The organism is Clostridium sp. Marseille-P3244, from assembly GCF_900120155.1.
Lineage (GTDB): Bacteria > Bacillota > Clostridia > Lachnospirales > Lachnospiraceae > Mediterraneibacter.
Genome location: NZ_LT635549.1, coordinates 977,844 through 1,035,514 on the forward strand (window position 1 = coordinate 977,844; position 57,671 = coordinate 1,035,514).

At 49.1% G+C, this 57,671-nt stretch carries 52 protein-coding genes (2 of these 52 cut by a window edge); 49 read left to right on the top strand and 3 right to left on the bottom strand.

The window, feature by feature from the left end:
* The 17 genes from BQ7367_RS06410 to BQ7367_RS06485 all read left to right on the top strand — a co-directional run.
* Nucleotides 1–894, top strand: the 3' portion of a protein-coding gene (locus BQ7367_RS06410; protein ID WP_072524692.1) for an LTA synthase family protein. The gene continues 1,344 nt to the left of window position 1, outside the view; the window shows 894 of its 2,238 coding nt (coding positions 1,345–2,238); its start codon lies off the left edge, out of view; it ends in the stop codon at nucleotides 892–894.
* On the top strand, nucleotides 891–2,186 hold the full coding sequence (locus BQ7367_RS06415; RefSeq protein WP_072524693.1) for a bifunctional folylpolyglutamate synthase/dihydrofolate synthase: 1,296 nt from the start codon (nucleotides 891–893) through the stop codon (nucleotides 2,184–2,186). The genes BQ7367_RS06410 and BQ7367_RS06415 overlap by 4 nt, the downstream gene beginning before the upstream one ends.
* Nucleotides 2,173–2,307, top strand: coding sequence for a hypothetical protein (locus tag BQ7367_RS14885; protein ID WP_268874767.1), 135 nt, complete (start codon nucleotides 2,173–2,175; stop codon nucleotides 2,305–2,307). The genes BQ7367_RS06415 and BQ7367_RS14885 overlap by 14 nt, the downstream gene beginning before the upstream one ends.
* A gap of 45 nt (nucleotides 2,308–2,352) precedes the next feature.
* A complete protein-coding gene (locus BQ7367_RS06420; protein WP_072524694.1) occupies nucleotides 2,353–3,684 on the top strand; it encodes a tetratricopeptide repeat protein in 1,332 nt (443 codons plus the stop codon).
* Nucleotides 3,685–3,833: 149 nt separating this feature from the next.
* On the top strand, nucleotides 3,834–4,148 hold the full coding sequence (locus BQ7367_RS06425; RefSeq protein ID WP_072524695.1) for an STAS domain-containing protein: 315 nt from the start codon (nucleotides 3,834–3,836) through the stop codon (nucleotides 4,146–4,148).
* The gene (spoIIAB, locus tag BQ7367_RS06430; protein WP_072524696.1) at nucleotides 4,145–4,600 is read left to right on the top strand and encodes an anti-sigma F factor; all 456 of its coding nucleotides are present in this window, start codon (nucleotides 4,145–4,147) and stop codon (nucleotides 4,598–4,600) included. Before BQ7367_RS06425 ends, spoIIAB begins: the two co-directional genes overlap by 4 nt.
* Nucleotides 4,579–5,295, top strand: coding sequence for an RNA polymerase sporulation sigma factor SigF (gene sigF / locus BQ7367_RS06435; protein WP_072524697.1), 717 nt, complete (start codon nucleotides 4,579–4,581; stop codon nucleotides 5,293–5,295). The genes spoIIAB and sigF overlap by 22 nt, the downstream gene beginning before the upstream one ends.
* A gap of 71 nt (nucleotides 5,296–5,366) precedes the next feature.
* Entirely contained in the window at nucleotides 5,367–5,633 is a 267-nt protein-coding gene (locus BQ7367_RS06440; RefSeq protein WP_143142967.1) for a hypothetical protein, read from the top strand.
* Complete coding sequence (locus BQ7367_RS06445) at nucleotides 5,623–6,297, top strand: stage V sporulation protein AA (RefSeq protein ID WP_072524699.1); 675 nt, start codon at nucleotides 5,623–5,625, stop codon at nucleotides 6,295–6,297. Before BQ7367_RS06440 ends, BQ7367_RS06445 begins: the two co-directional genes overlap by 11 nt.
* On the top strand, nucleotides 6,248–6,694 hold the full coding sequence (locus BQ7367_RS06450) for a stage V sporulation protein AB (RefSeq protein ID WP_072524700.1): 447 nt from the start codon (nucleotides 6,248–6,250) through the stop codon (nucleotides 6,692–6,694). Before BQ7367_RS06445 ends, BQ7367_RS06450 begins: the two co-directional genes overlap by 50 nt.
* A 160-nt stretch (nucleotides 6,695–6,854) precedes the next feature.
* On the top strand, nucleotides 6,855–8,282 hold the full coding sequence (locus tag BQ7367_RS06455; RefSeq protein WP_200786773.1) for an ISLre2 family transposase: 1,428 nt from the start codon (nucleotides 6,855–6,857) through the stop codon (nucleotides 8,280–8,282).
* 207 nt (nucleotides 8,283–8,489) lie between these two features.
* Nucleotides 8,490–12,071 carry an ABC transporter ATP-binding protein/permease gene (locus BQ7367_RS06460; RefSeq protein WP_072526108.1) on the top strand — a complete coding sequence of 1,194 codons (3,582 nt, stop codon included), beginning with the start codon at nucleotides 8,490–8,492 and terminating at the stop codon, nucleotides 12,069–12,071.
* A gap of 248 nt (nucleotides 12,072–12,319) precedes the next feature.
* Nucleotides 12,320–13,306: a substrate-binding domain-containing protein gene (locus BQ7367_RS06465; protein ID WP_072524702.1), complete on the top strand. Its 987-nt coding sequence runs from the start codon at nucleotides 12,320–12,322 to the stop codon at nucleotides 13,304–13,306.
* A 33-nt stretch (nucleotides 13,307–13,339) separates the two neighbouring features.
* Entirely contained in the window at nucleotides 13,340–14,842 is a 1,503-nt protein-coding gene (locus tag BQ7367_RS06470; RefSeq protein ID WP_072524703.1) for a sugar ABC transporter ATP-binding protein, read from the top strand.
* Nucleotides 14,829–15,803: an ABC transporter permease gene (locus BQ7367_RS06475; protein WP_072524704.1), complete on the top strand. Its 975-nt coding sequence runs from the start codon at nucleotides 14,829–14,831 to the stop codon at nucleotides 15,801–15,803. The genes BQ7367_RS06470 and BQ7367_RS06475 overlap by 14 nt, the downstream gene beginning before the upstream one ends.
* Nucleotides 15,804–15,853: 50 nt before the next feature.
* Nucleotides 15,854–17,203: a hypothetical protein gene (locus tag BQ7367_RS06480; protein WP_235837559.1), complete on the top strand. Its 1,350-nt coding sequence runs from the start codon at nucleotides 15,854–15,856 to the stop codon at nucleotides 17,201–17,203.
* Nucleotides 17,204–17,215: 12 nt separating this feature from the next.
* Complete coding sequence (locus BQ7367_RS06485; protein ID WP_072524705.1) at nucleotides 17,216–17,626, top strand: VOC family protein; 411 nt, start codon at nucleotides 17,216–17,218, stop codon at nucleotides 17,624–17,626.
* 6 nt (nucleotides 17,627–17,632) lie between these two features.
* Here the strand turns inward: BQ7367_RS06485 and BQ7367_RS06490 are convergent, their stop codons facing one another.
* The gene (locus BQ7367_RS06490) at nucleotides 17,633–18,484 is read right to left on the bottom strand and encodes an AraC family transcriptional regulator (protein WP_072524706.1); all 852 of its coding nucleotides are present in this window, start codon (nucleotides 18,482–18,484) and stop codon (nucleotides 17,633–17,635) included.
* A gap of 183 nt (nucleotides 18,485–18,667) precedes the next feature.
* On the opposite strand from BQ7367_RS06490, the gene BQ7367_RS06495 reads away from it, so the two are divergent.
* From BQ7367_RS06495 to BQ7367_RS06600, 22 genes are all read left to right on the top strand, one after another.
* Nucleotides 18,668–22,003 carry a DUF5107 domain-containing protein gene (locus BQ7367_RS06495; RefSeq protein ID WP_072524707.1) on the top strand — a complete coding sequence of 1,112 codons (3,336 nt, stop codon included), beginning with the start codon at nucleotides 18,668–18,670 and terminating at the stop codon, nucleotides 22,001–22,003.
* 247 nt (nucleotides 22,004–22,250) lie between these two features.
* Complete coding sequence (locus tag BQ7367_RS06500; RefSeq protein WP_072524708.1) at nucleotides 22,251–22,922, top strand: 4-carboxy-4-hydroxy-2-oxoadipate aldolase/oxaloacetate decarboxylase; 672 nt, start codon at nucleotides 22,251–22,253, stop codon at nucleotides 22,920–22,922.
* Nucleotides 22,923–23,114: 192 nt separating this feature from the next.
* A complete protein-coding gene (locus BQ7367_RS06505; protein ID WP_072524709.1) occupies nucleotides 23,115–23,795 on the top strand; it encodes a GntR family transcriptional regulator in 681 nt (226 codons plus the stop codon).
* A gap of 14 nt (nucleotides 23,796–23,809) precedes the next feature.
* Nucleotides 23,810–24,688 carry an NAD(P)-dependent oxidoreductase gene (locus BQ7367_RS06510; protein WP_072524710.1) on the top strand — a complete coding sequence of 293 codons (879 nt, stop codon included), beginning with the start codon at nucleotides 23,810–23,812 and terminating at the stop codon, nucleotides 24,686–24,688.
* 15 nt (nucleotides 24,689–24,703) lie between these two features.
* A complete protein-coding gene (locus BQ7367_RS06515; protein ID WP_072524711.1) occupies nucleotides 24,704–26,122 on the top strand; it encodes an L-serine ammonia-lyase, iron-sulfur-dependent, subunit alpha in 1,419 nt (472 codons plus the stop codon).
* A gap of 97 nt (nucleotides 26,123–26,219) precedes the next feature.
* Nucleotides 26,220–27,488 carry a nickel pincer cofactor-dependent isomerase, group 22 gene (locus tag BQ7367_RS06520; protein WP_072524712.1) on the top strand — a complete coding sequence of 423 codons (1,269 nt, stop codon included), beginning with the start codon at nucleotides 26,220–26,222 and terminating at the stop codon, nucleotides 27,486–27,488.
* Between the two features lie 96 nt (nucleotides 27,489–27,584).
* The gene (locus tag BQ7367_RS06525; RefSeq protein ID WP_072524713.1) at nucleotides 27,585–28,922 is read left to right on the top strand and encodes a cytosine permease; all 1,338 of its coding nucleotides are present in this window, start codon (nucleotides 27,585–27,587) and stop codon (nucleotides 28,920–28,922) included.
* 57 nt (nucleotides 28,923–28,979) lie between these two features.
* Nucleotides 28,980–30,035, top strand: coding sequence for an alcohol dehydrogenase (locus tag BQ7367_RS06530; protein ID WP_072524714.1), 1,056 nt, complete (start codon nucleotides 28,980–28,982; stop codon nucleotides 30,033–30,035).
* Nucleotides 30,036–30,065: 30 nt separating this feature from the next.
* Complete coding sequence (locus tag BQ7367_RS06535; protein WP_072524715.1) at nucleotides 30,066–30,656, top strand: amino acid synthesis family protein; 591 nt, start codon at nucleotides 30,066–30,068, stop codon at nucleotides 30,654–30,656.
* Nucleotides 30,657–30,674: 18 nt separating this feature from the next.
* The gene (locus tag BQ7367_RS06540) at nucleotides 30,675–31,262 is read left to right on the top strand and encodes an amino acid synthesis family protein (RefSeq protein WP_083588891.1); all 588 of its coding nucleotides are present in this window, start codon (nucleotides 30,675–30,677) and stop codon (nucleotides 31,260–31,262) included.
* Between the two features lie 14 nt (nucleotides 31,263–31,276).
* Complete coding sequence (locus tag BQ7367_RS06545; RefSeq protein ID WP_072524716.1) at nucleotides 31,277–32,434, top strand: amidohydrolase family protein; 1,158 nt, start codon at nucleotides 31,277–31,279, stop codon at nucleotides 32,432–32,434.
* Between the two features lie 79 nt (nucleotides 32,435–32,513).
* The gene (locus BQ7367_RS06550; RefSeq protein ID WP_072526111.1) at nucleotides 32,514–33,146 is read left to right on the top strand and encodes a cysteine hydrolase family protein; all 633 of its coding nucleotides are present in this window, start codon (nucleotides 32,514–32,516) and stop codon (nucleotides 33,144–33,146) included.
* 106 nt (nucleotides 33,147–33,252) lie between these two features.
* Nucleotides 33,253–33,918, top strand: coding sequence for an RraA family protein (locus BQ7367_RS06555; RefSeq protein WP_072524717.1), 666 nt, complete (start codon nucleotides 33,253–33,255; stop codon nucleotides 33,916–33,918).
* A 20-nt stretch (nucleotides 33,919–33,938) separates the two neighbouring features.
* Nucleotides 33,939–34,610: an RraA family protein gene (locus BQ7367_RS06560; protein WP_072524718.1), complete on the top strand. Its 672-nt coding sequence runs from the start codon at nucleotides 33,939–33,941 to the stop codon at nucleotides 34,608–34,610.
* A 45-nt stretch (nucleotides 34,611–34,655) separates the two neighbouring features.
* Nucleotides 34,656–35,567: an NAD(P)-dependent oxidoreductase gene (locus BQ7367_RS06565; RefSeq protein WP_159431630.1), complete on the top strand. Its 912-nt coding sequence runs from the start codon at nucleotides 34,656–34,658 to the stop codon at nucleotides 35,565–35,567.
* A gap of 172 nt (nucleotides 35,568–35,739) precedes the next feature.
* Nucleotides 35,740–36,684, top strand: coding sequence for an AEC family transporter (locus BQ7367_RS06570; protein ID WP_072524719.1), 945 nt, complete (start codon nucleotides 35,740–35,742; stop codon nucleotides 36,682–36,684).
* A 425-nt stretch (nucleotides 36,685–37,109) separates the two neighbouring features.
* Complete coding sequence (locus BQ7367_RS06575; protein WP_235837560.1) at nucleotides 37,110–37,889, top strand: 3-ketoacyl-ACP reductase; 780 nt, start codon at nucleotides 37,110–37,112, stop codon at nucleotides 37,887–37,889.
* A gap of 44 nt (nucleotides 37,890–37,933) precedes the next feature.
* Nucleotides 37,934–39,028 carry a sugar ABC transporter substrate-binding protein gene (locus BQ7367_RS06580; RefSeq protein WP_072524721.1) on the top strand — a complete coding sequence of 365 codons (1,095 nt, stop codon included), beginning with the start codon at nucleotides 37,934–37,936 and terminating at the stop codon, nucleotides 39,026–39,028.
* Nucleotides 39,029–39,215: 187 nt separating this feature from the next.
* Entirely contained in the window at nucleotides 39,216–40,703 is a 1,488-nt protein-coding gene (locus BQ7367_RS06585) for a sugar ABC transporter ATP-binding protein (RefSeq protein WP_159431631.1), read from the top strand.
* A complete protein-coding gene (locus BQ7367_RS06590) occupies nucleotides 40,672–41,670 on the top strand; it encodes an ABC transporter permease (RefSeq protein ID WP_083588893.1) in 999 nt (332 codons plus the stop codon). The genes BQ7367_RS06585 and BQ7367_RS06590 overlap by 32 nt, the downstream gene beginning before the upstream one ends.
* A 12-nt stretch (nucleotides 41,671–41,682) precedes the next feature.
* Nucleotides 41,683–42,732, top strand: coding sequence for an alcohol dehydrogenase (locus BQ7367_RS06595; RefSeq protein WP_235837561.1), 1,050 nt, complete (start codon nucleotides 41,683–41,685; stop codon nucleotides 42,730–42,732).
* Nucleotides 42,733–42,765: 33 nt separating this feature from the next.
* Nucleotides 42,766–43,437 (top strand): RraA family protein, encoded by a 672-nt coding sequence (locus BQ7367_RS06600; RefSeq protein WP_072524723.1) that lies wholly within the window; start codon nucleotides 42,766–42,768, stop codon nucleotides 43,435–43,437.
* 83 nt (nucleotides 43,438–43,520) lie between these two features.
* Here the strand turns inward: BQ7367_RS06600 and BQ7367_RS06605 are convergent, their stop codons facing one another.
* Entirely contained in the window at nucleotides 43,521–44,210 is a 690-nt protein-coding gene (locus BQ7367_RS06605; protein WP_072524724.1) for a GntR family transcriptional regulator, read from the bottom strand.
* 175 nt (nucleotides 44,211–44,385) lie between these two features.
* Here BQ7367_RS06605 and BQ7367_RS06610 point away from each other — a divergent pair, with 175 nt between their 5' ends.
* The 5 genes from BQ7367_RS06610 (at nucleotide 44,386) to BQ7367_RS06630 (ending at nucleotide 50,608) form a co-directional block, all read left to right on the top strand.
* Nucleotides 44,386–45,027, top strand: coding sequence for a sugar O-acetyltransferase (locus BQ7367_RS06610; protein WP_328586523.1), 642 nt, complete (start codon nucleotides 44,386–44,388; stop codon nucleotides 45,025–45,027).
* Nucleotides 45,028–45,163: 136 nt separating this feature from the next.
* The gene (locus tag BQ7367_RS06615; RefSeq protein WP_143142968.1) at nucleotides 45,164–46,891 is read left to right on the top strand and encodes an ABC transporter ATP-binding protein; all 1,728 of its coding nucleotides are present in this window, start codon (nucleotides 45,164–45,166) and stop codon (nucleotides 46,889–46,891) included.
* Complete coding sequence (locus tag BQ7367_RS06620; RefSeq protein WP_072524725.1) at nucleotides 46,891–48,696, top strand: ABC transporter ATP-binding protein; 1,806 nt, start codon at nucleotides 46,891–46,893, stop codon at nucleotides 48,694–48,696. The genes BQ7367_RS06615 and BQ7367_RS06620 overlap by 1 nt, the downstream gene beginning before the upstream one ends.
* A gap of 22 nt (nucleotides 48,697–48,718) precedes the next feature.
* Nucleotides 48,719–49,204 carry a MarR family winged helix-turn-helix transcriptional regulator gene (locus BQ7367_RS06625; protein WP_072526117.1) on the top strand — a complete coding sequence of 162 codons (486 nt, stop codon included), beginning with the start codon at nucleotides 48,719–48,721 and terminating at the stop codon, nucleotides 49,202–49,204.
* Between the two features lie 117 nt (nucleotides 49,205–49,321).
* Nucleotides 49,322–50,608, top strand: a complete 1,287-nt coding sequence (locus tag BQ7367_RS06630; protein ID WP_072524726.1) for an aspartate aminotransferase type Ic — start codon at nucleotides 49,322–49,324, stop codon at nucleotides 50,606–50,608.
* Between the two features lie 720 nt (nucleotides 50,609–51,328).
* Here BQ7367_RS06630 and spoVAC read toward each other — a convergent pair.
* Entirely contained in the window at nucleotides 51,329–51,790 is a 462-nt protein-coding gene (gene spoVAC / locus BQ7367_RS06635) for a stage V sporulation protein AC (protein WP_072524727.1), read from the bottom strand.
* A 154-nt stretch (nucleotides 51,791–51,944) separates the two neighbouring features.
* Between spoVAC and BQ7367_RS06640 the strand changes: the two genes are divergently transcribed.
* From BQ7367_RS06640 to BQ7367_RS06660, 5 genes are all read left to right on the top strand, one after another.
* Complete coding sequence (locus BQ7367_RS06640) at nucleotides 51,945–52,976, top strand: stage V sporulation protein AD (RefSeq protein ID WP_072524728.1); 1,032 nt, start codon at nucleotides 51,945–51,947, stop codon at nucleotides 52,974–52,976.
* 45 nt (nucleotides 52,977–53,021) lie between these two features.
* Nucleotides 53,022–53,378 carry a SpoVA/SpoVAEb family sporulation membrane protein gene (locus tag BQ7367_RS06645; protein WP_072524729.1) on the top strand — a complete coding sequence of 119 codons (357 nt, stop codon included), beginning with the start codon at nucleotides 53,022–53,024 and terminating at the stop codon, nucleotides 53,376–53,378.
* 105 nt (nucleotides 53,379–53,483) lie between these two features.
* The gene (locus BQ7367_RS06650; RefSeq protein WP_072524730.1) at nucleotides 53,484–55,118 is read left to right on the top strand and encodes a Na/Pi cotransporter family protein; all 1,635 of its coding nucleotides are present in this window, start codon (nucleotides 53,484–53,486) and stop codon (nucleotides 55,116–55,118) included.
* A gap of 289 nt (nucleotides 55,119–55,407) precedes the next feature.
* The gene (gene glmS / locus BQ7367_RS06655) at nucleotides 55,408–57,246 is read left to right on the top strand and encodes a glutamine--fructose-6-phosphate transaminase (isomerizing) (protein ID WP_072524731.1); all 1,839 of its coding nucleotides are present in this window, start codon (nucleotides 55,408–55,410) and stop codon (nucleotides 57,244–57,246) included.
* 113 nt (nucleotides 57,247–57,359) lie between these two features.
* Nucleotides 57,360–57,671: the beginning of a CpsB/CapC family capsule biosynthesis tyrosine phosphatase gene (locus BQ7367_RS06660; protein WP_072524732.1), read on the top strand. It continues 423 nt past the right edge of the window; 312 of the gene's 735 nt are visible here — the first part of the coding sequence; it begins with the start codon at nucleotides 57,360–57,362; its stop codon lies off the right edge, out of view.

Below are 57,671 nucleotides of genomic sequence, written 5' to 3' on the forward strand. Positions count from 1 at the left end.
GAATCTATGGATACAACGGAAGGTCAGGACTTTGTCTTTACGATCAGTGTGGAAGGTCATGGAGAATATCCGACAGAAAAAGTGCTGGAAAATCCTGAGATCGTTGTCAGCGGGGTAGAGGACGAAGGCGAGAGGAATGCCTGGGAATACTATGTAAATCTTGTACATGAGATGGACAAATTCGCCGGGGAGCTGATCAGCGCGGTGGAAGCCAGAAATGAACCTTCCGTGATTGTGTTCTATGGAGACCATCTCCCGACCATGGATCTGGAGGCAAAAGATTTAAAGAGCAAATATTTGTATAATACCAATTATGTAATCTGGGACAACATCGGACTGGAGAAAGAGGACGGTAATATTGCCGCGTATCAGCTGATCGCGGACGTGTTTGAACGGCTGGATATCCATTCCGGAACAGTGTTTAATTATCATCAGGAACGGCGTCAGACAAAAAATTATCTGGCAGATCTGGAGCTTTTGCAGTACGATATTATGTACGGAGAGCAGTATGTCTATAAAGAGAGCGGAGAACCCGTGACAGAAGGACATATGGTCATGGGCGTAAAAGACGCGGTTATTTCGGGCATTGTGACCCAGTCTGACGGCGTGTACAGTATTTACGGAGAGAATTTTACGAAACAAAGTAAAGTCTATATTAACGGAGAAAAGCAGACGACGAAATTCCTGAATAATACAAGGCTGGATCTGAAGGAATCCCGACTTGAGGACGGAGATACCATCATGGTAGCTCAGGTGGGGTCCAGCAACACGATATTCAGGACATCGAAGACTTATGAATACAGAGACGGGACACTGACAGAGCTGCCGGAGGAAGAGGATGCAGTGGAGAATGGAAGGCAGGCTTTCGTTTCCCAGGAAGAAGAGGAAGAATGACATACAGCGAGGCTGAGAGATATATACTGGAGATTCCCAAATTTACGAAAAAGAATGATCTGGGACAGACAAAAAAGTTCTTGGAATACCTGGGAGATCCCCAGAAAGGGATGAAAATCATCCATGTAGCCGGTACCAATGGAAAGGGTTCGGTATGCGCCTATATCGACAGCATGCTTCGCTCCGAGGGCAGAAAAACCGGACTTTTCACATCACCTCATCTGGTAAAGCTCAACGAAAGGATTACTGTCAGCGGGAAGAATATAGACGACAGGACTTTCTGCAGGGCATTTACTGAAGTGCGGCGTGCAGTGGACAGGATGGGAGAAGACGGCCTGTCCCACCCTACGTTTTTCGAGTTCCTGTTCGGAATGGCTATGGCGGTGTTTCGGGAAGCCGGAGTAGAATACGTGGTGCTGGAAACAGGACTGGGCGGCAGGCTGGACGCCACCAGTGCGGTGGAACCGGACATATGCGTCATCACTTCCATCGGTATGGATCACATGCAGTACCTGGGGAATACCATTGCCGAGATCGCGGGAGAAAAGGCCGGGATCATCCGGCCTGGTGTTCCGGTATTTTTTGCCGGGACAGACCCTAAAAGCGACGAGGTGATCCGGCGGACAGCGGAGGAAAACAACAGTTTCTGTAAAAAAATCGGGAAAGATGCGTACGAAATTCTCGGAATCCGGGACAAACATATTGCATTTTCGTGTTCCAGTGCTTATTATGGAAATACCACGTGGAAACTGAATAATACAGCGGTCTGTCAGCCAGGCAACGCGGTGCTTGCTATGGAGGTGATGCGCTGTCTGTTCGGAAGGAACGGACATCCGGACAGGTGGAGAGAGGCTCTGTCCACACTGAAGTGGGAGGGACGGATGGAAGAAGTTCTGCCTGATGTGTATATTGACGGGGCTCATAATATCAGCGCTGTAGAAGCGTTAGTGCAGAGCGTTCCCAAAGACGGGAAAGGAAATATTGTATTATTCTCCGCGGTAAAGGATAAAGACTATGAAAAAATGGCAGCCTGCCTGTGCTGTGAAATGGAGGCGGATCTGTTTGTGATGACACAGATCCGGGATTCCAGAGGCGCGGACGCGGGGGAGCTGGCAGATATTTTCAGGAAATATACAAAGCGCCCTGTTGTGGTAAAAACGTCTGTCAGGGAAGCGCTTGATTTTGTGATCAGCCGGCGGCAGGGACGAAAAGTCTACTGCCTGGGTTCTTTTTATCTGGCAGGGGAGATAAAGGAGTTGCTTCAAGGAGGTTATACAGATGCTGGACTATGAAGAAGAACTGAAAAAATTTAAGCCCAGTCTTGAGGTGGAGGAGATCGAGGACGCGGTCTACCAGGAGGACCTGTCGGATATGACAGATCTTCTGAAACAGGTTATGGATCAGAAGAAGTAGGGCATAGGATACGGAAGTTAAGAAAGACAGATAGTGGGGATATAGATGGATTATACGAAGAAGATCGTGTATCAGTCTAACTACTGGTACAATGATGGCCTGAGGAAAGCGCAGATCCGGGATATGTCAGGAGCGATCACATCTCTCCGGAGGAGTCTGCAGTTTAACAGAGAAAATATTGCGGCCAGAAATCTTCTGGGGCTTGTCTATTATGGGATCGGGGAGGTCCCTGAAGCGCTGGTAGAGTGGATCATAAGTAAGAATCTCAGGCGGCGGGACAATATTGCGGACTATTATATCAAGAATGTCCAGGCATCCGCGAAGGAACTGGAATCGATCAATCTGGCGATCAGAAAATATAATCAGTGCCTCGGGTACTGTCAGCAGAACGGAGAAGATCTGGCGGTGATCCAGCTCAAGCAGGTGATATCCGCGCATCCTTCGTTCCTGAAAGCATATCAGCTGCTGGCACTGATCTATCTGCATACAGAGCAGTACGCCAGCGCCAGGGAGATGCTCCGGACCGCCAGAAAACTGGATACTACCAATGAGATCACTCTGAAATACATGCATGAGCTGATGCAGAACAGGAAACGCCGCAGGCGCAGAGCCGAGAAGAAGGAAGAAGCGGTTGAGTACAGCCTCGGAAATGAGACGATCATACAGCCGAAACATTCCAGGCTGAAAGAGATGGCAGGGCAGCTGGCGGTAGCGAATATCTTTATCGGGGCAGCGATCGGAGCAGCCATCATATGGTTTTTGGTGGCTCCGGCGGTGAATCAGTCAAGATCTGACCGGATGAACGATCAGATGAGGGAATACAGCGACGAGATCAAAGCGCTGGAAGCGCAGGTGAGCGCGCAGACCAGGACACTGGACAATTACCGGGCAACTGAGGTGGACACCCAGCAGGCCCAGACAACGCAGAGCAGCTATGAGAATCTGGTAACAGTGGCGGATCAGTACAGTTCCGGTGAATATAGTTACACGAGCATGGCAGATCTTCTGCTGGGGGTCAGCAGAGACACTCTCGGAACATGGGGACAGTCACAGTATGACTCGCTGGCGGCCTCAATTTATCCCAGTGCCTGTGAGTCTTACTTTGCTGCCGGCGTTGAGGCCTTAAACGCGGCCAACTATTCGGGAGCCGTGGAGGCGCTGGACAAAGTGGTGCGTATGGATGAAGGATACAGCGGAGGACAGGCCCTGTACTGTCTGGGACAGGCGTATATGGGAAATGGCGATAATGAGAATGCGTCTGTTTATTTGCAGAAGATCGTGGACAGCTACGGCGATTCAGAATACGCGGCGGATGCCCAGACGAATCTGGATACTATCAGTCAGGCGGCAGACGCGGCCGGGGAAGAAGAGGAATAGTAATACAAAAGAAAAATAGTACGTCAATTTGCAAAAGAAAAGGGTATGCTCAGAGGCATATCCTTTTTTGTGCGTACAATTCAGAAAATATTGAAAAAAGGGGCCGTGTACCTGTTAACAGGTACACGGCCCCGGAGGAGGAGTATCACATGAAATATCAGGTGCAGGAAAACTGTCTGACAATTTATCTGCCCGCGGAAGTGGATCACCACAACGCGGAGGAGATCAAGCGGGAAGCTGACGCGGTGATCGACAGAAACCATATTAAATATGTCATCTTTGACTTCGAGAAAACAGACTTTATGGACAGTTCCGGAATAGGGGTTATCATGGGACGGTATAAGACGATCTGCCTGATCGGGGGAGAGGTCTGGGCAGTCCACGCGAACATGAGGATCAGGAAGATATTGACACTTTCAGGTGTGACAAAAATAATGCAGATATATGAGGAGGATGAGGTATGAAAAATACGAATGAAATGGAGATCAGATTTGAGAGCAGATCCACGAATGAGGGGTTTGCCAGAGTAGCCGTGGCGTCATTTATGACCCAGCTTAACCCTACCGTGGAGGAGGTGGCGGATGTCAAGACCGCGGTGTCAGAAGCGGTGACCAACGCGATCATCCACGGATATGAGAACGAGATACATAAAGTGTATATCCGCTGCCGGATCGAGGAAAATGTGTTTATGGTGGAAGTATGTGACAAGGGCAAGGGCATCGAAGATGTTGAAGAAGCAATGCGGCCTATGTACACGACAAAACCGGAACAGGACCGCTCCGGCATGGGGTTTGCCTTTATGGAAGCCTTCATGGACAGCGTGGAGGTAGAGTCTGAGCCTGGCAGGGGAACAAAGGTGAAGATGAAAAAGGCCATAGGAAAAGGAAGGGAGATATGGACCACACAATCGCTTTGATCAGAAAATCACACGATGGAGATAAAGAAGCGAGAGAACAGTTAGTTGAAGAAAATGTAGGTCTTGTCTGGTGTGTTGTGAAACGTTTCTACGGGAGAGGAACAGAGGCGGAGGATCTGTTTCAAATCGGGAGCATCGGTCTGCTGAAAGCCATCGATAAATTTGATATTTCTTATGATGTCAAATTCTCTACTTATGCGGTTCCCATGATCTCCGGGGAGATCAAACGCTTTCTCCGGGATGACGGTATGATCAAAGTCAGCCGTTCTCTGAAAGAACTTTCATACAAAAGTCTTCAGGCCAGAGAAAGAATGACGGCAGAGATGGGGAGAGAGCCGACAATCGAAGAGCTGTCTGAAGAGATGGGAATTGAGAAAGAAGAATTGGTGCAGGCGATGGAAGCAGGAGGAGAAGTAGAATCTCTATATCGGCCGATCCATCAAAATGAAGGGACAGAGATCCGTCTTCTGGACAAGATCGAAGAAAAAGAGAAGCGGGAAGAGAAGATCCTGGACCGGCTTGTATTAAAACAGCTTCTGGAAACGCTGGACGCACAGGAACGGCAGCTCATTTACCTGAGATATTTTGCGGATCGGACTCAATCTGACGTGGGAAGGATCATGGGGATATCACAGGTCCAGGTTTCGCGTATGGAGAAGAGGATCATTGAAAATTTAAGAAAGATAAGCTCCTGAAAATCTATGCATAATTTCATCAAAATCCAGGATACTATGGATATAATGCAGCGGATATGACCGGAAGCGACATGGAAAGACCGCGTGAGTTGAAGCTGCGCCCAGGGTGGAAAGGAGCGGTGAATGGTATGGAAAATGGGAGGAAAAAAATTTGGATCTGTCTTCTGACGGTTGTTCTGGCGGCTGTGGTCATCGGGATACTCTGGTATCTGAGCGTGCCTCAGGAACAGAACGGGGAAGGCTTTTTGATCCGGACATCCCGGCAGGAAGAATATACGGCGAGTGTTCAGCCGGGGTGTGCGGACAGCTCTTTAGAGGAGGGATATGATGTCCTCTGAAAATACAACACTGTACATCAAAGGGGACCGGAATGTAGAAATCACAAAACCGGATGTGACACTTGGCGATATTCTGTCTGTAGAATGTTCGGACAAGACGGTCCTGCCGAAGATAAAGACGCTGAAGATTTACAAGTTTAAAAAGACAGGCCGGCAGAGATGCGTGATATCCATACTGGAAATCATTGCGTGCGTCCATGAAAAATATCCGGATCTCGAGATCCAGAATCTGGGAGAAACAGATATCATCCTGACATATGAGGATCAGAAGACTCCGCCCATGTTATGGCATATTCTGAAAGCAGTATTTGTTGTGGCAGTCACTTTCTGCGGAGCAGCATTTTCCATCATGGCTTTCAATAATGATGTAAATGTGACAAAACTGTTCGGACAGATATATGAGTTTGTGACAGGACAAAAAACCAGCGGATTTACGATACTGGAGATCACTTATTCTGTTGGTCTGACCGCGGGGATATTGATCTTTTTTAATCATTTTGGCAAGAAAAGGTTCACTGTGGATCCCACGCCTATGGAAGTTCAGATGCGGCTGTACGAGAATGATATCCAGACAACGTTGATCGAGGACTCAGCCAGAAAGGGGGATGAGATCGATGTGGGCGGAAGCGGCAAGGCAGCTTCTTCTGGCAGCCATAGGACTTAGCGCGGGAGTGGCTGTAGCGGGAGGGTTGTTCTCATTTATTGTGGAGCTGGGAGTAGTAGCGGATTTCGCGGACAGGACGCATACCGGAGATAAGATCCTGCTGTACGAGAGCAGTGTGGCGCTGGGAGGGATCCTGGGAAATGTTCTTTATGTATATCAGATCGGATTTCCCGGGGGACCGGCCCAGATATCTCTCGGGCCATGGATACTTGGTATATTCGGTATCTTCGCGGGTATCTTTGTGGGATGCTGGGCCATGGCTCTGGCAGAGATCTTAAATGTCTTTCCTGTATTTATGAGAAGGGCAAGGATCGTCAGGTATCTCACAGCGTTTATATTGAGTGTAGCGATCGGGAAAGGCCTGGGAGCATGTCTGTTCTTTTTCAGAGGATGGTAGGAGAAAGAAAAAACGAGCAATATGCATTATGTGATTGTTTTGTGACTTAGAGTATAATTATCATTGGCAAAAATAAAGGGAAGAGATCGAAACCTCTTCCCAATCATACAGATTTATCTTATTGTTTAATTGACGAAAAAAAACATAAGGAGTCTGTATGATGAGTTTAATGATAAAGGAAAACGGCGTAACATTCAAGGAGTTGGAGAAAAATATTTATGCATGGATCTGCCAGATCGGAAGAGAGTTCACAAAAGAGTTCCTGGAGCGGTATGACAGGATGCTGATGGAGGGCAGGGACAAGAAGAAATACAGAAATAAAGGTGCCAGACAGACAACCGTAAAAACCGTGTATGGGGAAGTAACCTATCAGAGGACTGTTTATGAAGTGACCGAAGAAGACGGGACCAGACGTTTTGTATATCTGCTGGACGAGACACTGGAGTTGGATCAAGTAGGCTTGATCTCAACGAACATGGCGGAACTGCTGGTAAAAGGGATCACAGAACTGTCTTACAGGGAGTGCGCCTTACAGGTCAGTGAAATGACAGGACAGACCATCAGTGCGATGGGGGTATGGAACGTCATCCAGGCGTTAGGGAAAAAGGTCTGCGAGGACGAAGCTGAGTTGACAGAAGCATATAAGAAAGGCCATGTGAAAGGGAAACGAGAGGTTCCTGTTCTGTTTGAAGAAGCAGACGGAGTTTATATCAAACTGCAGGGAAAGGACAGAAAAGAGGAAAAACAGGATAAATCAGAGATCAAGATCGGGATTGCTTATGCCGGGTGGCGGAAAACCGGTCCGGATCGTTATGCGCTGGAAAATAAAGTGGTAGTTGCCGGATTTGCCAAAGCAAAAGAGTTCCAGGAATACCGGGAGGCGGCAATCGCACAGGAGTTTAACCTGGATGAGGTAGACCAGAGGATCTTAAATGCGGACGGAGCGTCCTGGATCAAGAAAGTGAAAGATAAAAGCACCTGTTTTCAGTTAGACCCGTTTCACCGGAACAAAGCTGTGAAAGAAAAAATTCATGAACCGGCTGCGAGGGATGCTGTTTTAGAACTGATAAAAGAAGAAGAGATCGAAGAAGTATTCCGGTATCTGGAGAACTATCGGAATAGCCTGAGTGATGAAGCTGAGATTGAAGATGTAGAAGACCTGATCCGTTATTATGAGAACAACCGTGAAGGGCTTGTGCCTTACCAATCCCAGGATCTGGAGCTGCCAGATCCGCCGGAGGGGCTGGAATACCGGAACATGGGGACAATGGAAAATCATGTGTGGAGTGTGATCGCGAAACGGATGAAACACGGGCACAGAAGTTGGAGCCGGCAAGGCGGGAACCATCTGGCGAAGATCCTGGCCAAAAAATGCAGCGGAAAGCTGCATGAAGTGACAGAAGGTCTGAGAAAACCGGTATTTGAAGAAGAAAAAGTAGAAGAGTTATACGGCGAGATCCTGATGTCAGCGAAGGCACCAAAGAAAGACGGAAAGGGCTATCAATATCCAGCAGTAGGACATGTAGTTGGATTGGATGGAAAGATACAGGGAGAGAGAAAGCGACTGCTGTACATGGCTGGATATTAGAAACCAGAAAAAGGACTGTTTGAACAAAAAAGATAAATCGAAAAGGAAGTTGCCAACGATTACTTGACAGTAACGTTTTGTGAAAAGAATATGGCCTGCGGTGGTGAAATCTGCTCAAGTATGTTAAAATACCTTCATCTGGCGCCGGACGAAAAAGGTCCCGGCCGGATGAGGGCATTTTTATTTATGCAGAAGGGAAACACGGGTATGCTACAGATCAGGAATATCTGCAAGGAGTACCGGACCGGGAGTCTGGTACAAAAAGCACTCGATCATGTGAGCCTGAACTTAAGAGACAATGAGTTCGTTGCGATCCTGGGGCCAAGCGGGTCGGGAAAGACGACTCTTTTAAATATTATCGGAGGACTGGACCGGTACGACAGCGGGGATCTGATCATCAATGGGGTTTCTACAAAAAAATATAAAGACAGAGACTGGGACTCCTACAGAAATCATACGATCGGATTCGTATTTCAGAGTTATAATCTGATCCCGCATCAGACGGTCCTGGCAAATGTGGAGCTTGCGCTTACCATTTCCGGCGTGGGGAAAGATAAGCGGCGAGAGCGTGCCAGGAAAGCTTTGGAGAGCGTGGGGCTGGGAGACCAGATCCACAAAAGGCCCAATCAGCTCTCCGGAGGGCAGATGCAGAGGGTGGCCATCGCCAGGGCTCTTGTGAATGATCCTGACATTCTTCTGGCAGATGAGCCTACCGGGGCTCTGGACAGTGAGACCAGCGTGCAGGTCATGGAACTTCTGAAAGAGGTCGCAAGGGACCGTCTGGTCGTGATGGTTACTCACAACCCGGAACTGGCCTATGAGTACGCTACACGTATCGTAAATCTGAAAGACGGACATATCATATCGGACAGTGACGCTTTCTCAGTGGATGAGGCAGTGATGGAGAAAACAGAACACCGGAACATGGGAAAATCCTCTATGTCATTCCTGACTGCGCTGGCTTTAAGCTTTAACAATCTGCGCACGAAGAAAGCCCGGACACTTCTGACAGCTTTCGCGGGTTCTATCGGGATCATAGGGATCGCGCTTATCCTTTCTCTGTCTACGGGAGTCAATGAATATATTGAAGATATTGAAGAAGAGACCCTGTCCGAGTATCCGCTCCAGATACAGAGTACAGGGTTCGATTTCAGTTCGGTCATGGGCGTTGACAGCGGATCGCCCGGAAATGCCGGCGGCCAGGAAGAGGGAGACATTCACGTGATCGAGATGGTCTCAGATATGTTTTCCACGATGGATTCCAACGACCTGAAATCTCTGAAAGAATATCTGGACAGCAAAGAGAGCGGTATCGAACAATATACAAATGCGGTTGAGTATTCCTACAACGTGACTCCACAGATCTATCGTCAGGATGGAGATGAGATCCGGCAGGTGCATCCGGATCAGTCGTTTAACGCGCTGGGTCTGGGTTCGACGTCCGCGTCCAACAGCCTGATGTCTAATATGATGAGTACAGATGTGTTCTATGAAATGCCAGAGAACGCTCAGCTCTATGAAGATCAGTATGAGGTAAAGGCAGGAAGGTGGCCGGAAGCTTACAACGAGTGTGTGCTTGTACTGACTTCAGGGGGCGGCATCAGTGATTTTATGCTGTATACGCTCGGGCTTAGGGACACCGCGGAACTTGATGATATGATCCGGCAATTTGCCAATGAGGAGAATGTAGAGACTCCGGAAAACATGGGAGAGTATTCCTATGAAGATATTCTGGGCATAACATTCCGGCTGGTAAACAGCGCAGATCTTTACGAGTATGACAGTCAGTATCAGGTATGGACAGACAAATCAGGTGACCAGGAATATATGAAAGATCTGGTGGAGAGTGGCGAAGAGCTTACCATCGTGGGTATTGTACAGCCTGCCCGGGACGCGAATGCCGCCGCGCTCACCGCGGGAATCAATTATCCGGCATCTCTGACAGAGCATGTCGCGCAGTACGCGGCCGGCAGCGAGATCGTTCAGCAGCAGATGGAAGATCCGTCTGTCAACGTATTCACAGGGGAAGCATTCGGGGAACAGAGTAAAGGCGATGAGTTCGACATGGCGAGTCTCGTGACAGTAGATGAGGAGAAGCTGGACGAAGCCTTCGGATTTGACGAAAATGCGTTTTCGGGCCTGGCAGATACTTTTGATTTTTCCAGTGTTTTTGGAAGCGCGGGGAATTCTGTTGATCTTTCGGAAATGCTTGATCTCAGCGGAATAAGCATCGAACTGCCGGATATGGGAGACATGGATTTAGGCGATATAATGGGGGAGATCGAGATTTCTCTCTCTTCTGAAGATTTTGCGCGGATCGCCGGAAGCCTGATGGACGGATATCAGGAGTACGCGAAGGAGCATCCCGAAGCAGATTACTCCGGGCTGCTGCAAAGTTTTCAAGAGTACTTAGGGACATCCGGAGCGCAGGATATTATGAGAGCGACGATCGTGGATATCATTCAGCAGAATGGCGGGATCACGGTAGAGAGCGGACAGATAAATGAACTGATGGAGGCGCTCAGGGAGGGCTTCCGGGATTATATTGCAGACAGAGATACTTCCGGATGGACATTAGATGAGTTTTACAATGAGCTTGAAAACTATATGGCTACGGATATGGCGCGCCAGACAGTAAATGCATGGACAAACGGAATTTTCACCTCCGGACTTCAAAATCTTACAATCAGTGACGACTCGCTGGCTGCAATGGCAGTTGGACTGGCGGAAGGGTACCGTCAGTATGCTCAGGAAGGAAACGGACCGGATCCGTCTCAGATGGGACAGCATTTTATGGAGTATCTCCAGACAGAAGAGGCCCGGCAGATACTGTCGGACGGTCTGTCATCGGCGGTGGATATGGACAGTGTGGAAGAGCAGCTAGCGTCAGCGGTAGAGAGCTATGTGCAGAGTGCCATGGCTTCGTACGGAAACGCGCTTGGTCAGGCTATGGAGGAGCAGATATCCTCGGCAATGCAGCAGATGATGAGCCGTCTTGCGTCGGGAATGAGCGATGCCATGAGCCGTGCGATGACCAATGCGGGAAACAGTCTTTCGAATGCGGTGAACATTGATGCGGACGCGTTTGCGGACGCGTTTCAGATGAACATGACCGGGGAGGAACTGTCGGAGCTTCTTATGTCAATGAACTCATCCGAAAACGCGTCTTACGAGAATAATCTGAGGACTCTTGGTTATGTAGATTTTGATACTCCGGGCAGCATTGATATCTATCCGAAAGATTTTGAAAGCAAAGAGGAAGTTGTAAGGATACTGGACGAGTACAACAGCAGGATGGAGTCGGAAGGGAAGGAAGAGCAGATCATCACCTATACAGATATGGTAGGTACACTGATGTCATCTGTGACGGATATCATCGATACGATCAGCTATGTACTGATTGCGTTTGTTGCCATTTCCCTGATTGTATCTTCGATCATGATCGGCGTGATCACATATATCAGTGTTCTCGAGAGAAAGAAGGAGATCGGGATCCTGCGCGCGATCGGGGCATCCAGGGGGAATATCTCGCAGGTGTTCAATGCGGAGACATTTATCATCGGGCTGTGCGCGGGCCTGATCGGCATCGGCCTTACACTCCTGATCCTGATCCCGGGAAATATGCTGATCCATTATCTGGCAGGCACGAGCGATATCAGTGCCGTACTCCCGGTACTTCCGGCTGTTGTGCTGATTGTCCTCAGCGTGATCCTGACTCTGACAGGGGGGCTTATTCCATCCCGGAAGGCGGCAAAGAGTGATCCGGTGACAGCACTTAGGACAGAATAAAAGAATCAGAAAAGATGAATTATACAATGGTATCCCATGTCTAAAAAATGACGGGATCAACAGACAAAAAAGGGCAATTTGGCTCGCATTAAGCGTCTGAGCCTGCCCTTTTTTGTGTTTTTGCATAAAAATAACAGCAATTTTTCAAAACTTTAAAGCAAATTTTTGAAACATGAAAAATCAGATACAGGATATAATCTGGTTATATTAAAGATTGACTGGAAAAACCAAAAAGGAGGATGTAACAAATGAAAAAGAAAGTACTTGGAACTTTACTGGCGGCAATGATGGTAGGAGCGATGCTCACAGGCTGTGTGACTGACGGAAGCTCATCCGGAAGTGATACGGCGGATAAGACTGCCGATGAGGGCAGCAGCGACGGCGCTAAAAAGTTCGCCGCGTTTGTTCCGACAATGACAAACCCGTACTGGGTAAGCGAGCTTGGACAGCTGGAATCAGATATTGAGGCTGACGGCGGCACACTGGATATCTTTGACGCGCAGAGCGATCAGTCCAAGCAGATCTCACAGGTTGAGGACGCGATCTCAGCAGGATATGACCTTTTCTTTATCAGTGCTTTTGACGCGGACGGTGTAAGGCCGGCTCTGGAGGCGGCAAATAAGGCAGATATCCCGGTTGTCGCGATCGATACTTCTGTGACAGATGTAGATCTGGTGCAGTGCCAGGTGACAGCGGACAATGCTGAGGCCGGAAGACTTGCGGGCGAAGCGCTTGGTAAAGAACTTGGCGAAAACGCACAGGTAGGTATCATCGGTCTCTCCGTAAACATGGACTGCCGGGCGCGTTCCGATAACTTTAAAGAAGGACTTGCAGAGACCTGCCCGACGGCTGAAATCGTATTTGAACAGGAAGGAAACGGAACAACAGATACAGCTCTTACGATCATGGACAATATGATCCAGAGTTATCCGGATCTGGACGCAGTCTTCTGTATCAATGATCCCTCCTCTCTCGGAGCGGTCGCTGCTCTTGAGTCAGCCGGTATGCTTGAAAATGTGCTGGTGGCTTCTGTAGACGGATCTTCTGACGGCGTAAACGCTGTAAAAGAGGGCAAAATGATCGGTACAGCGGCACAGTTCCCGATCGAGGTGGCAAAGACCTGTCTTGAGAACGCGTACAAGCTTCTCGACGGCGAAGAGATCACGGACAAGGAAGTTATGGTTCCGTCTCTGTGGATCAACGCGGACAACTGCGAGGAGAACCCGGGATATTAATTCGGGAAATTCTGAACTGAAAGAAGAGATGTCATGAGTGAACAAGTTCTACTGAAAATGAAAAACGTCACAAAGAAATTTCCGGGCGTTGTGGCTCTCGATGATGTCAGCCTGACTCTGAACAGAGGGGAAGTACATGCCCTTCTGGGAGAAAACGGCGCCGGAAAGTCCACCCTGATCAAGGTGCTTGGAGGAATCTACATTCCTGATGAGGGTGAGATCGAGATTGACGGTGAAAAGAAAAATATCAACAGTGTCGCCGTTTCACAGGAATGCGGCATCGGTATCATCCATCAGGAGATTTCCCTGGTGCCGGAGATGACGGTGGCCCAGAACATCTATCTGGGAAGAGAGAATGGAAAAGTATTCATCAACCAGAAAGAAAATGTAAAAAAGGTCACAGAACTGCTCGAGTATCTTGAGTTTGACATCAATGCCAACGACGTTGTATCAAAGCTGAGCATAGCGAAACAGCAGATCGTGGAGATCGCGAAGGCTCTGAGTATGAATTCAAGGATCATCGTCATGGACGAGCCGACCGCGGCAATTACGGACAACGACACCCGGAAGCTCTTCAAGATTATAGAAAGACTGAAAAATGACGGTATCGGCATTATCTATATTTCTCACAGAATGGACGAGCTGTTCGAGATCGCGGATAATATCACGATCCTCAGAGATGGTAAATATATCGGCACAGTTAAGACTTCAGAGACAGACCGTAATGAGCTGATTTCCATGATGGTGGGACGACAGCTGGAAGAGATCTACAACTATGATCAGGGAAGCCTGTCGGAGAATGTGCTCGAGGTGGAGCATCTGACCAGCAAGTATGTATCTGATATTAATATCAACCTGAGAAAAGGCGAGATCCTGGGATTTTCCGGACTGGTAGGCGCCGGGCGGACCGAGTTTGCCAGAGCGCTGTTCGGGATCGATCCGATCCAGTCGGGGACGGTGAAGATCAAAGGAAAAGAAGTTAAGATCACCTGTCCGAAAGACGCGATCAAAAACGGCCTCGCGCTTGTCCCGGAAGACAGGAAAGGGCAGGGGCTGGTGCTGGGGAATACCGTGCAGTTCAATACACTTTTAGTCGTTCTTGACAAATTCATCAAAGGCTGTATCGTCAACAAAAAGAAAGCCAATGAGATCGTATCCGAGGAAGTGTCTTCCATGAGGATCAAGACACCTTCTTTCACAACGCTGGTCTCCTCCCTGTCGGGAGGAAACCAGCAGAAGATCGTGCTGGCCAAATGGCTGGAAACTACACCGGATATCATCATACTTGACGAGCCCACGAGAGGGATCGATGTGGGAGCCAAAATGGAAATATATGACCTGATCTTCCAACTGGCCAAAAAAGACGTGAGTATCATACTGATCTCATCCGACATGTCAGAGATCATAAATCTGTCTACAAGGGTAGTCGTCATGAGAGAAGGCAAGATCGCGGGGACTCTGGGCAGAGATGAACTGACACAGGAAAAAATTATGGCATACGCAATGAGAGGAAGTGAAGAAAATGAATCTGTCTAATACGAAAAAAATAGTGACCTCCATAACCAGTAAACTGAGCAGTATCATGGCGCTTCTGATCGTATCGTTGATCGTTGCCGTCATTATACCGGAGGCTTTCCTGACAAGCAGCAATATGATAAATATTGTCCGTCAGATGTCCACCAACGGCATCCTGACCATCGGTATGACGATCGTCCTGATCTCCGGAGGGATCGATCTTTCTGTAGGTTCTGTGCTGGCCGTATCCGGTGTTATCAGCTGCGGACTTGTGAGTGACGGAGTGAATGTATGGGTGGCGGTGCTTCTCGCACTTCTGACCGGACCGGTGTTTGGTATATTTAACGGATTTTTTGTGGCCAAGCTGAATATACCGCCTTTTATCGTTACCCTGGCGTCCATGCAGATAGGAAGAGGTATCGCCTATGTCTATTCATCAGGACTGCCGATCCGTTCTTCCAATGAGACATATAACCTGATCGGTAACGGATATCTGTCATTCGGTCTGTTTGAAGTACCGATCCCGATTATCATTTTGATCCTGGTTGTGGTAATATCTTATCTGCTGCTTCATAAGACGAAGTTTGGAAATTATGTGTTCGCGGTAGGCGGTAACAGCGAAGCGGCAAGATATTCAGGAATCAGCGTGGCAAAGACGACATTTCTCTGCTATGTGTACTCAGGAACACTGTCCGCGCTGGTCGGCATCATCCTGGCGTCACGTATGTATTCCGGACAGCCCACAGCGGGAGAAGGATATGAGATGGACGCTGTGGCAGCGGCTGTGCTGGGAGGTACAAGCTTCTCCGGAGGTGTAGGAAATATCATCGGCGTGCTGTTCGGCGCTCTGACGATCGGTGTGATCAATAACGCGCTGAACCTTTTGAACATTCCCTTCTATTTCCAGGATATTGTGAAAGGTTCGGTCATCCTGATCGCCGTCCTGCTCGACACACTTAAGAAACGTGGCAAAGGAAAATGAAAACGGACGCAGCAGATGTGACAGACGAGTAAGAAAAGAGGTAAGTGAGAATGAAAAACATGATAGCGAAAAATATCGCCAGAGTCGTTCCTATGAGATTCGAAGGAACGAATATGGAAGAATTTGATAAAGTTCTTGGAAAGTTAAAAGAAATCTATGCGGAAGAGATGGAAGTGGGAGAGACTGTCATGCTCGGGGAAGAGATTCCGGATGATGTGGACGCGGTCCTGATTCCGGTCATGTGGGTGGATACCTACACAAATCTGGAACTGTTCAAGAAGACGGTACATAAACCGATTCTGGTGATCACCACGGTATTCGGTGTATCGCTGATGTTTGACTGGGAGTCTGTCGCTTATCTGAAATCGAAAGGATTTGAAGTGTATAACCCCCACAGCATTGAGCTGGGGAAAACGATCCTGAAAGCACTGGCATTAAAACGTGTGATGAAGGGACAGAAGTTCCTGATCTTCCAGGATACTCCGGGAGACGGACTGATACCGGAACAGTTCAAGATCTTTTACTGGTGGAACGACGAATGTACAAACGACATTAAGGAAAAATTCGGGATCGAGATCGTGCGCAAGCCGTACAAAGCTCTCTGCGAGTATGCGAAATCCATTTCTGATGAGGATGCGAAGAAAGAGCTGGAGCGCTGGGATTTTGACAGCGAAGGCGTAAACGACCGGGCAATGTACGAGACGATCAAAATGTTCATGGCTCTCCGGGAAGAAGTGGACAAGACGGGAAACGTAGCGGCGTGTGGAGTGAACTGCATCAATGAGGCTTATGACACCAATGTGACCCCCTGCCTGGCATGGAATCTTCTGTACCGCGACCGGGGCGTGATGTGGGGCTGCGAGGGAGATACATCCTCACTGCTGACCCAGTATATCATGGGCTCCGTAATCGACACCGCAATTTTTACAACAAATATTTATCCTTTCCTTTCCGGAATGCCGGCGCTCTCTCATGAGAAGATCCAGAGCTTCCCGGATGTGGAGGATCCGGACAATCACGCGCTGCTTGTGCACTGCGGATATCTGGGATGCAGCATTGCCCAGAAATACGCTACAAAGTGGAGCTTAAAACCGTCTGTGCTGGCATGGCTGTTTGGTGAGCATTCTACGGCAATTGACGCTGAGGTGGAAAAAGGCAACATCACAATGTGCAAGCTTCATTCCAATTTCAAGAGCCTGATGGTAGAAAAGGCAGTGTTGGAAGAGTATGTGCAGTATCCGGGATCAGACTGCAGAAACGGCGGACTTATCAAAGTGGAGGACGGATATCGCCTGATGGAAAAGATTTATTCCCATCATGTTATCGTTCTTACCGGAAAGAGAAGCAATCAGATGCGTGCCGTATGTTCCGTATTTGGCATCGAGTACGACGAGATATAGGAGGCGGAACCAATGGCAGATATGGCGAAAGGATTTGCTCACATCGGTGTTCCGTGCACGGATCTGGAGAAAGCAGTTTCCTTTTATGAGGAGTTCGGCTTTCATCCGGCGGCAAAGGCAAGAGACCTGAACGGTTATCATGTGGCGATGATGGAAAATTCCGGATGTATCATTGAACTGTATGAGAGCGTGGATCCGGAAGAAAGAGATGCGGCCGGCCGCAGAAATGACGGACATGTGGATCACATTGCCCTTAAAACCGAAGATCTGGATGGTGTTTATGCGTACTGCGTGAAAAAAAACTATCCCGTTGTGACAGACGGGATAGAATCGACAGATATTTGGAGCCCGAAAAAATGCAGATATTTTACAATTACGGGCCCCAACAGAGAACGTGTTGAGTTCTCACAGACAGAAGAATAGTGTGACTTATTTTCCTGAATTGCGGTAAGAGAGAGGCGTGCTGCCCATAACGCGTTTAAAAGTGGTGCAGAAGCTGCTCTCATCCGCGAAACCGCATTTTATGGCAATATTCTTAATGGAAAATGCAGTCGATTTTAAAAGGAAGGCGGCGAAGTTCACACGAGATACAACGATGTACTCGTGGGGCGTGTAACCGACTTCCTTTTTGAATAGGCGGATAAAATAATACTTGCTTAAAAATATGCGTTCGGCCAGTTCATCCACGGTAAGGGGGCTGTCCAGATTTTCGGAGATATAGGAAAGGGTATCACCGAGGGAACGGGCAGGGGTCCGGGATGGATCCTCTGATCGTTCTGTTGTGGGCCCGTTGAAAAACATGCACAGAAAGTTGCTGATCATGCAGGACAGCGCAGGCTCACTCTGATCCCGGTGGAGATTATATACATCATAGACCGCTTTCAACGCCTTGTAGGCGGCGGGGATATCTGTCGGGGGAAGAATCAGCGATTTTCCGGTCAGTTCCTCGAAGAAACTTCTGGCCATGGGTCCGTCGAAATGGAGCCACAGAAGTTCCCAGCCTGTTTCCGTGTAATAATGATGAGGCTGATAACAGTCTACCAGTACAAAATCTCCTTCTTTCAGAGAGATGACCTGGTTGTCGACTTCAAGAAAGCCTGTGCCGTGTACGATGTGCATGACAAGAAAACTGTCGTAGCTGGTGCGCCGCAGGTCATAGTCACCGTCGCAGATAAAGTGGCCGGTGCACAGCGGATAGAAGAACAATTTTTTCGCCCTGGGGCTGGCTGTGTGAAAGTACAGGTTTGATGAGGAAAGTACACCTTTTTCCTGAGCGCGCATGGATAACCTCCTTTTGAGACATGGCCGGAAGTGAAAAAATTACAGGAGCAATTATTCAAAAAAAATCAGCAATAAACAACAACAGAAATCATATTTATGATGATATTATAATGGCAAAACTAAGCCAGTTCAACCTTTAATATGAAAAATGTAAGATCAGCAGAATAAGAAGGAGACAGACAAATGGGAAATAACATCAGGGAAGTCCATGTGTGGGAAGAGCAGATCACGATCCCCACATATGAAGTCGGAACGCCGGATAAAAACCCGATGTTCTTTGAAAAAAGAGTGTATCAGGGCAGTTCGGGCAAGGTATATCCGCTTCCGGTGATCGATAAGATCTATGACGAGAAAAAAGACAAAGAATACAAAGCGGTATGGCTTGAAAACGAGTATCTGAAAATTATGATCCTGCCTGAGCTTGGCGGCCGGATCCAGCGTGCCTATGACAAGACGAACGGGTATGACTTCGTATATTATAATGAAGTGATCAAACCGGCGCTGGTAGGACTGACCGGTCCCTGGATCAGTGGAGGGATCGAATTCAACTGGCCCCAGCATCATCGGCCGACCACTTTTTCTCCGGTAGATTATGTGCTTCAGGAGAACAAGGACGGAAGTAAAACCGTGTTCGTAAGTGAAGTTGACCGCATGTATGGCACAAAGGGAATGGCGGGCTTTACCCTGTATCCGGGAAAAGCATATCTGGAGATCCGGGGGCAGCTGTATAACCGTACAGAACTTCCCCAGACATTCCTGTGGTGGGCAAACCCGGCAGTGGCAGTTAACGACAACACCCAGTCTATCTTCCCGCCGGACGTGCATGCGGTCATGGACCACGGAAAACGGGATGTATCAAGATTCCCGATCGCGAGAGGTGTTTATTACAAACATAATTATGGAGAAGGCGTTGACATCTCACGATACAAAAATATTCCGGTGCCTACTTCCTACATGGCGTACCATTCGGATTATAATTTCGTGGGAGGGTACGATTACGGAAAAAAGGCCGGGATCCTTCATATAGCCGATCATCATGTATCTCCCGGGAAAAAGCAGTGGACATGGGGCTGTGGTGATTTCGGCCAGGCGTGGGACAGAAACCTGACAGACGAAAACGGTCCGTACATAGAGCTGATGACAGGCGTATATACAGATAACCAGCCTGATTTTACCTGGCTGAAACCGTTTGAGGAAAAGACGTTTGTGCAGTACTTTATGCCTTATAAAGAGGCAGGTAATGTAAAGAACGCCACGAAAGAGCTGATCCTCAACATTGAAAAAACAGAGGATGACAGAGCGGAAGTTACGATCTATGCCTCAGGTGAGACAGAAGATGTCCGGATCTGCGTGACATATAATGGAAGAGTGCTTTTGGATGAGGTAAGCAATATCTCTCCTGTCAATGTATTCCAGAAGAAATGCGGCGCTGACATCGCGGAGGAAAGCGGACTGGAGGCATCTCTGTATGACAGAGATGGAAATCTGCTTCTTCAGTATAAGGCGGAGCCGGAAGAAATCGTGCAGATCCCGGAGCCTGCGAAGGCAGCGGAAGATCCGGAAAAGATCGCGACAAACGAGGAACTGTATCTGACAGGTATGCATATCGAACAGTACCGTCACGCTACATACAGGCCGGATCCATATTATTTGGAAGGCCTGAAAAGAGACCCGGGAGACATCCGGATCAATACAAGTTATGGTCTGCTCCTGCTCAGAAGAGGTCTGTTCAAAGAGAGCGAGCCTTACTTCAGGAAAGCGGTGGAGAGAAGTATTTCAAAGAATCCCAATCCATATATCAGCGAAGCATACTATGATCTGGGACTCTCTCTGTTCCACCAGGAAAGATATGAGGAAGCGTTTGACGCGTTTTATAAGGCAACATGGAGCAACGAGCAGCAGGAAATGTCCTATTATTATCTGGCTGTGATCGCGTCAAGAAAACAGGAGTATGAAGAGGCCCTTGGATATGTGGAGAAGGGACTTGTCAAGAATATGCATAATATCAAGGCAAGGGGCCTTAAGGCCGTGCTTCTCAGAAAACTGGGCAGAGAAGAGGAACGCCGGGAGTGGCTGAAAGCAAACATCAGCCTGGATCCCTTTGACTATATGAGCCGGACAGAAGCAGATCCCGAGAAGAAACAGGAAGTCTTCGGCATGATGAGATATAATCCGAATGCCATCCTTCTGCTGGCGTCGGACTACGCGGAGAGCGGATTCTGGACGGAAGCGGCAGAGGTGCTGGAAGACAGCAAAGCAGCCGGCCCTATGATCAACTATTATCTGGCGTACTACAGAACAAAGCTGGGTGATGAAAAAGCTGCAGCTGAGGCACTTCGCGCCGCGGCCGCGGATCCGGGTGACTACTGCTTCCCGAACAGACTGGAGGATATCACCGTTCTGGAATGGGCGGCAGACCAGAATGATAAGGACGCAAAAGCAAGATATTACCTGGGCAATCTGTGGTATGACAAATACCAGTATGAAAAGGCAAGAAAGCTCTGGGAGTGCTCTTCCGAGATTGATCCAGAGTTCCCCACTGTATGGAGGAATCTGTCCCTTGTCTACTTTAACAAGACACAGGAGCCAGAGAAAGCAAGAACAGCGATGGAAAAAGCGTTCCATCTGGATGAGACGGATGCCAGAATCCTTCTTGAACTGGATCAACTCTACAAGAAGATGAATGTGCCGGTAAAAGAGAGATTTGAGCTGCTGGACAGTCATGTGGACCTGGCCCGCACGAGAGATGATCTCTATACAGAATATATCGGCCTTCTGAATCTGCAGGGAAGACATGAGGACGCATACCGCCTTATTATGGAGCATAAATTCCATCCGTGGGAAGGCGGAGAAGGCAAGATTACCATGCAGTACCGTACAGCTTTGATCGAGATGGCAAAAGAGCGTATGGCAGATTCTGACATGAAGACGGCGGAAGAGTATCTGAAGCAGGCTATGGTATACCCGGTCAATCTGGGAGAAGGAAAACTGGAAGGCGTAAGCGATAATGACATCTACTATTATCTGGGTGTTATCAGCAGCGGCAGAGGTGACAACGAGACAGCCCGCGAGATGTGGGAAAAAGGGACCAAAGGGCTGGGAGAGATCGCCGGAATGATGTACTACAATGACCAGCCGGCGGATATGATCTTCTATCAGGGCAAATGTTATGAGGCTCTGGGCGAGAAAAAGACAGCAGCCACGCTGTACAACAGGCTTCTGGAATACGGTGAAACCCACATGTTTGACGAGGTCCGCATCGACTATTTTGCCGTATCACTGCCTGATCTTCAGCTTTTCGATGAAGACCTGACGAGCAAGAACAAAGTTCACTGTCACTATCTGCTGGCTCTTGGCCATATGGGACTTGATGATATGGAGAAGGCAAAGAAGGAGTTTGATACAGTGACAGAAATGAATGACTCCCATGAGAAAGCGTTCTTTTACAGAAGAATGTGCATCAGCAAAGCAGATGCGCATGAAAAAGACAATAAAGTGTGTCAGTCCAGGACCGCGTAAAAATCTGACGGATAAATAACCTGTGAACTTGCCTGAAGCTGGCGTGAATTTCTGTATGCCGGGAAACATGAAAAGAGTTTCCCGGCATAAATTTATGCAGATTTACCAGAAAGGCGCGCACAATAATCTTTACAAAAAATTGACAGGAAATACATTGACCTGAGAAATAATATGTGCTAATATAAACATATCGAATTATTGTCGACAATAAATAGACAAAATAGTGTCCAAGAAATGGAGGAGAATCATGTTAAATATTAGACAAAATGTACCATTACTGGACAAGGAGTTTCTGGCGGAATTTAAGGAGCAGGCGGCGGCTACCGTACATGAAGCAATGGGACGCAGAGGCGCGCTTGACCCGGCGATCAAGCCGATCTCCCGCTCAATGAAGGTCTGCGGGCAGGCCCTTACGGTCAGCTGCCACACGGGAGATAACCTGATGCTGATCAAAGCCATCAGCATGGCTCGTCCCGGTGATGTGATCATCGCGGATATGGGAGCTGCGGTAGACTCCGGTCCTTTTGGTGAGGTGCTGGCTGTGGACTGTATGACAAGAGGCGCGGCCGGACTTGTTGTTTCATGTTCTGTGAGGGACAGCCTGGAGATTGAGAAACTCGGATTTCCGGTATTTTCCAACGGGCTCTGCATCAAAGGGACCGCGAAGGCGACTCTGGGTACGATCAATCATACGATCAGCTGCGGCGGACAGATCGTGCATCCGGGAGATATAGTGCTGGGTGACGCTGATGGAGTGGTTATTGTTCCGAGAGAGGAAGGGCCTGAGGTACTTAAGGCGGCTCAGGAGAGAACGGCAAAAGAGGAGCGTGTGATGGAGCGGCTCAGGGCCGGAGAATGTCTTTTCGATATCTACGGATATCAGAAAGTATTCGACGCTCTTAACTGCACGGAGGAATAGATACGCGCAGGCCGGCATAAAGATTGTTATATGAATCTCATCATTTCAGATGAGGAATTTCGCCATCTCCGATATGACAATGTTGCTTGGCGTAATCTGCAATTTGTATTATAATGATTTCAACTTACAAAGATGCAAAGTTACGGGAATTACAGGTTGCATTAAGAACGGAAAATATTGGAGGAAAAGGTTATGGCAAACAAATCGAACGGCGCCATCGGAAAGGCATATCAGTACCTTCGCGAAGGTATTCTGTCCGGCGAACTGGCGCTGGGGTCCCCCATCTCCGAGATGGAGATCAGCGAAAAATTAAAGATCAGCCGCTCCCCGATCAGGGAAGCGCTGCGGCGGATGGAGTCTGAGGGGCTCGTATACCGTTATCCGGGCAGGGGGACTTTTGTAACAAATATTACGCAGAGAGATCTGGAAGAAATTTTTGAACTGCGTATCATGTTCGAGGTTCAGGCGTTGAATACCGCGTGTCAGCATTTTGACCCTGAATTCTTAGATGCGTTAGAGAGGGATTTTACATATTTAAATCCAGATTCTCATCCGCAGCAGTATTACGATGCCAATGCGAGGCTGCACAGAGGGATCATCGCTTATGCGGGAAATGAACGCATGGCTAAATTTTACAGACAGCTTCAGGCGCAGATCGCGATCGTTAACCGCATTTCCGCAAGAGACCCGGAACATTTCGTCCTTTCCAGGGAAAAGCATCTTGCTATTGTCAGAGCTCTTAAGACACATGATCTGGAAGAGGCCAGAAAACAGCTCCAAAAGCATCTGGAGGAGGTAAGAGACAGGACGATCAAGGAATACGTGGAATCGATCCCGTTAGAGAGGAATCCTTTGCTGCGGAACAGTCGGTAAATGGAGGAAAATAAATGAAAATTGGAATGATCGGCCTGGGGGCAATGGGGTTCCCCATAACAAAATGCCTTTTGAAAGCCGGATTTGAAGTCTACGCGTTTGACGTAGCGGAGAAAGCGCTGGAAGAAGCGGCAGCAAACGGAGCGCATCCGTGCGCTGATGTGGCAAAAGTAGGAGCTGAAGCGGAGATCATACTTTGTTCCCTGCCCAACGCGGCTATTGTAGAATCTGTAATGCAAGAGGCTCTGTCCGGGAAAGAACTGAAAGTACAGGTATGGGTAGATCTAAGCAGTATCGCGCCGGAGTCCGCGAAAAAATTTGCCCGTATGGCGGCCGGCCGGGAGATAGAATACATGGACTGCCCGGTGAGCGGCGGTGTGCATGGGGCAGAGGCGGGAACTCTGACGATCATGGTGGGAGGTCCGGAGGAAACCCTGGAAAAAGCACGTCCGGTACTGGAGGCTATCGGCAAGAAAATCTATCATGTGGGCGGCGTAGGAGCCGGATCCGGAATGAAGATGGTAAATAATTTTATGCTTGGATGTAATATGGCCGCGGCCGCCGAGGCACTGGTATTGGGAAGCAAGATCGGACTTGATCTGGACACCATGTACGAGATCGTAAAAAACAGTTCCGGCAGAAGTTTTATCATTGAAAATAAAATTCCGAATTTTATTAAAAAACGTGAATTTGACGGCGGGTTTGCTATTAATCTTGCATATAAGGATCTGGGCCTTGCGATGGAGACGGCAAAGCATCTTTCCATGCCGGTATGCATGGGAAGTATGGCTGTCCAGATGTTTGAGGCGGCAAGGGCGAAAGGTTACGGAAGAGAAGATATCACAGCCCTGCTGAAAGTGGAAGAAGAGCTTATGGATGTGGAAGTAAAGTAAGGAGGGCTTTGAGAGATGTCAGTAAGAAAGAGGGCGCAGGAAGCTGGATTTAATTACGGACATATGACGCTGGGCGAATGCATTTCCATAGCCGGGAAAGAGAATCTTCCCGTCGGCGAGGTCATATTGACAGAAGCGCAGGAAACTACAGGAAAAACCCGTGAAGAAGTAATTGAGTGTATGGAAGAAGCGTTCCGGCACAATCTCTGTGCCGCGCAGATCGGTACCGAGACCGGGAAAAGTTTTCTCCTGGGTACGGTGGGACAGGATCTGACAGGCGCAGACGCGGTCTCTGTAGTGGGAGACGTGTTTGTAGACAAGATCGTTGCATATACACTGGCCGCGCAGGTGGGAAATCATACGATAGGACTGTGCCCATGCGCGGGGACAGGGGATTCCTGCCCTTATACCGGGTTTGTGAAGGCGATGAAGGAAGTATACAGCGATCCGGACAAGATCGCGAGAGCAATGGCGGTGATCTTAAAAGTGGGCGGCATTTTCCGTGTGGGAAAACGGACTACCGGCTGCAATATGGAAGGGATCGGTGCCGGGGCGGCTGCCACGGCAGCGGCGTTTGTAGAACTGCAGGACGGCACACCCGAGCAGATGGAGAAAGCGGTAGTTCTCGCGCTTTCGCCTACGATCAGTGTTCCCTGTACACCCAGGGTGCTGGTTCCGGGGTTGTGCGCCACCCATATCGGAGGCGGTGTGCTGATCGCCAGGCTGGCCAGCCAGCTGGCAATGCATACTTCTATTCCGTCCACGGTTCCCGTAGATGTAATGATCGCTATGGCGGCGCAGTGCCATCTGGCATCCGCCAAGCATGTGGTCCCGGTTACGATCGAATATATGGAGCCCTTCTTCAAACATGATGAAAGAGTCGACTCCTATGTGGATCCGCAAGTTCTGGAAGACGAGCGCTCCCGCCAGGAAGAATTGATCAAGAAAGCTGCGGTGGAGATCCGTGAGCTGGCGGCAAAGGCCAATCCCATTACCCGCCCGTTCGCGGAGGCGGTTGTAGGCGGAAGCAGTCAGGGTGTGGGATCACCTACTAATTGCGCAAGAATCGCGCATTTCCTGGCGAAAGGTGAGGTGCGAAAAGTGAAGATCGAACTTTATTCTGAGCTGTTCGCGCGCAGGGCGATCAATGTACCGGGTATCCTGATGGCTGCGGTCGACGGCGCCGGGACCAGTGATGCCGAGGCTTACAAAGCCAGTCTTGACAAAGTAAAGAGCAAAGGGATTGAAGTGGAGATTATAGAAGTCAATGAACCGTCTGTACAGAGAGTGACTGTAGAGGCAACCGAAGGCAATGGAATGGTGGACTCCCTGAACAGAGGCGGAGCAAGGCTTGTTCTAAGGGACGCGTATCCCAGTGTAGAGCAGGCGCGTAAGATCGCGGAAAAATTAGACATTGTTCTTATAGATAATTAACAGACCGCGTGTTTCGACTTCATTAGTCGACAATTAATCGACACTTTGAATAATATTTAACAATCAACAGAATTTCTGTAGAAAAACGGAAAAAGACATGAGCATTATTACAGATATTATCAGTCGGATTGAACTGCCTCAAATGGCGCCGGCGTCTCAGAAATTTGACAGTCAGCATGTGGATGATCCAAGGGCAGAACTCAGGTACAGGCTGAGAGAAAAAGGTATTAACAGGACCTTAAGGCCGGGGATGAAAGTCGCGATCACTGCGGGAAGCAGAGGGATCCGGAATATCCCGATACTTTTGCAGACTCTTGTCAGTGAAGTGAAGGCCGCAGGGGCGGTCCCCTTTCTGGTTCCGGCCATGGGAAGCCATGGAGGAGCCACCGCAAAAGGGCAGAAGGAAATGCTGAAAGGTCTGGGGATTACCGAAGAAAGCATGGGATGTCCGATCTGCTCCTCCATGGAAGTGGTAAAGATCGGTAAAACGGCAGACGGGAAAGATGTATTTCTGGATTCTAACGCTGCCCATGCGGATGGAATCATCGTCATGAACCGGGTGAAGGCACATACTTCTTTCACAGGACAGTATGAGAGCGGCCTGCTGAAAATGATGTCTGTAGGACTCGGGAAACAGGTCGGGGCTCAGGCATGCCATCGGGAAGGCCATGGGAAAATGGCAGAATATGTAAAAGAATTTGGAACGGCAGTCCTGAAGAACGCCAACATTCTGTTCGGCGTGGCGATCCTGGAAAACGCCTATGACGAGACGAGACGTCTGGAGGTCCTGTTTCCCGGAGAATTTCTGGACAGAGAGCCTGAACTTCTGGCAGAAGCAAAGGCGCATATGCCGAAGATCCATCTGACAGATCTGGATGTACTGATCGTTGACCGTATGGGGAAAGATATCAGCGGGTTGGGCATGGATCCACACGTGACAGGATCTTTTGTGAGCGAATATGCCAGAGGGCCGAAACGGCCGGGCAGCATCGCGGTCCTGGATATGACCGAGGCGGCTCACGGGAACGGTACAGGGATCGGAGTGGCGGATGTGACCACAGAAAGGCTGTACAGGAAGATTGATTTTGAAGCCACTTATGCCAATGTAATGACGGCGTGCATGCCGGCGGCAGCGAGAGTGCCGCTGGTAATGAAAAATCAGAAGCAGGCTGTTCAGGCGGCCATACAGGTAAGCCGGTGCGCGGACAGGAAGAAAATACGCGTCGTTCGGATCAGTGATACACTGCATCTGGAAAAGATATGGGTATCTGAGGCATTGCTCGAAGAAGTGGACGGTCATCCGCAGATGACAGTCCTTGGAGAGAAAAGCCCCCTTGCATTTAATGGAAGCGGAGATCTGTTCTGAAGGCAGAAAACGCGGAGAAAGGAGGACGGAACAGGTAAGTGCGGAGGGTTAGTATATATGCTTTATACAAAGACTTTATTTTGAAGGAGGAGAATTATGAGTACAAATCAGGAAGTACAAGACGTGAACCTTTCGGCAGCTGAAGAAGAAGCGGCAGCCAAAGAAGAATTTGCTACTGCCCGGGTGCCGTGGTCAAGACGTCGCGGACCCTGGGGACTTTTGATGGTGTGGATGGGATATGTATTTGTAGTTACCACGATGCAGGTCGGAGGTACGATGGCTGTAGGCCTTACCTTCACTGAATTCATTTCAGCGTCACTCCTGGCAGGTGTAATGCTGACAGTCATCGCGGCTTTCATGGCTTACATCTCCTGTAAAGAAGGATTGACCTTTACGCTGATGTGCAGGTATTCATTCGGAAGAGTGGGCATCTGGATCCCTGTTTTCCTTATTATCATCACCTGCGTGTCATGGTTTTCGATCGACGCGTGGCTGATCGGAGAGACAGTCAACACACTGTTCCCGTCTATTCCGATCGTGCCGGTAGTTATTATAGCAGGACTTGGCATCATCGCGACAGGATTTGTCGGGATCAAGGCGATGTCCATCTTAAGTGACATCGCGGTACCGCTGATCATTATCTTTGGTATCGTTTCCATCGTGTTCTCGTTTGACAGCGTAGGCGGAGTTGACGCTCTGATGCAGGTAAAACCGGAGACCGGAGTTGCCATTTCCTTTACGACAGCGCTTGCTCTTGGCGTAGGTTCCTTCAGCCATGGAGCTGTCGCCAATACAGCGGAAGTAATGCGTTATTCCAAGAGCCCGAAACAGGCGATTCTGATCATGGTCGTCGCCATGATGATCGGCAACACATTTATGCTGGTATTCGGCGGTGTCGGTATGCTTGCGACAGGTGAGTATGACATGGCTCTGATCCTGAAAGCCCAGAATCTGCTGGCTCCCGCGTTCCTGGTCGTGCTTTTGAATATCTGGTCCACAGCGCAGGGACTTGTGTATACATCCACAAACGCCATCGCCGGAGCATTCAAAGTAAAGAGAATTTATATCGCCATCGGTATCGCTGTTGTCGGACTGACAATGTCACTGATGCACTTTATCGATTACTTTGGATCCTGGATCGATCTGAACGCGAAGTTTATCCCGCCGTTCGCCGGAATCATCATCGCGGATTACTTCTTCGTATACAAGAGGCATTTCCCGGATGTGAAGAAGTTTGAAAGGATCATGCCGAGGGCAAACTGGGCAGGTCTGATCACATGGGGAGTCGGTTCTGTGCTTGCAGGATTCGGCGTTCTGGAGTTCGGTCTTCCGACGATCAATTACATTGTTGTCTGCGTGATCGTTAAGATCATCCTTTCCAAGTTTGTCTTCAAACAGGAAGAGGAAAGTATCGCGAAATGCGAGGCACAGTAAAGCGGATCACGATGCGGTAACGGAATCGTGATATTTAAAGAAGAGAGGTGACCAGATATGGCAGAGGGTATGATGAAAGCGGTAGTGTATAAAGGAGATGGAGTGCTGGCCCTGGAAGAACGTCCGGTACCGGTAATCCAGAAACCGACAGATGCCATTGTGAAAGTAACAATGGTGGCGATCTGCTCCAGTGATCTTCATATCAAACACGGCGCGGTGCCCAGAGCCAAACCGGGTACGGTCCTGGGCCACGAGATCATCGGGGTCATAGAGGAAACGGGCAGTGACGTACGGGGACTGAAACCCGGAGACAGAGTGACGGTCAACTGCGAGACGTTCTGCGGGGAATGCTTTTTCTGTAAGCGGGGTTATGTGAATAACTGTATCGCTCCGGGCGGAGGCTGGACGCTGGGGTGTTCCGCGGACGGCGGGCAGGCTGAATATGTAAGGGTACCTTTCGCGGAGAACTGTCTGGATATCATTCCAGACAGTGTATCCGATGATCAGGCGATGCTGGTAGGAGACGTTCTGGCTACCGGGTACTGGGCAGCTCAGATCACGGAGATCCAGCCGGCAGAGACCGTTGTTGTCATCGGCGCCGGTCCGAATGGAATGAGCACCGCGATGTGCGCGAAACTTTATTCGCCGGCATGCCTGATCATGATCGATGTTTCCCAGGAAAGGCTGGAATTCGCGAAAGCACACGGCATGGCAGATGTTATCATAAATCCGCTGAAAGAAGACGCGGTGGAGATCGTAAAGAATCTGACAGAAGGCCGGGGGGCTGACCGGGTATTTGAAGTGGCCGGCGGGAAAAATACATTTGAGATGGCATGGCAGGTGGCCCGGTGCAGCGGAGTAGTATGTATAGTGGCAATGTATGAAGGGGCCCAGACCCTCCCATTACATGAGATGTATGGTAAAAACCTTACCTTTAAGACCGGAGGTGTACATGCCAGTTCCTGTAAAGAAATACTGAAGCTGGTAGAATGTGGAAAGCTTGACGCAAGCGCGATGATCACACACCGGGTTTCGCTGGATAACGCGATGGAAGGATATCGGATTTTTGAAGGTAAGGAAGATGGTGTCCTGAAGGTGGTTATCATTCCATAGGCAGGGCATGATGGACAGGAGGCAGATAATATGGCAAAAGAACCTGAAATTCGCAAACTGGTTGTATTTCGGGAGACCATTCGCAGCGAAGGTGGAAGAGAGCTTGAGAAACCTCTGAAAAAGTGTGCGGTGGCCGCGGTGATCAAGAACCCGTTCGCGGGAAAATATGAAGAAGATTTAAGTTTACTGATGGAATATGGTGAATATCTTGGAGATTACCTGACACGTACCGCGATCAAAAAGCTGGGCGTGTCTCCGGATGAAGTTGAGACTTTCGGTAAGGCATGTATTGTCGGTCTTAACGGAGAGCATGAACATGCGGCGGCCCTGATGCATCCTAAGCTGGGAGCGCCCATGAGGAATGCCCTCGGAGCAGGAAAGGCGGTCATCCCGTCAGCGAAGAAGATCGCGGCGGCAGGCTCGACTCTGGATGTCCCGCTTCTCTATAAGGACGCGATGATGGTACGTTCTCATTATGACGCGATCACCATACGGATCCCGGATGCTCCGCATGCCGACGAAGTGGTGGTAGTGAACGCGTTTTCTACCGGCCCCAGGCCGCACGCGAGGATTGGCGGACTGTCTGTAGAAGAGATTCATAACTGGAACGGAATGGACTAGAGATAGGAGGGATCAAGCATGATGAAGCCATATATAAGGAAAGAAGTTGTCATCATTGACGAAGTCCGCGAGGAAATCGGCAAAAAGCTGGAACATCCGCTGCAGAAATGCGCGTCGATCGCCATTGTAGAGAATGTATTTGCCGGAACCCACACAGAGGATCTCTCCCTGTACAAGGAGTACGGCGAATACCTGGGGAAACTGCTTCTGGAAAACGCGCTGGAGGCATTGGACGCGAAGCCGGAAGATATCCAGAGCTACGGCAAAGCGGCAGTCACAGGCATCAAAGGAGAACAGGAACACGGATCCGCTCTGCTGCATATGGGATTTGACGCTCCTATTCGCGAGATTTTAAAAGAAACTTATTCGATCGTTCCATCGTCAGAGAAATGCGCTCCCGCAGGACATTCTATTGATGTGCCTCTGCACAGCAAGATGGCTGTCAAAGTGCGTACTCATTATGACGCGATGGAAGTATATGTAGAAGACGCTCCACATCCGGATGAGATCATGATCGTTCTGTGCGTGACGACCGGACCGCGTCCGTTTGCCCGTGTGGGCGGACTGCTGCTGGATCAGGTGAAAAACATGGACGGAATCAATTAGAGGAGGCGCAGAGGATGGAACTTTTGATCACAAATATTGGAAAACTGGTAAGCGGAGATATTAACAATCCACTGCTGGACGCTGATACGATTTACATCAAGGATGGAAAATTCGCGGAGATCGGGAAGAAAGAGGTCGCTGACGCGCATCCCGGAGTACAGACTCTGGACGCGAAGGGAGTTACAGTTGCTCCCGGACTTATTGATTCTCACTGCCATCCCTGTGCAGGTGACTATACATTTCGTCAGAAAGCCGCAGATTTTTTGGAGAGTGAGATCCACGGAGGATGTACGACACTGATCTCCGCGGGAGAACCGCATTTCCCGGGACGTCCGACAGATCCGGCAGGAGCGAAAGCTCAGGCGATCTTTCTTTCAAAATCATTTCGTAATAAGTCACCGCTGGGAGCGAAAGTACACGGCGGAGCGCTTATTCTGGAAAAAGGACTGACAGAAAAAGACTTTGAAGAGATGGAGAAAGAAGGCGTATGGCTTGTAGGTGAGATCGGACTGGGCAGTGTGAAATCACCGGACGACGCGGCTCCCCTCGTAGAAATCGCGAAACGGCACGGGTTTAAAGTGCATATGCATACAGGTGGGACATCCATTCCGGGAAGTTCAACTGTTACAGCGGACGATGTGATCCGGACGAATCCTACAGTAGCTTCACACTGTAACGGCGGACCGACGGCTGTATCTGTCAAAGAAGTGGACCGCATCATCAGCGAGTCGGATATCGCGGTAGAGATTGTACAGTGTGGAAATTACAGAGTGGCGAAACATATTTATGAACGTGTGCTGGAACTGGGAAAAGAGGACAGGATTATTTTCGGAAACGACGCTCCGTCTGGGACAGGTTTTGTTTCCCTTGGAATTCTTCGGAATGTGTGTTATGCAAGCCTTTGCGGCGTAGTGCCGGAGAAAGCGCTGGCGATGGCAAGCGGAAATACAGCACGGACATTCGGTCTGAATACCGGGATCATCGCTGTAGGCAAAGAGGCAGATCTGATCTGTCTGGACGCTCCGATGGGATCTGTCGGGAGCGACGCTCTTGAAGCGATCGACGCAGGTGATATACCGGCTGTAACTTACATTATCGTGGACGGAAAAGTGATCGTTACAAAGAGCCGCAACACACCGCCGGGCAACCGTATGCCGGAATTTGTACAGTAAAAATCAATATAAAAACTTTGGAGGCAGTAAAATGGCTGCCTCTGAGATAAAATTCAACAAATATGAAAGGAGCAATACCATGACAGGCTTTAGTGAACACTACACAAATTTAAAGAAGGAACTTGACCTGAAAAAAACAGCGATCTTGATCGTAGACATGATGAACGATTTCTGCAAACCGGGCGGAAAAATGGTGCTCGATGACGGATATGTTGTAATTGAGCCGATCCAGAAACTTGTGGAAGCCGGAAGAAAACATGGGATTCCGATCGTGTGGATCTGCCAGCAGTACCGTAAGGACAAATATGATAAAGTTACAGAGAAACGTGAAGGAACCTGCTATGAAGGAACCTGGGGCGGGGAACAGATCGATGAGCTGCCGATCCTTCCTGAAGACTATGTAGTTCATAAGAGAAGATACAGTGGATTCTTCCAGACAGATCTTGACCTTGTACTCAGAGATATGGGATGCGAGAAGGTTATCGTAGGCGGTGTTGTTACAAATATCTGTGTCCGTGGCACAGTTGCTGACGCGTTCCAGCTGAATTACGAAGTATTCGTTCCAAAGGACGCAGTACGCGCGACAAGCGACAGAGAGCAGGAATCTCAGCTGTGGGATATCGAGACTCATTTTGGAACAGTCACAACAGTGGATGAACTGGTAGAAGCTATGGAAGGCCTGAAACCGGAGGACGCGTGCCGGATCCATTAATCCAGAATCCCGGGTCCGGGCAGTCTCTGCCCGGGCCTGAGTGCATAAAAATGTTTCTACAAAACCTTAATAAGATAATATTTTATTATACAAGGAGGAATTTATTATGGGAGTTTTAACACAGGAACTGAGGGAACGTCTTGACAAACTTTCTACGACAAATGTTTCAGACGCTCTGGATGCTCTCGGACTGAAGGGATCCACATATGGTGTCAACAAGATGTATGACGGATGCAAGAAGATCATCGGAGAAGCGGTAACCATGAAAGTTGTTGCTGCCGGACTTACGAAATCCACTACCCATATGGGCGTAAACGCAATCGAAGCGGCGAAAGAAGGCGATGTGATCGTTATTGATAATGGCGGACGCATTGACGTGAACTGCTGGGGAGGCGTATTGAGCACAGGGGCGAAGTTTAAAGGTGTATCCGGAGTAGTTATCGATGGAGCATGCCGTGATCTGGATGAGTGCATGGAGCTGGATTTTCCGGTATATGCCCGTTCTACGATCTGCGCGACAGCCCGCGGCCGTGTGATGGAAGAGGCGACAAATGTAATGGTATCTTTCCACGGTGTACAGGTGCGGCCTGGTGATGTAGTCATGGGAGATATTACAGGCGTAGTATTTATCCCTCAGGAGAGAGTGGAAGATGTGGTTACAAAGGCTGAGGCTCTTCATGAAAAAGAAGAAGCCATGTGCCGTGACATTAAGTCCGGTATGTCCATGAAGGAAGTGGATACAAAATACAATTATGAGAATATGCTGAAATAACGGTGAACAGGGAGGATCATATGAGTATTCCAAAATTAGACCCACAGATAATAGAAGCTTATAAAAATTTGGACTCTACAAGTATTTCTGACGCGATGGACCGTCTCGGGATTCCTTCCGGGCTGTATAAGCTGAAACCGATCACGCCCGGAAAAGTGATGTGCGGACAGGCATTTACCGTACGTTATGTTCCCTGCGGCGAAGTGAAAGGTACCGTAGGAGATTTCCTGGATGACGTAGAGCCCGGACAAGTGTGCGTGCTGGACAACGGTGGAAGAGACTACTGCACCGTCTGGGGAGATATCATGGCGTTGTACGCGTCTATGCGCGGCGTCGCAGGGACAGTGATCTACGGTGTATGCCGGGATGTGAAAGATGTCAGGAAGATCGGGTATCCTATTTTCTCTCTGGATTATTATATGGTTACCGGGAAAGACCGGGTAGAAGTTGCCGAGATCAACGGACCTGTGACAGTAGCAGGGATCAAGGTGTGCCCGGGCGATCTGATCTTCGGAGATGATACGGGCGTGCTGTGCGTTCCCTACGACAGGGCAGAGCAGGTGCTTGGCATCGCAAAGGAGATCGAGGAAAAAGAAGAGCGTATCCGTCAGGCTCTGCACCAGGGCGTTTCTCTGCGCGAGGCGAGGGCTCAGACAGGATATCATCATTTGCAGACAAGAGAAGAATCATAGAATGGAGGGGCAGCAGTGGGCATTAATGTACTGTATTTGGACAAAATGAATGAACCTATGGAGAGGATGATCCTGGATATGTGTCCGCCGGATGTAGATCTGCGTTTCCTGCAGCCGAACATAGGGAAAAAAGGGACACTTGAGGAGGCGGAGTGCCTCTTCGATACGACATTTCAGGTGACGCGTGAGGTCATTGACCAGGTGCCGAAACTGAAGCTGATCCAGAGGACCGGTGTAGGAGTGGACATGGTGGATGTGGCGTACGCGAAGGAAAAGAATATCCCTGTGTCTATCTGCCGGGGATTCAACTCCTCTTCAGTGGCAGAGCTGGCTGTACTGGATATGCTGGCGCTGTACCGTTATATTGTAGATCTGACCTGCTTAAGCAGAAAGAAAGAATGGCATACCTGGACATTCCGTCATGAGAGCTATGAGCTGCTTGGAAAGACGATCGGTATCATCGGTGGCGGCGCGATCGGCCGTGAAGTGATGAAGAGGGTATCCGCCTTCGGAACCCATCTGATCTATAATGATGTGGTACGTATGGATGAAAAGATGGAAAAAGAACTGGGATGCGAGTACGTAAGTTTTGACGAACTGATAGAGAGATCGGATATTATCTCCCTTCATGTTCCGCTTCTTGACAGTACCCGGGGAATGATCGGGGCCAAACAGTTCGCTCAGATGAAAGATACGGCACTACTGATCAATACAGCGCGCGGCCAGCTGGTAGACGCGCCGGCCCTTGTGGACGCTCTGAAGAGCAAAAAGATCCGTGGCGCGGCAGTGGATGTTTTTGAGCCGGAAGATCCGCTGTTCGGACTTGAGATCGATAATCTCATCACAACTCCTCACGTAGGAGCCGCTACTTACGACAACTATTACAGAGTCTATAAATTTGGACTGGAAAACGCGCAGCGTGTCGCGGCGGGTAAAGAACCTCTGGGATGTTTATAGGATAGGGGCTTGTTTTCCTTCTTGACACATTTGGAAAAAGAAGGCAGAATATAAGAGCGTAAGAGCTGATAAGAGCTGATACCCTCAGCTGACGGGAAAGCGTGTGTTCCTGCCGGCTGGGGGTTCATGCGGTAAAAGAAAGAAGTATGACGGGAAACGGAGAGTGGATAACATGGATAATCTGATCTTCAGTCTGAACGCTACCGCCCCGGTGTTCATTATGATGCTGCTGGGACTGGCATTCAAAAAGATAGGATGGATAGATGACAGTTTTGCGGATAAGATGAATAAATTTGTATATATGGTGCCCCTTCCGGTCCTTGTTTTTGAAGATCTGGCGACGGTGGATTTTTCTCAGGTCTGGGATCTGAAATTTCTGCTGTACTGCTTTGGCGCGACTCTTATCAGCATCATAATTGCTGTAGCTGCCTCCTTTTTCTGCCGGGACAGGAGCATGCAGGGAGAATTTATCCAGGCCTCCTACCGGAGCAGCTCCGCTCTTCTGGGGATCGCGTTTATCCAGAATATCTATGGGGAATCCGGTTTGGCTCCTCTGATGATCCTTGGAAGCGTGCCGCTTTATAATGTGATGGCAGTAGTTATTCTTTCCGTGTTCGGACCGGAAAAACACCGGATGGGGAAGGGCCTGATCAGGAAAACACTGGCCGGCATTATTACGAATCCTACCGTGCTGGGAATCGCGGCAGGATTTTTGTGGTCGGCACTCAGACTTCCCATGCCTCCGATCCTGGAAAAGACTGTGGCCAATGTCAGCGCGGTGGCAACGCCTCTTGGGCTGATGGCCATGGGAGCCACTTTTGATATCCGCAAAGCATTTGCCAGAGTAAGGCCCGCCATAGGAGTGACTCTCCTGAAACTTGTGGGCTTCGCGGCTCTTTTCCTTCCTGTGGCTGTTATGCTGGGATTTCGCAGAGAAGAGCTGGTGGCGTCTCTTGTTATGCTGGGATCCGCGACAACAGTGAGCTGCTTTGTTATGGCAAAAAATATGGGGCATGAAGGGATACTGACTTCCAGCGTGGTGATGCTGACGACGATGGTCAGCGCGTTTACACTGACAGGATGGCTGTACATACTGAGAAGCCTGGCGTTAATCTGATCCTGCCGGGAAGTATTTATTTAATGTAATTGAATCGCAATTCAGACATTCTTTTTACGGGAGTCGGATCTGTTTCGACTTTCCGTAGTCTGCGCATAATTAACAGCGTTGTCTGCTGTTGTAAATCCCATGTTTATAATTGTAAAGTTCTTCTGCCGCCTGTCATCAGAGGTGTCAGAATTCTCAGGAAAATCCTGCGTTTTAACAGATTTTCAAGAGATTGAAACAGGATGGAATAAATAGTCGGAATTGTCAAAAAAATTTATTGACAGTGTAATTTAATCTGATATAATTTAGATATAGAATTCTTATTGTATACAATCGGAACACAATGAGTATTCTCAAAGATCGCGACAGGAATACTCAAAAAATGCAACTAATCAACAAATGGCCATTTTATTCAGAAAGGACAGGGGATGCGTGTTTTGGAAAAGAAAAAAGTAGCGATCATCACAGGGGCTACACGAGGGATTGGAAACGCCATAGCGAACAGACTGGCAGATGACGGATTTGCGGTCGTAGCATGCGGGACGATGCCCTGGGAGCGCGCGGAAGGGCATCTTAAAGACGTAATGGAAAAGACCGATTTTTTATACGTCAGAACAGACGTATCTAAACAGGAAGACCGTGAGAATCTTATCTCCAGTACGATTAAGAAGTTCGGGCGTATTGACGCGCTGATCAATAATGCGGGAGTGGGTTCAGCGAAACAGGAAAACATCCTTGATGTTTCAGAGGAGAGTCTTGACAGAGTGATGGACATTAATCTGAAAGGGTACCTGTTTACGGCACAGCTGGCCGCAAAGCAGATGATCAAGCAAGTACAGGAGAATCCTGAGGAGGACAGGCCTGTAATTGTCAATATGTCTTCCATTTCTGCTTATACGCTTTCACTTATGAGAGGCGAGTACTGTATGTCTAAAGCCGCGATAACCATGCTTACGAAACTGCTGGCATTCGCGTTGGCGGACTACGAAATAAACGTGTATGAGATACGCCCGGGAAATATATTGAGCGATATGACTTTGCCGGTAAAAGAAAAATTCGATAAATATATCGCTGATGGTCTTCATCCTCTGCGCAGATGGGGAACAGGTGAAGATGTGGCAAAGGCGGTATCAGCGATCTGTCTGGGATATCTCCCGTACACTACCGGGTCAGCGATTGATGTTGACGGCGGCTTCCATATGAAATGGATCGACTGATGACCGGCTGATTTTACTCTCAGTTTGAGAATAGGAGGAATATTATGATGAAAAGAAACAGGTTTTTGGCACTGTTGCTGGCACTTATGCTGACAGTCGCGCTTGTAGCGGGATGTTCAAACTCTTCCGATTCATCAGATTCAGGGGAAACTACAGAATCTGATGACGGAGCAAAGGCTGACGGAGATTTTACTGTTCTGTCTTCTACAAAAGGTATGGATAATGAATACTATGCCGAGCTGAACAGAGGAGGACAGGAATTTGCGGATCAGATGGGATTTGAGTACATTACCCTTTCTTCCGAAGATAATGAGCAGAAACAGGTATCGGATCTGGAGACCGGTCTGGTCACATATGATCCCGATCTTGTTATCATCATGCCGACAAGTTCCAGTGTGATCCCGCCGTTGGCGGATCTGTGTGAAAATGCTCAGGTGCCGTTCGTGACCCTTTTCGATTATCCCGACGGTTTTGATTTTACACAGTATGAATATCATATCGCGCACATCCTGACAGACATGCGTCTGGAAGGATATACGATGGCTACATATCTGTTTGACGCAATGGGCGGTTCCGGAAGCATCGTCGCGATCGACGGCCTTCTTGGAAGCACAACAGCAGTTCAGAGGCATGAAGGTCTGGAGCAGGCTCTGGAAGAGTATCCGGACATTACACTGCTTGAATCTCAGCCGGGTGACTGGAACAGGTTTACGGCTGCTCCGGTATTTGAAGATATGCTGATCAAGTACGGTGATGAGATCGAAGGCGTATGGTGTGGAAATGACGATATGGCGCTCGGAGTTTACGAGATCCTTCAGGGCGCAGGGAAGACCGGCGGAGCGGTCAAACTTGTCGGGCTTGACTGTCTGAGTGATACGCTTGAACTGATCCGCGACGGCGAATACGTAATGTCCATGTCAGGCGACGCGCCCGGCATGCAGGCTCTGGCAATGTGTATCGGCTACGATTATGTAAAAGGCGATATCCTTCCGGAGCGGGGCGACAATCACTTTGTTACATGGGATCCTCCGATCATCACACAGGAAAACGCGGAAGAGTATCTGGATCTCTGGTATGGCGACGGAGCGGCTGAACGTGACTGGACAGAGGACAGTGTACTTTTAAGCGGCGAAGAATGATTGTTTCATACAAAATAATATATGACTGATTCCGGACCCTGCGTGTGGACGAAAGTTTTTGCCCGGACGGGCAGGGACTCACCGCAGGGTCCGATCAGGAAATGACTGAATAATTTTATAAGATCCAAGATCTAAGAGGGAGAGTGAAACAATGCAAGAAACCGCCAATAGGCAAGCAATTCTGAAAATGGACGGCATATATAAACGCTTCTACAGCGTACAGGCGCTTAAAGGCGTCTCTCTGGAACTCTTCCCCGGAGAAATCCTTGCCCTTATAGGAGAAAACGGAGCAGGGAAAAGTACATTGATGCGTGTCCTGATGGGGATCGAAAAGAAGGACGCAGGCGCGATCTACTTAAACGGTGAAGAGATCAATCCGACGATGCCGGTTGAAGCAGAACATTACGGTATCGGTATGGTATTTCAGGAGCAGGCACTTTTTCCGAACCTAAGCGTCGCGGAAAATATTTTTCTCGGCCGGGAAGGCAATATGATAACCGCGAATTTCCTGCACTGGAAAAAAATGTACAGTGAGGCGGAAATGATACTGGATAAAGTAAATCTGGGTCATATCAGCCCGAAAACAAGAGTAGAGAAACTGAGTTTTTCCGAAAGACAGATGGTGGAACTTGCCCGTGTCTTATATCCGGCAGTACGCAATCAGAGAAAAGGCATCATTATCCTCGATGAACCGACAGCAGTCCTGTCGCCGGGTGAGGTGGAAAAACTCTTTGAAGTAGTTAATTCACTGAGGGAACATGCATCATTCGTTTTTATTTCCCATCAGCTGGAAGAAGTAGTGCAGTACACAGACCGGGTCGAGGTGATGCGGGACGGAGAAAATGTCGGAGGTCTGCAGACCAAAGATGCCACGGTCAAGAAGCTTCAGGAAATGATGGTTGGACGTGAGTTCTCACATGATTTTTACCTGGCAAGCGATTTAAGAGAGCCGGAAGAGGAAACGGTCCTTGAGCTGAACGATGTCTCTTCAGATGCAGTCAACCATGTCACGTTCAGGCTAAGAAAAGGAGAAATCCTCGGGATCGCGGGCCTGATGGGCTGCGGGAAAGAGAATCTGGCAAAAGTGATCTTTGGCGATGAGCCGGTGACAGGCGGAACAATTACTGCGGGAAACAAGGTTGTAAACAGCAGTATAAAGAAAGCGGTGGAGGCCGGGATCGGCTATCTGCCCAGCGACCGCCGAAGCGAAGGAATCCTTGATACGATGTCGGTAGGCCAGAATATTACAGTGGCAAATCTGGATCATTTTATCACAGGAGTATTCTTAAGCAAATCAAAAGAAAATGACTGTGTCAATGAATATATTGAACGATTGAAGATAAAAACCACTTCCGGGAAGACACCGATCATAAATCTGTCAGGAGGAAATCAGCAGAAAGCGATCCTGGCAAGATGGCTTTCGAGAAAGCCGGATATCATTATTATGGAACAGCCGACCAGGGGCATTGACGTCGGCGCCAAGCAGGAGATATACAGGATCATGCGTGATCTTGCGGACGAGGGGGTTTCGATCCTTGTCATCTCTGACGAGATGCCTGAGCTCATTGGGCTGTCAAACCGCATACTGACTATGCGAAAAGGCGTTATTACCGGAGAAATTGATTGCAAGGAGGATATACCGAATGAAAACGACATCATCCAACACATCACCTGACACAGTACAGAAGAAAGGAAAAAGAGATATCGATTATTCTCTGTTTATCGCTCCTGTACTGCTTATAATATGCGTTGTATTTTTTACGATCATCAATCCGAGATTTATATCTCTGGCTAATATTATGAATATCCTGCGCCAGGGCGGACCTCTTTTCATTGTTTCGTTTGGTCTGTGCGCGGTCATCCTGACCGGAAGTATTGATATTTCTTCCGACGGTATGATGAGTCTCTGCGGAATCTGTTCGGTTATGCTGGCGAACATTTATACAGGCGGCGGCGGATGGGTCAGCCTGCTGTTCGGAGTGGGCATAGGACTGGTATTCGGGATTTTTATGGGGGTTCTTGTATCTTATGTAAGGCTTCCATCGTTTCTTGTGACGTATGGTACTTCTACGATATGTCGGGGAATTGCTCTGATTATATCAGGCGGAGTCGCGCAGAGTACAGCGTTTAATGCGTTTAAGAAAATGGGGAACGGAAATGTATTCGGATTTTTCCCGACAATGGCAATATTCGCGATCGTGATTTTCGTTCTGATGCATATACTCACGAAAAAAACAAAATACGGCCGTTCTCTGTATGCGATCGGATCTAATGAGAGGGTCGCGGGGCTCTGCGGACTGCCGACAAGAAAATATAAACTGATATCGTTTATGATAGCCGGAGCGTGTACCGGTCTGGCCGGAGTACTTATGAGCGCGCGTCTCGGCGCCGGAACACATGCGCAGGGCGAAGGAATGTCTCTGGATGCCATCGCGGCGGTTGTTATGGGCGGGACGTCTCTTTCCGGAGGAAAGGGAAGCGTGGCCAGATGTATTACAGGTGTATTTGTTATCCTGATGCTGAATAACGGACTCAACCTTATGGGGGTGTCTCCTCATGTACAGGTGCTGGTCAAAGGTATCGTAGTCATACTTGCGGTCGCTGCGTCTAAAGACTGGAAGAGCAAGGAAATTGTCAAATAAGGAGGCTCTCTTATGGGGAATACTATGAAGGCTGTCGTATTCAGTAAACTGGGCGAGATCAGACTGGAAGAACGCCCGGTTCCGGTTATCAGACATCCGAAAGACGCGATCGTGCGAGTGACCATGGCGGCAATCTGCTCCAGTGATATACATATTAAGCACGGTATGATAGCGCGCGCCAAAGAAGGCGTAATCCTTGGACACGAGATCGTAGGCGAGGTTGTGGAGACCGGGCCGGATGTATGTAAGTTAAAAAAGGGAGACCGTGTAACTGTCAATAACGAGACTTTTTGCGGAGAGTGCTTTTACTGCAAAAGAGGATATGTAAATAACTGTGTAAACGGCGGATGGATGCTGGGATGTGTGGAAGACGGCGGCCAGGCGGAATATGTACGGGTGGCTTACGCGGATAATTGCTGCGACCTGATCCCTGACGGTGTTTCCGATGAGCAGGCAATGCTCGTGGGGGATGTTCTGGCCACAGGATTCTGGGCAGCGGAGATCGGTGAGCTGCATCCGGGAGATACTGCCGTTGTCCTGGGGGCCGGTCCAACCGGGCTGTGCACTTCTATCTGCGCGAGACTGTACAGTCCCGCAAGGCTGATTTCTGTCGATATTTCCGACGAGAGGCTTGCGTTCGCGAAACGGCACGGATACGCGGATATAACGATCAATTCATCCAGAGAAGATGTGGAAGAAATTGTAAAAAGTCTTACAGACGGAAGGGGAGCCGACCGTTTATTTGAATGCGCGGGAGGAAAAAATACATTTGGGATGGCGTGGCAGACCACGCGTCCCAGCGGTATCGTATGTCTTGTGGCGCATTATGAAGAGGATCCTCAGAAACTTCCGCTGCGCAGGATGTACGGGAAAAATTTAGTTTTTAAAACCGGCGGCGTACATGCCAATGCCTGCGCGAAAACACTTGACCTGATCAAGGAAGGAAAACTGGATACCGCTCCGCTGATCACACACCGCTACGCGCTGAAGGACGCGCTGGAAGGGTACCGTTTGTTTGAAAATCAGGAAGACGGCGTGATCAAAGTTGTATTGACACCCTGATTTGGGCATTAATTATTATGAAGGAGACAGATTATGAATATACCGAAAATTGATAAAGCGGTAATAGAAGAATATAAAAAACTTGACTCTACCAGTATCTCAGACGCGATGGACAAGATCGGGCTTCCCGCAGGACTGTATGGAATCAAGCCGATCGTTCCGGGAACTGTTATGTGTGGGCAGGCTTTTACGGTCAGATATGTTCCGTGCGGCGAGGTCAAGGGAACGGTAGGAGATTTTCTTGATGATGTGGAGCCGGGGCAGGTATGTGTCCTGGATAACGGCGGCAGAGATTATTGTACTGTCTGGGGAGACATTATGGCAATGGCCGCTTCTTTGAAAGGGATTGAAGGGACGTTGATCTACGGTGTATGCCGCGACATTAAGGACATCCGGAATATCAGATATCCGATCTTTTCTAACGGCTACTATATGGTGACTGGAAAAGACAGAGTAGAGGTGGCAGCAGTGAATGAACCGGTGACTGTCGCGGGACTAAAGGTGTGCCCGGGGGATCTCATTTTCGGTGATGACACAGGGGCGCTGGTGATCCCGTTTGACAAGGTGGAGCAGGTGCTGGGGATCGCGAAAGAAATAGAAAAGAAAGAAGAAATGATCCGTCAGTATGTAAAAGGAGGAATGTCCCTGAGGGAGGCACGGGCCCAGACAGGGTACCATCATCTGCAGACAAAAGAGGCAGAATAATAAGATCATCAAAAAAAGAGCCGCGGTTCTGTCAGGCATCCCCCCTGTCTGACGGAGTCGTGGTTCTTTTTAAATACGCCATTTTAGTCTATGAAATTCTTTTTCTGCTGTCTTGCCTTCTTGATGGCGGCAAGAGGCTTGCTGTACTCACGGATCGTCTGTTCTTCCACCTGATTTAAATGTTCCCCAAGCAGCTTTTTGGCCCGTTCAACATCTCGGTCTTTCATTGCTTTGACAATGTTCAGATGAATGGATTTCGACCGGTTAAAATGTTCGGGATCCCGCGCGGAAATGCGGTTTACAATAGCGAACTGGGCAAGAAGCATATTGTAAAATTTCTCAAGCCGTAAATTGTTCCCATAGGAAATAATAGAAGAATGCAGAAGTTTATTCGCGTCAAAATATTCCTGCGCGGATGATCTCTCATTCAGGTTCTCAAAAGCATCCTGTAATTTATCCAGCGTATCGTCATCGATATACATACAGGCAGAAGAAAGAGAGTGGAGCTCGAACATCCTGCGGAGTTCAAAAATTTCTTCCAGATCCCGGACTGTAATGTCAGTTACGAAAGTCCCTCTGCCCAGATAATGTGATACCAGTCCGTTGGCTTCCATACGTTTCAGGGCTTCCCGTACAGGGGAACGGCTCAGACCAAGTTTTTTTCCTACGTCCTGTTCAGCGATCGGGGAGCCGAGTGGAATTTCTCCGGAAAGGATCCCCTCATACAGATAATCGTAAACTTTATTGACTGCTGCGGATGTACCGCCAGACATATAACCGCCTCCAAACTATGCGCCGAACTATGCGGAACGCGCAAATTTCTTCTTTCATTATAAAGGACGGAAAATACATTTGCAATTGAAATATTCGATTTGAAGAATGTACCAAAAACAGATCCTTGCTTTTCCATGGTAGGGGAGTTACGATAACTGTTATGGAAGAAGAAAAGTGATCAAAACGATTGTAGACGGAAAGGAGCATAGCATGACAGAACGTGAAAAATCGGAAAAAGGATTCTGGTACGACGCAAATAATGATGATGAATTGGCAGAATTAAGAGAGAACGCAGATGTACTGTGCCATCAGCTCAATTATATGTCTCCCGCGGCGGCGGAGAAAAGAGAAGAGATCCTGAAGGCTCTTCTGCCAAACCGGGGGAAGAATACTACTATATTAACGCCTTTCTATACAGATTACGGATATAACTGTTTTATCGGAGACAATACATTTATCAACCACAATGCGTATCTTATGGACGGCGCTCCGGTGAGAATAGGTGCCTTCTGTTTTATCGGTCCGAATTGTGGAATGTATACGGCGGCACACCCCCTGCTTGCGGAGGAACGGGATCAGGGCTTTGAAAAGGCAATGCCGATCGTGATCGGGGATCATGTATGGATCGGAGCGGATGTCACGATACTTCCCGGGGTAACTATCGGAGAAAATGCGGTGATCGGAGCAGGAAGTGTCGTTACAAAAGATATCCCGGCGCAAGTGATCGCTGTGGGCAATCCTTGCCGTATCCTCCGGAAAATCACGGAAAAGGACAGTATAAAACGGGATATGGAAAAGGAAAAGCAGAAAGATTAAGCAGGACATTGACATTTTAAATATTTGTGCATACAATAGTTGTATATACAACTATTGTATGCGGCAAGGATAACGGAGCTGTCGTCTCCGTTATTTTTTCTGCCGGGTAAAAAAGGAAAGGCGGGAAGAAGACAGGATGATCCGACGTATTTTTTCTTATGCGGGACAATATAAAAAATACCTGGTCCTGGCGGCATTGTGCGTGGCCGCGGAATCCATGTTTGAACTGTTGATCCCTCTGATCATGGCAAATATTGTCGATATCGGAGTGGCGGAAGGAAACAGAGCCTATATCTTTGAACAGGGAGGCTGGATGATCCTGTGCGCAGTCCTGGCCCTTCTGCTCGGAATCGGAAGCGCGAAATTTTCCGCCATTGCCGGGCAGGGACTGGGCGCCAATCTGCGGGAGGCAGAGTACGGGAAGCTTCAGCAGTTTTCTTTTGCCAACATTGATCATTTTCAGCTGTCCTCACTTGTCACCAGGATGACAAGTGATGTGACAAATATCCAGAACAGCATCTCTGCGGGAATGCGGCCCGCTTGCAGGGGTCCTGTCATGCTGGTGGCGGCCACGGCGGTGGCATTTTCTATTAATACAAAGCTGGCGGTGGTCTTCCTTGTAGCACTTCCGACTCTGGGGATCTGCCTGTATCTGATCATAAAGAACGTGCGGCCTTTGTACGCCAGGATGCAGAACGCAATTGATCTGGTCAACAGGATTATACAGGAAAATCTTACTGCCATCCGGGTCGTCAAGGCTTATGTGCGGGGAGAGTATGAGATCAGGAAATTCGGGGAAGTGAACAGCAATCTTCAGACCCAGTCAGAACGGGCTTTCCGGCTGGCCACTACAAATATGGCGGCGATGCAGTTTGTTATGTATGGCACGATCCTGAGCATCCTCTGGTTTGGCGGAGGTATGATCCGGGTCGGTTCCATGCAGATGGGAGAACTGACCGGATTCTTAAGCTATGTGCTGCAGATCTTGAATTCCCTGATGATGATCTCCAATATTTTTCTTATGCTGACCCGTTCGCTGGCTTCGGGGAAGAGGATCACAGAGGTGCTGGACGAGGAAATTGATATCAGGGAAGACAGGGCAGAGGATATCGAAGTAACTGCCGGAGAGATTGAATTCAAACATGTCTACTTTAAATATAAAGAAGAGGCGGCGGAGTATGTCCTCTCAGACATCGATCTTCATATCCGGGCAGGCCAGACTGTGGGGATTGTCGGGCAGACCGGATCAGCCAAGACGACCCTGGTCCAGCTGATCCCCAGGCTGTATGACATATCTTCAGGAGAACTTCTGATCGACGGGATCCCGGTATGGCAGTATCCATTGAAACACTTAAGAGACGCCGTCGCGGTGGTCCTTCAGAAGAACACCCTGTTTTCCGGAACACTGCGGGAAAATCTTCTATGGGGCGATAAGGACGCGTCTCAGGAAGAGATCGAGGAGGCGTGCAGGATCGCGGGAGCAGACGAGTTTATCGGTCGTCTGGAGAATGGATATGACACAGAGATGGGGCAGGGAGGCGTAAATGTTTCCGGAGGACAGAAACAGAGACTCTGTATCGCGCGGGCGATTTTAAAGAAACCAAAAGTACTGATCCTTGACGACTCTACCAGCGCGGTGGATACGGCGACAGAATCCCGGATACGCAAGATGCTTTCAGAAAAGCTTCCCCATATGACGAAGATCGTGATCGCGCAGCGCATATCTTCCGTCCGTCACGCGGACCAGATCGTGGTATTGGAAGACGGAAAGATCTGTGGTGTCGGAACCCATGAAGAACTGCTGGCGCACAATCAGATCTATCAGGAGATCTATGATTCTCAGAAGGAAGGGGCTGATCTGTAATGGCGAGATACACGGGATATAAACGGCCGAAAAATATAAGAAAAGCACTCAGAGAGCTGTTCCGGTATATGGGATATCACAAGTGGCTTCTGGCAGTTGTAGCCGTTCTTGTATTCATAAGTACCGGAGCCAGCGTGATGGGAACCTATCTTCTCAAGCCGGTGATCAATGAATACATCCTTCCGGGAAATGTGCGGGGACTGGCGCGCGCCCTGGCCGGCATGGGAATCATGTATCTGTGCGGGGCGCTCTCTACATTCGGCTATAACCGTCTGATGGTGAAAACATCCCAGAAGGTAGTAGGCGATATCCGGAGGGATCTTTTTGCTCATGTACAGACACTGCCATTGAAATACTTTGATGCCCACACACACGGAGAACTGATGAGCCGGTTTACCAATGATGTGGATACGATCCAGGAAGCGCTCAACAACAGCTTTACAATGGTGATCCAGAGCGCGCTGACACTGGCCGGAACTGTGATAATGCTTCTGGTCCTGAATGTGGAGATGTCGTTCATTGTGATCCTGTTCTTATGCATCATGTTTTTCTTTATTAAGTGGAACGGGAAACGGAGCAAGGAATTCTACGACAGGCAGCAGGCATCCCTGGCACAGATCAATGGGTTTGTAGAGGAAATGGTGGCAGGCCAGAAGGTAGAGAAGGTATTCAATCATGAAGAGGAAGATATGAAAGTCTTTCGGAAAAAGAATGAGGAATTGCGGAAAGCGTCCACAAAGGCGCTGGCCTATTCCGGAATGATGGTACCCAGCATTGTCAGCCTGTCTTACGCGAACTACGCTGTGTCCGCCTGTGCCGGAGGACTGCTGGCCCTGTCAGGACTGATGGATCTGGGAAGCCTGGCGGCATACTTGGTTTATGTCAGACAGAGCGCCATGCCGCTGAACCAGTTTACGCAGCAGGTGAATTTTATCCTGTCCGCTCTGGCCGGCGCGGAGAGGATTTTTGAGATGATGCATGAAGAGCCGGAGCCGGACAATGGAACCGTAACTCTTGTACATGGAAAGGACGGGTATTCGTGGCGCCGGGATGACGGAACTCTGATCCCGTTAAAAGGGGATGTGAGGTTTGAAAATGTTACATTCGGATATGTCCCGGGCAAGAAAGTACTGGAAGGGATCAGCCTGTATGCGAAACCCGGGCAGAAGATCGCCTTTGTAGGTTCTACCGGGGCAGGTAAGACAACGATCATTAATCTGATCAACCGGTTTTATGAGATCCAGGGAGGAAGGATCCTGTATGACGGGATCGATATAAAGGATATTAAAAAGAATGACCTAAGACGTTCTCTGGCGATGGTCATCCAGGATACTCACCTGTTTACCGGAACCATTGCCGATAATATCCGCTACGGAAACTTAAACGCCACTGACGCTGAGGTGGAAGAAGCCGCCAGGCTGGCAAATGCGGATTCATTTATCCGCAGGCTTCCGGAAGGATACCGGACAATGCTTCACAGCGATGGCAGCAATCTTTCGCAGGGGCAGAGGCAGCTGCTGGCTATCGCCAGGGCGGCGGTGGCGCATCCGCCTGTGCTGATTCTGGATGAAGCCACCTCCTCCATTGACACCAGAACCGAGAGAATTATTGAAAAAGGGATGGACGCCATCATGGAAGGCAGGACGGTGTTTGTGATCGCCCACCGACTTTCTACTGTGCGGAATTCCAAAGCCATCATGGTGCTGGAGCATGGCACGGTTATTGAGAGGGGCAGCCATGAAGAACTGCTGGAACAGAAGGGAAGATATTATCAGCTTTATACAGGAATGTATGAACTGGAATAAAAAACAGAGAGGTTTACGGATCATGAAACAAGATCTTGAAAATAAAAAAGAGAAAAAAGAAAAACAGTTAAGGGAAATTTTACTCCGGATCGAGCTGATCAAGAGGAGAAAAGTACAGGCGTTCCTTCTTTCCATCGGGCTGACTCCCGGGCAGGGGCAGGCCAGGATACTGGCTTTTCTAAGCAGTAATTCCCCCGTCACCCAGAGAGAGCTGGCGGACGCGTGTATGCTTGACGTGACGACCATGTCGCGGACACTGGACAAAATGGAAAAACAGGAAGTGATCCGGCGGACACGGGATTCTAAAAGCCGCCGCTCCTATCAGATCAGCCTTACCCGGAAAGGAGAGGAAAAGGCGGCTCAGGTCAACAGGGCCTTTTCCAGGCTGGAAGAGATCCTGAAAAGAAATCTGGACGGGCAGGAGGTTTCAACTCTGCAGTCACTGTTGGGGAAAGTAGAGAAAAATCTGGAAGAAATGAATGAAACAGACATGGAAATTTCAAAATAAGCATGCAATATCTATAAATCACATTAAATAAGTAGAAAAAATGCAAGAAAGCATTGACGAACCATCATAAATTATATACAATATCAAGAGCGAATAAAGAAGTGGAGGAGCCCTGCAATGACTGCGTACAAAGATTTAAGCAAAGAAGAACTGTTAGAACTTAAAAACGAGCTGGAAGCTCAGTTTGCCGAGATAAAGGCAAAAGGTCTGAAGCTGGATATGTCCAGAGGGAAACCGTCTGCCGAGCAGCTGAACTTGTCCATGGGGATGATGGATGTGCTCAACAGCAGCGCAGACATGATCTGCGAGGACGGCGTGGACTGCAGAAACTACGGCGGCCTTGACGGGATCGCCGAGGCAAAGCAGCTTCTGGCCGATATGATGGAGGTGCCGAAGGACAATGTGATCATTTTCGGAAACTCCAGTCTGAATGTTATGTATGATACAGTCGCCCGTGCCATGACACACGGGATCATGGGAAGCACACCCTGGTGCAGGCTGGATAAGGTGAAATTCCTGTGTCCGGTTCCGGGTTATGACAGACATTTTGCGATTACAGAGCATTTCGGGATCGAGATGATCAATATCCCAATGACTCCGACGGGACCGGATATGGATATGGTAGAGAAGCTTGTCAGCGAAGATCCGGCAGTAAAGGGGATCTGGTGCGTGCCCAAATACTCAAATCCTCAGGGTATCACATATTCGGATGAGACGGTCTTCCGTTTCGCGAACCTGAAACCTGCGGCAGAGGATTTCCGTATCTTCTGGGACAATGCATACGGAGTGCATCATCTTTATGAAGACAAACAGGATTATCTGACGGAACTTCTTATGGAATGTAAAAAGGCCGGCAGCCCGGATATGGTATATAAATTTGCCTCAACATCCAAGATCAGCTTCCCGGGTTCAGGGATCGCGGCGATCGCGGCATCAGAAGCAAATCTGAAGGATATCAGGGACATGCTGAAGTATCAGACGATCGGACATGACAAGGTGAACCAGCTTCGGCATGTGCGTTTCTTCAAAGATATCCACGGCATTGTAGAACACATGAAGAAACAGGCTGACATCATCCGGCCGAAGTTCGAGGCTGTCATCGATGTGTTTGAAAGAGAACTGTCCGGTCTGGAGATCGGTTCCTGGATCAAGCCTCTTGGCGGGTATTTCATTTCATTTGATTCCATGGAAGGATGCGCGAAAGCCATCGTAGCCAAAGCGAAAGAAGCAGGGCTGGTAATGACCGGAGCCGGCGCGACCTATCCCTATGGAAAAGATCCGCACGACAGCAATATCCGTATCGCGCCTACCTATCCGACACCGGAAGAACTTTCAATCGCGACAGATATCTTCGTGCTCAGCGTGAAACTCGTCAGCATCGATAAACTGCTGGGTAACCTGTAAGCGGCAAATCTGAGTTTGCCGGGGTGATTTAGAAGACGCCGGATAGGACGCTAAGTGAAAGAAATTGAAAGGATCACACGTCCGAAAGACATATTCTGCGGAGACAGAACAAGTGTCCCCGGCTCCGTTCCGGAATCCGGGAAAAATATAAAGGGACTTCAGTTCCGCCTAAATACAAAGCAATCCGATGAGCAACTCGCGTTCGCTCAGACAATCTCATCGGATTGCTTAACGGCGGATCGTAAGTCCCTTAATTTTTTCCTGCGGATTCCTCCAAAGTCGCCGGTCCACCTGCCTGTCTCCGCAGAAAGGTTCTACCGGTCTCTGCTCTTTCCCTGTCCTACACTTTATCGATTCTCTCCGACGTCACGATTCATCTCCCGCCAATCTCGCGATTTGAAAGTAATGCGAGAAGGGGACTGGCTTTGACATCCACGGATTTTTGGCGTATGTCTTCTGACTTTTTGAAGACAGGCATATAGTCGATAACGTTCCACTTTCACAATCACTTTTAAATCGCGAGATTGTTGAGGAGGTAGGATAGGGAGCCGGGGAAGGAAGAGGTGTCCATCGAGGGCCGTGCGGCAACGCCGGCATTTGGGGCGCGTTCTTTGCGCCCTTATGTGCCGCTGCGTTGCAGCTCCGAGCGAAAGCGTGCCCGAGATGGATATCCTCTTCCTCCCATGGCGGCCATATCCAACACCCTAACAAACTCAGATTTCACCCGATGAGGGTCCACACCCAGTATAAAAGCCCCAGTACCCAGCTAGTGAAGATGCCATAGAGGATTACCGGTCCCGCAATGGTAAAGATCTTGCACCCGATGCCGAAGACCTGCCCTTCTTTTTTATATTCGATAGACGGAGCCGCCACGGAGTTGGCAAAGCCGGTGATCGGCACGAGGGCTCCGGCGCCTCCCCATTTGGCCAGCTTCGGATAGAGGCCGGTTCCGGTGAGGAGGACGCTGATCAGGACAAGGAGCATCGAGGTCCAGCTGCTGCAGTCGTCTGAGCTGAGATTCTGTAATTCGCAGTAGTGGAAGATGACCTGTCCGAGAAAACAGATAGTCCCTCCCAGCAGAAAGGCCTTGAGCATGTTGAGCCATACGTTGTGCCGTGGTGTTTTCTGTTTTACATATTTTTCATACTCTTTTTCCTGTTTGAGTTTCTGTATTTTATCCATAATAAATATCTCCTGTTATCTGGTTTGTTGACATTTTCTGTTAGTATCTGAAGATTTCCCGATATTATACGTGTGCCTGCCGCATATTTCTGATAAAGATGCGGACAATAGACGGTAGACACAAAATGGATCAATGGAAAAGTGAGGACAAGATATGGATCAGATAAAAGGAAAGCAGAGTCTGATATTTCAGAATGCTCCGCTAATCGTGAGCGCGGCGTCAGTGGTTGGCAGTAAGGAGGCAGAAGGCCCTCTGGGCAAACTTTTCGACATGACGAACGAAGATGATCTGTTTGGAGCGCAGACGTGGGAAGAGGCAGAAAGTACAATGCAGAAGGAGGCCTGTGTCCTTGCCGTTGGAAAAGCTCATTTAAAGGCCGGGGATATCCGCTGCCTGTTCGGGGGAGATCTGCTGCGGCAGGGAATTGCTACTTCCATGGGTGTAGAAGAGCTTAAGATCCCTATGTTCGGTCTGTATGGAGCCTGTTCGACTTCCGGAGAAGCGCTGGCTCTGGCGGCGATGAGCGCCGCGGCCGGATACGGGGAATATATGCTTGCCGTTACGTCAAGCCATTTCGGAAGCGCCGAAAAGGAATTTCGATTTCCGCTGGGATATGCCTCCCAGAGACCGCTGTCGGCTCACTGGACCGTAACAGGCAGCGGAGCTTTTGTGGTAAAGGCAGGGGACTGCGGTGAGAACGAATACTTTTCTCACGTGCGGATTGCCGGGGTGACAGTGGGAAAGATCGTGGACTACGGACTCAAAGATTCCCAGAATATGGGAGCGTGTATGGCGCCTGCGGCCATGGATACCATTGTACAGAATTTTTCCGATCTGGGAAGAAAAGAGTCGGACTATGACCGGATCATTACCGGAGATCTGGGATATGTAGGCCAGTCGATCTTGTTTGATCTTGTACGGGAAAAAGGATATGATATCCGGAAACGTCATCTGGACTGTGGTATGACTATATTTGACCAGGAGACTCAGGACACCCATGCGGGTGGAAGCGGCTGTGGCTGCGCGGCGGTGACCCTGGCGTCATTTATCCTGCCCCGGCTGGAAAGCGGAGAATGGAAACGGGTGCTGTTTGTTCCTACCGGAGCGCTTATGTCTACTGTAAGCTACAATGAAGGAGCCAGCGTGCCGGGGATTGCGCATGGGATTGTGCTGGAACATTGCTGAAAAACGGTACAGAGGACTCTGTATAAAGAAAGGTGGAGAAAGATCATGGAGTATATCACAGCGTTTGTAGTGGGAGGGCTGATCTGCGCGGCAGTGCAGATCCTGCTGGACCGGACAAAAATGATGCCCGGCCGGGTCATGGTGCTGCTTGTATGTACCGGGGCCGTACTGGGATTTATTGGAGTTTACGGACCCTTCCAGGACTTTGCGGGTTCCGGTGCCAGCGTCCCTCTTCTGGGCTTTGGGAATGTGCTCTGGCAGGGTGTGAAAGAAGCTGTGGACAAGAACGGTTTTATCGGGATCTTTATGGGCGGATTTACGGCCAGCGCGGTGGGGATCTCGGCAGCTCTTATTTTCGGGTATATTGCCTCATTTATTTTTGAGCCCAGGATGAAAAAGTAAAATGAATGTTAAGATTCCGTTAAGATTCTGTTGTTTTTTTGAACTGATAATGTTATCGTAAATTATGAAAAACATAGGAAAAAACTCTTTTATCTGGAGGAAGATATGAATTACGCAGGCATTATCATTCCCTTCGCGGGGGGACTAGGGATGTTTATTTACGGAATGCAGATCATGGCTCAGGGCCTGGAGAATGCGGCCGGAAGCAGGATGAAGTCACTTCTTGAGGTTCTGACAAAAAACAGGTTCTTCGGAGTGGTACTTGGCGCAGTCATCACGGCGGTGATCCAGAGCTCCTCGGCAACTACGGTCATGGTCGTAGGTTTTGTCAACGCGGGGATCATGAATCTGTCCCAGGCTATGGGCGTGATCATGGGGGCAAATATCGGTACGACGGTGACAGGATGGCTCGTATCAAGCGTAGAATGGGCAAAGTTCCTCAGTCCGGGCAATCTTGCGCCCATCGCGGTAATGGCCGGCGTGATCGTCATGCTGACAGGAAAGCGCCGCTCTACAAAAGATATTTCCAGTATTATCATCGGATTCGGGCTGCTGTTTATGGGGATCACAACCATGTCTTCCGCGGTATCTCCGCTGGAAGAGTCGGAAGCGTTCCGCAATATTTTTGTGACGCTGGGGCATAATCCATTCCTTGGGATCATTGCGGGTACAGTCGTCACAGCGGTGATCCAGAGCTCCTCCGCGTCTGTGGGCATTCTCCAGAGTCTGGCGGCAGCAGGACTGGTGCCATTCAACGCGGCAGTATACATTATAATGGGACAGAATATCGGAACCTGTGTGACAGCCATCATGTCCAGTATCGGCGCCAGAAAGACAGCAAAAACAGCGGCGATCATGCATCTGCTTTTCAATATTATCGGGACTATTATATTCAGTATCGCGGCCATTCTGTTTTTCAAAGTGATCAATCCTCAGATGGGCATGGGCATGATTACTCAGACGGAAATCAGTTCTGTGCATACGATCTTTAATGTGGGGACGACGCTCCTTCTGTTTCCGGTATCTGACTGGATTATCCGACTGGCCAAAAAACTTCAGAGGGAAGATGAGGAGAAGGTGGACGAGAGCAGCGTTCTGCTTGACGAGAGGATGCTGGAGACTCCGGCAATCGCGCTTCAGTCGGCATTCAGCGAAGTGTGCAGGATGGGCGATGTGGTGAAAGAGACAATGAAAAAGGCAGAACAGGTACTGTTCACACTGGACAGTGAGACCATCCGGGGGATCAGAGAGGAAGAGAACACCGCGGACAGACTGTGCAGGGGGATAACAGAGTACCTGATCCGGATCAGTTCCCTTTCTATTAATGAGAAAGAACACCAGAGAGTAGCCAGTCTGCTCCAGATCGTATCAGATATGGAACGGGTCAGCGATTACTGTGAAAATATATCGGAATACGCGGAAGAGCTGAAGGCACAGAATGTCTCATTCTCCGGGGAGGGCGCCGCGGAGCTGAAGGAAATGCTCCGGGTCTGTTCAGACAGCTTCACCTGGGCGGTGGACGCGCTGGCAGAAGAGAGCAGAGAAAAAGCCCTGAAGGTCATTGAGAAAGAGAGCCGGGCAGATGAACTGGAGATCAGCCTGCGGAGCAGGCATATGAAAAGGCTGGCGGACAAGCAGTGCAGCACAGAGGCCGGGATCGTGTTCCTGGATACATTGGTAGGTCTGGAAAGAATATCTGATCATTCCAGAAACATCGCAGAGGAGATACTGGCCGGATAAATAACCGGGATGAGGGCGTGATCCGGGCCGTCAGACAATGGGAAGAAGGCATCGTCAAATGCACAGGAAAGCGAGGGAAAAGGCTCAGATATATTGACAAGACAAAGCCTCTGATGGTATGATAGACGGCGGAATCAATAGAAGATTTTGGTGATTGGAGACAGGATAATGATGGCAATAAAATTTTTCGGCGGAGGAGGGAAAGATTTTATTGCCTTTTTTTGGACTGCACTTTGTAAAATGACAGAGATAGAAAAGACATAATTATGGAGAAGGAGGATTACAGAATATGTGTGGAATTGTAGGGTTTGTAGGAGAAGAGCCGGCTGCTCCGATCCTTTTATCCGGACTGGCAAAACTGGAATACAGAGGCTATGACTCGGCCGGCATCGCCGTGCTCAATGAAAGTACCGGAAAGATCGCGGTAGTCAAAGCGAAAGGCCGGCTGAAGATTCTGGCGGAGAAGACAGACGAAGGCGCGGCTGTTCCCGGATCATGCGGTATCGGGCATACCCGCTGGGCCACACATGGGGAACCTTCTGAGAATAACGCTCATCCTCACTGTACAGATGATAAATCTGTGGTCCTGGTCCATAACGGAATTATAGAGAATTATCAGGAACTGAAAGAGAAACTTCTGAAATCCGGGTATATGTTCTATTCTCAGACAGATACTGAGATCGCGGTAAAATTGGTAGACTATTATTATAAGAAGACAGGAACGCCCCTGGAGGCTATGGCCCGGGCCATGCTCCGTATCCGGGGGTCCTATGCGTTCGGAGTCATGTTCCACGATTATCCGGGGAAACTGTTCGCCGCAAGGAAGGACAGCCCGCTTATAATCGGGAAAAGCGAGAATGGATGTCTGATCGCGTCCGATGTTCCGGCCATCCTGGACAAGACAAGGAATGTTTACTATATAGGGAATCTTGAAATTGCCGAACTGAGCAAGGATGAAATCCATTTCTACAATATAGACCGGGAAGAGATCCATAAGGACATGGTGGAGATCAAATGGGATGCCGAGTCCGCGGAAAAAGGCGGTTACGAGCATTTCATGCTGAAAGAGATCCACGAACAGCCTAAAGCAGTCCAGGATACTGTGGGAGCCTATATTAAGGACGGGCAGATCGACTTTTCCGAGGTGGGTCTTGCCAGTGAGATCCTGGGAAATCTGGAAAGATTGTATATTGTTGCCTGTGGTTCTGCATATCATGTGGGAATGGTGGCAAAATATGTAATGGAAGAGCTTGCGAATCTTCCGGTAGAAGTAGATCTGGCGTCAGAGTTCCGGTACAGGAATCCGATCCTGGTGAAGAACTCTATGGTAGTCGTTATTTCTCAGTCAGGGGAGACGGCGGACAGCCTTGCGGCGCTCCGCCTTGCGAAAGAAAAAGGCGTGCCGGTCCTGGGGATCGTTAATGTGTTAGGCTCCAGCATTGCCCGTGAGAGTGACCATATCCTTTACACTTACGCGGGTCCGGAGATATCCGTGGCCACCACAAAGGCTTACAGTACACAGCTGATCGCGGTCTATCTCCTGGCGATCCAGACAGCTCTTGTAAAAGGACTGATCAGTGAGGAACGGTATGGGGAGCTGCTTGCAGAACTGGAGCGTCTTCCGGAAAAGATCCAGAAGACACTGGATGATAAAGAGCGGATCCAGTGGTTCGCAAGCAAGTATGCCAATGCCAGAGATATCTTTTTCATCGGACGGGGAATCGACTATGCCATCAGCATGGAAGGCAGCCTGAAGATGAAAGAGATCAGCTATATTCATTCCGAGGCGTATGCGGCGGGAGAACTGAAGCACGGGACCATCAGCCTGGTGGAAGACGGGATCCTGGTGGTAGGTGTCATGACCCAGCAGGCTCTGTTTGAGAAGACCCGCAGCAATATGGTGGAAGTGAAGAGCAGGGGAGCCTATCTGATGGGATTGACTCTCTATGGAAACTACAGTATTGAGGATACCGCTGATTTTTCGGTGTATGTGCCAAAGACAGAACAATACTTTACAACCAGTCTGGCTATTGTGCCGCTGCAGCTGATGGGATACTATGTCAGCGTGGCAAAAGGACTGGATGTGGATAAACCAAGAAATCTGGCAAAATCTGTTACAGTTGAATAAAAATGTCGGTTAAAACAAAGGTTTACCTGTAAAATCGCCAAAAATACCGGGGGGGGGGTAAATATTGACAAACAATTTAGCTGAGTGTATAGTATTAGCGGGAGAGAGCGCGCATGGAACGATTTGTTGACGCACATTGTCATATTCTTCCGGAAGTGGATGACGGATCCCATAGTATAGAAGAAACACGGAAGATGCTTCAGACGGCTTATGCCGAAGGAATACATTTTATCATAGCGACCCCTCACCATCATCCTTACCGGGGAAGAAAGAGTCCCAGGACTCTGCGGCGGCAGCTGAAGCTGGTCCGTGAAGAGGCGGAAAAGATCAGTGACAGACTCCGGGTTTACCTGGGAACCGAGATCTATTTCGGGCAGGATATACCGGAGAAACTGAAAGAAGAAAAGATCCTGACCATGAACAGG

What these genes read in the sequence shown, in the direction of transcription:
- BQ7367_RS06465 (WP_072524702.1), top strand. Translation starts at nt 12,320, where the DNA reads ATGAAAAAGAAAGTACTTGGAACTTTACTGGCGGCAATGATGGTAGGA.
- BQ7367_RS06620 (WP_072524725.1), top strand. Translation starts at nt 46,891, where the DNA reads ATGGCGAGATACACGGGATATAAACGGCCGAAAAATATAAGAAAAGCA.
- BQ7367_RS06475 (WP_072524704.1), top strand. Translation starts at nt 14,829, where the DNA reads ATGAATCTGTCTAATACGAAAAAAATAGTGACCTCCATAACCAGTAAA.
- BQ7367_RS06585 (WP_159431631.1), top strand. Translation starts at nt 39,216, where the DNA reads ATGGACGGCATATATAAACGCTTCTACAGCGTACAGGCGCTTAAAGGC.
- BQ7367_RS06540 (WP_083588891.1), top strand. Translation starts at nt 30,675, where the DNA reads ATGATGAAGCCATATATAAGGAAAGAAGTTGTCATCATTGACGAAGTC.
- BQ7367_RS06490 (WP_072524706.1), bottom strand. Translation starts at nt 18,484, where the DNA reads ATGCGCGCTCAGGAAAAAGGTGTACTTTCCTCATCAAACCTGTACTTT.
- glmS (WP_072524731.1), top strand. Translation starts at nt 55,408, where the DNA reads ATGTGTGGAATTGTAGGGTTTGTAGGAGAAGAGCCGGCTGCTCCGATC.
- BQ7367_RS06595 (WP_235837561.1), top strand. Translation starts at nt 41,683, where the DNA reads ATGGGGAATACTATGAAGGCTGTCGTATTCAGTAAACTGGGCGAGATC.
- BQ7367_RS06450 (WP_072524700.1), top strand. Translation starts at nt 6,248, where the DNA reads ATGTGGGCGGAAGCGGCAAGGCAGCTTCTTCTGGCAGCCATAGGACTT.
- BQ7367_RS06535 (WP_072524715.1), top strand. Translation starts at nt 30,066, where the DNA reads ATGGCAAAAGAACCTGAAATTCGCAAACTGGTTGTATTTCGGGAGACC.
- BQ7367_RS06580 (WP_072524721.1), top strand. Translation starts at nt 37,934, where the DNA reads ATGATGAAAAGAAACAGGTTTTTGGCACTGTTGCTGGCACTTATGCTG.
- spoVAC (WP_072524727.1), bottom strand. Translation starts at nt 51,790, where the DNA reads ATGGATAAAATACAGAAACTCAAACAGGAAAAAGAGTATGAAAAATAT.
- BQ7367_RS06590 (WP_083588893.1), top strand. Translation starts at nt 40,672, where the DNA reads ATGAAAACGACATCATCCAACACATCACCTGACACAGTACAGAAGAAA.
- BQ7367_RS06505 (WP_072524709.1), top strand. Translation starts at nt 23,115, where the DNA reads ATGGCAAACAAATCGAACGGCGCCATCGGAAAGGCATATCAGTACCTT.
- BQ7367_RS06570 (WP_072524719.1), top strand. Translation starts at nt 35,740, where the DNA reads ATGGATAATCTGATCTTCAGTCTGAACGCTACCGCCCCGGTGTTCATT.
- BQ7367_RS06650 (WP_072524730.1), top strand. Translation starts at nt 53,484, where the DNA reads ATGAATTACGCAGGCATTATCATTCCCTTCGCGGGGGGACTAGGGATG.
- BQ7367_RS06510 (WP_072524710.1), top strand. Translation starts at nt 23,810, where the DNA reads ATGAAAATTGGAATGATCGGCCTGGGGGCAATGGGGTTCCCCATAACA.
- BQ7367_RS06630 (WP_072524726.1), top strand. Translation starts at nt 49,322, where the DNA reads ATGACTGCGTACAAAGATTTAAGCAAAGAAGAACTGTTAGAACTTAAA.
- BQ7367_RS06640 (WP_072524728.1), top strand. Translation starts at nt 51,945, where the DNA reads ATGGATCAGATAAAAGGAAAGCAGAGTCTGATATTTCAGAATGCTCCG.
- BQ7367_RS06545 (WP_072524716.1), top strand. Translation starts at nt 31,277, where the DNA reads ATGGAACTTTTGATCACAAATATTGGAAAACTGGTAAGCGGAGATATT.
- BQ7367_RS06460 (WP_072526108.1), top strand. Translation starts at nt 8,490, where the DNA reads ATGCTACAGATCAGGAATATCTGCAAGGAGTACCGGACCGGGAGTCTG.
- BQ7367_RS06615 (WP_143142968.1), top strand. Translation starts at nt 45,164, where the DNA reads ATGATCCGACGTATTTTTTCTTATGCGGGACAATATAAAAAATACCTG.
- BQ7367_RS06605 (WP_072524724.1), bottom strand. Translation starts at nt 44,210, where the DNA reads ATGTCTGGCGGTACATCCGCAGCAGTCAATAAAGTTTACGATTATCTG.
- BQ7367_RS06560 (WP_072524718.1), top strand. Translation starts at nt 33,939, where the DNA reads ATGAGTATTCCAAAATTAGACCCACAGATAATAGAAGCTTATAAAAAT.
- BQ7367_RS06455 (WP_200786773.1), top strand. Translation starts at nt 6,855, where the DNA reads ATGAGTTTAATGATAAAGGAAAACGGCGTAACATTCAAGGAGTTGGAG.
- spoIIAB (WP_072524696.1), top strand. Translation starts at nt 4,145, where the DNA reads ATGAAAAATACGAATGAAATGGAGATCAGATTTGAGAGCAGATCCACG.
- BQ7367_RS06425 (WP_072524695.1), top strand. Translation starts at nt 3,834, where the DNA reads ATGAAATATCAGGTGCAGGAAAACTGTCTGACAATTTATCTGCCCGCG.
- BQ7367_RS06445 (WP_072524699.1), top strand. Translation starts at nt 5,623, where the DNA reads ATGTCCTCTGAAAATACAACACTGTACATCAAAGGGGACCGGAATGTA.
- BQ7367_RS06480 (WP_235837559.1), top strand. Translation starts at nt 15,854, where the DNA reads ATGAAAAACATGATAGCGAAAAATATCGCCAGAGTCGTTCCTATGAGA.
- BQ7367_RS06420 (WP_072524694.1), top strand. Translation starts at nt 2,353, where the DNA reads ATGGATTATACGAAGAAGATCGTGTATCAGTCTAACTACTGGTACAAT.
- BQ7367_RS06520 (WP_072524712.1), top strand. Translation starts at nt 26,220, where the DNA reads ATGAGCATTATTACAGATATTATCAGTCGGATTGAACTGCCTCAAATG.
- BQ7367_RS06500 (WP_072524708.1), top strand. Translation starts at nt 22,251, where the DNA reads ATGTTAAATATTAGACAAAATGTACCATTACTGGACAAGGAGTTTCTG.
- BQ7367_RS06440 (WP_143142967.1), top strand. Translation starts at nt 5,367, where the DNA reads ATGGAAAGACCGCGTGAGTTGAAGCTGCGCCCAGGGTGGAAAGGAGCG.
- BQ7367_RS06625 (WP_072526117.1), top strand. Translation starts at nt 48,719, where the DNA reads ATGAAACAAGATCTTGAAAATAAAAAAGAGAAAAAAGAAAAACAGTTA.
- BQ7367_RS14885 (WP_268874767.1), top strand. Translation starts at nt 2,173, where the DNA reads ATGCTGGACTATGAAGAAGAACTGAAAAAATTTAAGCCCAGTCTTGAG.
- BQ7367_RS06600 (WP_072524723.1), top strand. Translation starts at nt 42,766, where the DNA reads ATGAATATACCGAAAATTGATAAAGCGGTAATAGAAGAATATAAAAAA.
- BQ7367_RS06495 (WP_072524707.1), top strand. Translation starts at nt 18,668, where the DNA reads ATGGGAAATAACATCAGGGAAGTCCATGTGTGGGAAGAGCAGATCACG.
- BQ7367_RS06525 (WP_072524713.1), top strand. Translation starts at nt 27,585, where the DNA reads ATGAGTACAAATCAGGAAGTACAAGACGTGAACCTTTCGGCAGCTGAA.
- BQ7367_RS06565 (WP_159431630.1), top strand. Translation starts at nt 34,656, where the DNA reads ATGAATGAACCTATGGAGAGGATGATCCTGGATATGTGTCCGCCGGAT.
- sigF (WP_072524697.1), top strand. Translation starts at nt 4,579, where the DNA reads ATGGACCACACAATCGCTTTGATCAGAAAATCACACGATGGAGATAAA.
- BQ7367_RS06550 (WP_072526111.1), top strand. Translation starts at nt 32,514, where the DNA reads ATGACAGGCTTTAGTGAACACTACACAAATTTAAAGAAGGAACTTGAC.
- BQ7367_RS06485 (WP_072524705.1), top strand. Translation starts at nt 17,216, where the DNA reads ATGGCAGATATGGCGAAAGGATTTGCTCACATCGGTGTTCCGTGCACG.
- BQ7367_RS06470 (WP_072524703.1), top strand. Translation starts at nt 13,340, where the DNA reads ATGAGTGAACAAGTTCTACTGAAAATGAAAAACGTCACAAAGAAATTT.
- BQ7367_RS06530 (WP_072524714.1), top strand. Translation starts at nt 28,980, where the DNA reads ATGGCAGAGGGTATGATGAAAGCGGTAGTGTATAAAGGAGATGGAGTG.
- BQ7367_RS06555 (WP_072524717.1), top strand. Translation starts at nt 33,253, where the DNA reads ATGGGAGTTTTAACACAGGAACTGAGGGAACGTCTTGACAAACTTTCT.
- BQ7367_RS06515 (WP_072524711.1), top strand. Translation starts at nt 24,704, where the DNA reads ATGTCAGTAAGAAAGAGGGCGCAGGAAGCTGGATTTAATTACGGACAT.
- BQ7367_RS06645 (WP_072524729.1), top strand. Translation starts at nt 53,022, where the DNA reads ATGGAGTATATCACAGCGTTTGTAGTGGGAGGGCTGATCTGCGCGGCA.
- BQ7367_RS06415 (WP_072524693.1), top strand. Translation starts at nt 891, where the DNA reads ATGACATACAGCGAGGCTGAGAGATATATACTGGAGATTCCCAAATTT.